The 57671-nt window shown below is 69.6% G+C and carries 49 protein-coding genes and 2 tRNA genes (2 of these 51 running past the window's edge); 28 read left to right on the plus strand and 23 right to left on the minus strand.

Annotated features, from left to right (window positions below; genetic code table 11):
• The 3 genes in view from ASE16_RS07070 to ASE16_RS07080 are tightly spaced (at most 49 nt apart) and all read left to right on the plus strand, a layout consistent with a single transcriptional unit that may run on beyond the window.
• Positions 1-1365, plus strand: the 3' portion of a protein-coding gene (locus tag ASE16_RS07070) for an MFS transporter (RefSeq protein WP_055892817.1). Its footprint begins 168 nt before the window's first position; the window shows 1365 of its 1533 coding nt (coding positions 169-1533); the start codon falls outside the window, past its left edge; the stop codon is at positions 1363-1365.
• 49 nt (positions 1366-1414) lie between these two features.
• Entirely contained in the window at positions 1415-2482 is a 1068-nt protein-coding gene (locus ASE16_RS07075) for a 3-isopropylmalate dehydrogenase (protein WP_055892821.1), read from the plus strand.
• A gap of 38 nt (positions 2483-2520) precedes the next feature.
• The gene (locus ASE16_RS07080; protein WP_055892826.1) at positions 2521-3651 is read left to right on the plus strand and encodes a branched-chain amino acid aminotransferase; all 1131 of its coding nucleotides are present in this window, start codon (positions 2521-2523) and stop codon (positions 3649-3651) included.
• Between the two features lie 13 nt (positions 3652-3664).
• On the opposite strand, the gene ASE16_RS07085 is transcribed toward ASE16_RS07080, so the two are convergent.
• Positions 3665-4771, minus strand: coding sequence for an aminotransferase class V-fold PLP-dependent enzyme (locus ASE16_RS07085; protein WP_082581350.1), 1107 nt, complete (start codon positions 4769-4771; stop codon positions 3665-3667).
• Positions 4772-4845: 74 nt separating this feature from the next.
• Between ASE16_RS07085 and ASE16_RS07090 the strand changes: the two genes are divergently transcribed.
• The 6 genes from ASE16_RS07090 to ASE16_RS07115 all read left to right on the plus strand — a co-directional run bounded on the left by ASE16_RS07090 (position 4846) and on the right by ASE16_RS07115 (position 10104).
• Positions 4846-5796 carry a LysR family transcriptional regulator gene (locus ASE16_RS07090; RefSeq protein ID WP_055892831.1) on the plus strand — a complete coding sequence of 317 codons (951 nt, stop codon included), beginning with the start codon at positions 4846-4848 and terminating at the stop codon, positions 5794-5796.
• Positions 5793-6698 carry a ketopantoate reductase family protein gene (locus tag ASE16_RS07095; protein ID WP_055892836.1) on the plus strand — a complete coding sequence of 302 codons (906 nt, stop codon included), beginning with the start codon at positions 5793-5795 and terminating at the stop codon, positions 6696-6698. Before ASE16_RS07090 ends, ASE16_RS07095 begins: the two co-directional genes overlap by 4 nt.
• Before the next feature lie 19 nt (positions 6699-6717).
• Positions 6718-7485, plus strand: coding sequence for a fumarylacetoacetate hydrolase family protein (locus ASE16_RS07100; protein WP_055892839.1), 768 nt, complete (start codon positions 6718-6720; stop codon positions 7483-7485).
• A 12-nt stretch (positions 7486-7497) separates the two neighbouring features.
• Positions 7498-9015: a glutamate--tRNA ligase gene (gene gltX / locus ASE16_RS07105; protein WP_055892842.1), complete on the plus strand. Its 1518-nt coding sequence runs from the start codon at positions 7498-7500 to the stop codon at positions 9013-9015.
• Between the two features lie 9 nt (positions 9016-9024).
• Positions 9025-9975, plus strand: coding sequence for an NAD(P)/FAD-dependent oxidoreductase (locus tag ASE16_RS07110; protein WP_055892845.1), 951 nt, complete (start codon positions 9025-9027; stop codon positions 9973-9975).
• Positions 9976-10032: 57 nt separating this feature from the next.
• Positions 10033-10104 (plus strand) — tRNA-Gln (locus ASE16_RS07115).
• Positions 10105-10213: 109 nt separating this feature from the next.
• Here the strand turns inward: ASE16_RS07115 and ASE16_RS07120 are convergent.
• The 7 genes from ASE16_RS07120 to ASE16_RS07150 all read right to left on the minus strand — a co-directional run bounded on the left by ASE16_RS07120 (position 10214) and on the right by ASE16_RS07150 (position 17946).
• The gene (locus tag ASE16_RS07120; protein ID WP_055892850.1) at positions 10214-11713 is read right to left on the minus strand and encodes an aldehyde dehydrogenase (NADP(+)); all 1500 of its coding nucleotides are present in this window, start codon (positions 11711-11713) and stop codon (positions 10214-10216) included.
• Positions 11714-11788: 75 nt separating this feature from the next.
• On the minus strand, positions 11789-12853 hold the full coding sequence (locus tag ASE16_RS07125) for a mandelate racemase/muconate lactonizing enzyme family protein (RefSeq protein ID WP_055892853.1): 1065 nt from the start codon (positions 12851-12853) through the stop codon (positions 11789-11791).
• Entirely contained in the window at positions 12850-13758 is a 909-nt protein-coding gene (locus ASE16_RS07130; protein WP_055892856.1) for a 5-dehydro-4-deoxyglucarate dehydratase, read from the minus strand. The genes ASE16_RS07125 and ASE16_RS07130 overlap by 4 nt, the downstream gene beginning before the upstream one ends.
• On the minus strand, positions 13755-14654 hold the full coding sequence (locus ASE16_RS07135; protein ID WP_055892859.1) for an NAD-dependent epimerase/dehydratase family protein: 900 nt from the start codon (positions 14652-14654) through the stop codon (positions 13755-13757). Before ASE16_RS07135 ends, ASE16_RS07130 begins: the two co-directional genes overlap by 4 nt.
• The gene (locus ASE16_RS07140) at positions 14651-16009 is read right to left on the minus strand and encodes a Gfo/Idh/MocA family protein (protein ID WP_055892863.1); all 1359 of its coding nucleotides are present in this window, start codon (positions 16007-16009) and stop codon (positions 14651-14653) included. Before ASE16_RS07140 ends, ASE16_RS07135 begins: the two co-directional genes overlap by 4 nt.
• Before the next feature lie 14 nt (positions 16010-16023).
• On the minus strand, positions 16024-16974 hold the full coding sequence (locus ASE16_RS07145; RefSeq protein WP_055892867.1) for a carbohydrate ABC transporter permease: 951 nt from the start codon (positions 16972-16974) through the stop codon (positions 16024-16026).
• A 48-nt stretch (positions 16975-17022) separates the two neighbouring features.
• Complete coding sequence (locus tag ASE16_RS07150; RefSeq protein ID WP_402851608.1) at positions 17023-17946, minus strand: carbohydrate ABC transporter permease; 924 nt, start codon at positions 17944-17946, stop codon at positions 17023-17025.
• Between the two features lie 174 nt (positions 17947-18120).
• On the opposite strand from ASE16_RS07150, the gene ASE16_RS07155 reads away from it, so the two are divergent.
• The 3 genes from ASE16_RS07155 to ASE16_RS07165 all read left to right on the plus strand — a co-directional run bounded on the left by ASE16_RS07155 (position 18121) and on the right by ASE16_RS07165 (position 22714).
• The gene (locus ASE16_RS07155; RefSeq protein ID WP_055892872.1) at positions 18121-19125 is read left to right on the plus strand and encodes a LacI family DNA-binding transcriptional regulator; all 1005 of its coding nucleotides are present in this window, start codon (positions 18121-18123) and stop codon (positions 19123-19125) included.
• Positions 19126-19246: 121 nt separating this feature from the next.
• Entirely contained in the window at positions 19247-20575 is a 1329-nt protein-coding gene (locus ASE16_RS07160; RefSeq protein ID WP_055892875.1) for an ABC transporter substrate-binding protein, read from the plus strand.
• Between the two features lie 87 nt (positions 20576-20662).
• The gene (locus ASE16_RS07165) at positions 20663-22714 is read left to right on the plus strand and encodes a hypothetical protein (RefSeq protein WP_055892879.1); all 2052 of its coding nucleotides are present in this window, start codon (positions 20663-20665) and stop codon (positions 22712-22714) included.
• A 45-nt stretch (positions 22715-22759) separates the two neighbouring features.
• Here the strand turns inward: ASE16_RS07165 and ASE16_RS07170 are convergent, their stop codons facing one another.
• The 5 genes from ASE16_RS07170 to ASE16_RS07190 form a co-directional block, all read right to left on the minus strand.
• Positions 22760-24199, minus strand: coding sequence for a glycoside hydrolase family 5 protein (locus tag ASE16_RS07170; protein WP_055892885.1), 1440 nt, complete (start codon positions 24197-24199; stop codon positions 22760-22762).
• A gap of 2 nt (positions 24200-24201) precedes the next feature.
• The gene (locus ASE16_RS07175; RefSeq protein ID WP_157480183.1) at positions 24202-25320 is read right to left on the minus strand and encodes a M24 family metallopeptidase; all 1119 of its coding nucleotides are present in this window, start codon (positions 25318-25320) and stop codon (positions 24202-24204) included.
• A gap of 119 nt (positions 25321-25439) precedes the next feature.
• Positions 25440-26366: a Ppx/GppA phosphatase family protein gene (locus ASE16_RS07180; RefSeq protein WP_055892889.1), complete on the minus strand. Its 927-nt coding sequence runs from the start codon at positions 26364-26366 to the stop codon at positions 25440-25442.
• Positions 26367-26371: 5 nt separating this feature from the next.
• Complete coding sequence (locus tag ASE16_RS07185; protein ID WP_055892893.1) at positions 26372-26569, minus strand: hypothetical protein; 198 nt, start codon at positions 26567-26569, stop codon at positions 26372-26374.
• 83 nt (positions 26570-26652) lie between these two features.
• Complete coding sequence (locus ASE16_RS07190) at positions 26653-28257, minus strand: HAD family acid phosphatase (protein ID WP_235500406.1); 1605 nt, start codon at positions 28255-28257, stop codon at positions 26653-26655.
• A 220-nt stretch (positions 28258-28477) separates the two neighbouring features.
• On the opposite strand from ASE16_RS07190, the gene ASE16_RS07195 reads away from it, so the two are divergent.
• The 3 genes from ASE16_RS07195 (at position 28478) to sufU (ending at position 30634) form a co-directional block, all read left to right on the plus strand.
• Positions 28478-28804, plus strand: coding sequence for a hypothetical protein (locus ASE16_RS07195; RefSeq protein ID WP_055892900.1), 327 nt, complete (start codon positions 28478-28480; stop codon positions 28802-28804).
• A gap of 109 nt (positions 28805-28913) precedes the next feature.
• On the plus strand, positions 28914-30191 hold the full coding sequence (locus ASE16_RS07200; protein ID WP_055892904.1) for an aminotransferase class V-fold PLP-dependent enzyme: 1278 nt from the start codon (positions 28914-28916) through the stop codon (positions 30189-30191).
• Positions 30188-30634, plus strand: coding sequence for a Fe-S cluster assembly sulfur transfer protein SufU (gene sufU, locus ASE16_RS07205; protein ID WP_055892908.1), 447 nt, complete (start codon positions 30188-30190; stop codon positions 30632-30634). Before ASE16_RS07200 ends, sufU begins: the two co-directional genes overlap by 4 nt.
• 32 nt (positions 30635-30666) lie before the next feature.
• Here the strand turns inward: sufU and ASE16_RS07210 are convergent, their stop codons facing one another.
• From ASE16_RS07210 to ASE16_RS07230, 5 genes are all read right to left on the minus strand, one after another.
• The gene (locus ASE16_RS07210) at positions 30667-30948 is read right to left on the minus strand and encodes a hypothetical protein (RefSeq protein WP_055894380.1); all 282 of its coding nucleotides are present in this window, start codon (positions 30946-30948) and stop codon (positions 30667-30669) included.
• A gap of 109 nt (positions 30949-31057) precedes the next feature.
• Positions 31058-31852, minus strand: a complete 795-nt coding sequence (locus tag ASE16_RS07215) for an amino acid ABC transporter ATP-binding protein (RefSeq protein ID WP_055892912.1) — start codon at positions 31850-31852, stop codon at positions 31058-31060.
• The gene (locus ASE16_RS07220) at positions 31849-32751 is read right to left on the minus strand and encodes an amino acid ABC transporter permease (RefSeq protein ID WP_055894382.1); all 903 of its coding nucleotides are present in this window, start codon (positions 32749-32751) and stop codon (positions 31849-31851) included. The genes ASE16_RS07215 and ASE16_RS07220 overlap by 4 nt, the downstream gene beginning before the upstream one ends.
• Positions 32752-32787: 36 nt before the next feature.
• The gene (locus tag ASE16_RS07225; RefSeq protein ID WP_055892915.1) at positions 32788-33639 is read right to left on the minus strand and encodes an ABC transporter substrate-binding protein; all 852 of its coding nucleotides are present in this window, start codon (positions 33637-33639) and stop codon (positions 32788-32790) included.
• A gap of 204 nt (positions 33640-33843) precedes the next feature.
• Positions 33844-34812, minus strand: coding sequence for a Dyp-type peroxidase (locus ASE16_RS07230; RefSeq protein ID WP_055892918.1), 969 nt, complete (start codon positions 34810-34812; stop codon positions 33844-33846).
• Positions 34813-35279: 467 nt separating this feature from the next.
• Here ASE16_RS07230 and ASE16_RS07235 point away from each other — a divergent pair, with 467 nt between their 5' ends.
• Genes ASE16_RS07235 through ASE16_RS07245 form a run of 3 tightly spaced genes read left to right on the plus strand, consistent with a single transcriptional unit; the run spans position 35280 to position 39244 of the window.
• Entirely contained in the window at positions 35280-36602 is a 1323-nt protein-coding gene (locus ASE16_RS07235) for a quaternary amine ABC transporter ATP-binding protein (RefSeq protein WP_082581294.1), read from the plus strand.
• A complete protein-coding gene (locus ASE16_RS20315; RefSeq protein ID WP_055892922.1) occupies positions 36602-38308 on the plus strand; it encodes an ABC transporter permease/substrate binding protein in 1707 nt (568 codons plus the stop codon). The genes ASE16_RS07235 and ASE16_RS20315 overlap by 1 nt, the downstream gene beginning before the upstream one ends.
• A 27-nt stretch (positions 38309-38335) precedes the next feature.
• Entirely contained in the window at positions 38336-39244 is a 909-nt protein-coding gene (locus ASE16_RS07245) for a hypothetical protein (RefSeq protein ID WP_055892925.1), read from the plus strand.
• A 22-nt stretch (positions 39245-39266) separates the two neighbouring features.
• On the opposite strand, the gene ASE16_RS07250 is transcribed toward ASE16_RS07245, so the two are convergent.
• Positions 39267-40076: a nuclease-related domain-containing protein gene (locus ASE16_RS07250; RefSeq protein WP_235500407.1), complete on the minus strand. Its 810-nt coding sequence runs from the start codon at positions 40074-40076 to the stop codon at positions 39267-39269.
• Between the two features lie 64 nt (positions 40077-40140).
• Complete coding sequence (locus ASE16_RS19730; protein WP_157480185.1) at positions 40141-40410, minus strand: hypothetical protein; 270 nt, start codon at positions 40408-40410, stop codon at positions 40141-40143.
• 48 nt (positions 40411-40458) lie between these two features.
• On the opposite strand from ASE16_RS19730, the gene ASE16_RS07260 reads away from it, so the two are divergent.
• Positions 40459-40722, plus strand: coding sequence for a hypothetical protein (locus tag ASE16_RS07260; protein WP_055892935.1), 264 nt, complete (start codon positions 40459-40461; stop codon positions 40720-40722).
• A gap of 22 nt (positions 40723-40744) precedes the next feature.
• On the opposite strand, the gene ASE16_RS07265 is transcribed toward ASE16_RS07260, so the two are convergent.
• Complete coding sequence (locus tag ASE16_RS07265; RefSeq protein ID WP_055892938.1) at positions 40745-42136, minus strand: cryptochrome/photolyase family protein; 1392 nt, start codon at positions 42134-42136, stop codon at positions 40745-40747.
• A 6-nt stretch (positions 42137-42142) separates the two neighbouring features.
• A complete protein-coding gene (locus ASE16_RS07270) occupies positions 42143-42781 on the minus strand; it encodes an MBL fold metallo-hydrolase (RefSeq protein WP_055892941.1) in 639 nt (212 codons plus the stop codon).
• 92 nt (positions 42782-42873) lie between these two features.
• Here ASE16_RS07270 and ASE16_RS07275 point away from each other — a divergent pair, with 92 nt between their 5' ends.
• From ASE16_RS07275 to ASE16_RS07285, 3 genes are all read left to right on the plus strand, one after another.
• Positions 42874-45015 carry a copper-translocating P-type ATPase gene (locus ASE16_RS07275; RefSeq protein ID WP_055894385.1) on the plus strand — a complete coding sequence of 714 codons (2142 nt, stop codon included), beginning with the start codon at positions 42874-42876 and terminating at the stop codon, positions 45013-45015.
• Positions 45016-45363: 348 nt separating this feature from the next.
• On the plus strand, positions 45364-46266 hold the full coding sequence (locus tag ASE16_RS07280; RefSeq protein ID WP_055892946.1) for a YegS/Rv2252/BmrU family lipid kinase: 903 nt from the start codon (positions 45364-45366) through the stop codon (positions 46264-46266).
• A 98-nt stretch (positions 46267-46364) separates the two neighbouring features.
• A tRNA-Glu gene (locus ASE16_RS07285) sits at positions 46365-46437 on the plus strand.
• A 74-nt stretch (positions 46438-46511) separates the two neighbouring features.
• Here the strand turns inward: ASE16_RS07285 and ASE16_RS07290 are convergent.
• The gene (locus ASE16_RS07290) at positions 46512-46724 is read right to left on the minus strand and encodes a KTSC domain-containing protein (protein WP_055892949.1); all 213 of its coding nucleotides are present in this window, start codon (positions 46722-46724) and stop codon (positions 46512-46514) included.
• Between the two features lie 204 nt (positions 46725-46928).
• Here ASE16_RS07290 and ASE16_RS07295 point away from each other — a divergent pair, with 204 nt between their 5' ends.
• From ASE16_RS07295 to ASE16_RS07320, 6 genes are all read left to right on the plus strand, one after another.
• Positions 46929-48035 carry a TerC family protein gene (locus tag ASE16_RS07295; protein WP_157480187.1) on the plus strand — a complete coding sequence of 369 codons (1107 nt, stop codon included), beginning with the start codon at positions 46929-46931 and terminating at the stop codon, positions 48033-48035.
• Entirely contained in the window at positions 48032-48844 is an 813-nt protein-coding gene (locus ASE16_RS07300) for a PP2C family protein-serine/threonine phosphatase (protein ID WP_055892956.1), read from the plus strand. Before ASE16_RS07295 ends, ASE16_RS07300 begins: the two co-directional genes overlap by 4 nt.
• Before the next feature lie 11 nt (positions 48845-48855).
• The gene (locus tag ASE16_RS07305; RefSeq protein ID WP_055892959.1) at positions 48856-50169 is read left to right on the plus strand and encodes an FHA domain-containing protein; all 1314 of its coding nucleotides are present in this window, start codon (positions 48856-48858) and stop codon (positions 50167-50169) included.
• Positions 50166-51890, plus strand: coding sequence for a serine/threonine protein kinase (locus tag ASE16_RS07310; protein ID WP_055892961.1), 1725 nt, complete (start codon positions 50166-50168; stop codon positions 51888-51890). Before ASE16_RS07305 ends, ASE16_RS07310 begins: the two co-directional genes overlap by 4 nt.
• On the plus strand, positions 51887-52675 hold the full coding sequence (locus ASE16_RS07315) for a hypothetical protein (protein ID WP_082581295.1): 789 nt from the start codon (positions 51887-51889) through the stop codon (positions 52673-52675). The genes ASE16_RS07310 and ASE16_RS07315 overlap by 4 nt, the downstream gene beginning before the upstream one ends.
• Before the next feature lie 75 nt (positions 52676-52750).
• Positions 52751-57671, plus strand: partial view of an Ig-like domain-containing protein gene (locus ASE16_RS07320; RefSeq protein ID WP_055892964.1) — the 5' portion only. The gene runs 359 nt beyond the window's last position; the window shows 4921 of its 5280 coding nt (coding positions 1-4921); it begins with the start codon at positions 52751-52753; its stop codon lies beyond the right edge, outside the window.

The raw sequence follows: 57671 nt of genomic DNA on the forward strand, positions 1-57671 counted from the left end.
GGAACGGGGATGCTCTGGATCATCGACGCGTACCCGCTCGTGCTCGCGGGCCTCCTCGTGTCGATGGGCAGCCTCGGCGACCGCATTGGCCGCCGCAAACTTCTCATGATCGGTGCCACCGGCTTCGCGATCGTGTCCGTCGGTGCTGCGTTCGCGCCCACCACGGAACTCCTCATCGCGGCCCGCGCGAGCCTCGGCTTCTTCGGCGCCATGCTCATGCCGTCCACGCTCTCGCTGCTGCGGAGCACCTTCGTCGACCGCGAGCAGCGCCGCCTGGCCATCGCCGTGTGGGCCTCCGGATTCGCTGCAGGCTCCGCCCTCGGGCCGATCGTCGGCGGCATCCTGATCCAGCACTTCTGGTGGGGGTCCGTGTTCCTGCTGGCCGTGCCGGTGCTCATCCCGCTGCTGGTGCTCACTCCGCTTCTCGTGCGCGAGTCGCGCGACCCGAAGCCCGGGCCGATCGACGTGCCGAGCATCCTGCTCTCGCTGCTGACGATGGCCCCCATCGTCTATGGCATCAAGACGCTCGCCTCCGATGGGGTCTCCGTCGCCGGGGTGCTCGCGATCCTGATCGGACTGGTCTCCGGCTGGCTGTTCGTGCGCAGGCAGCTGCGCCGGCCCATCCCGATGCTCGACATGCGGCTGTTCCGCCGCGGCTCATTCAGCGGGGCGGTGCTGATCAACCTGCTGAGCGTGGTGTCGCTCGTCGGCTACCTGTTCTTCGTATCGCAGCACCTGCAGCTCGTGCTCGGGCTGAGCCCGATCGACGCCGGGCTGGTGCTCATCCCCGGGCTCGCGACCATGATCGTCGCCGGCCTCGTGGTCGTGCCGATCGCGCGGCGGGTGCGTCCGGGCATCGTGGTGCCTGTCGCGCTCCTCATCTCGGCGGGCGGCTACCTCCTGGTGGCGTTGACAGGCGGCGGTGCCCAGACCGGGGTGCTCATCCTGTCGTTCGTGATGCTGGGGCTCGGCATCGGCGCCGCGGAGACGGTGTCGAACGAGCTGATCCTGTCGAGCGCGCCCGCTGAGAAGGCTGGGGCGGCGTCGGCGGTGTCGGAGACCGCGTACGAGCTGGGCGCCGTGCTCGGTACGGCGACGCTCGGCACGATCCTCACCGTGTCGTACCGCACGGGCGTGGTGCTCCCCGACGGCCTGACGGCCGCGCAGGCGCACGCCGCGGGGGAGACCCTCGGTGGCGCGACCACTGTGGCGGGTCAGCTCCCTTCGGCCCTCGGTGAGCAGCTGCTCGCCTCCGCCAGGGCGGCGTTCGACTCCGGCGTGGCGCTCACCGCGGGGATCGGTGTGGCACTCATGGTCGCCGCCGCCGTGCTCGCCGTCGTCTCCCTGCGCACGGTGCGTGGCTGACCGCCGGTAATGTGGTGATGGTCCGCCCGCAACGAATAGCAGGAGTGCCATGTCCGAGTCCGCCCCGTCCGTCGTCAAGCTCGCCGTCATCCCAGGAGACGGCATCGGGCCGGAGGTCGTCGCCGAGGCGGTCAAGGTGCTGGACACCGTCGCAGCGGGCACCGATCTGACGTTCGAGAAGACGCCGTTCTCTCTGGGCGCGCAACGCTACCTGGAGACGGGCGACGTGCTCACCGACGCGGACCTCGACGCGATCAAGGAGCACGACGCGATCCTCCTCGGAGCGGTCGGCGGCGTTCCTGGCGACCCGCGCCTCGCCGGTGCGAACATCGAACGCGGGCTGCTGCTGAAGCTCCGCTTCACGCTCGACCACTTCGTCAACCTTCGCCCGACCACGCTGTTCCCCGGCATCGCCAGCCCGCTCGCCGACCCGGGAGAGGTCGACTTCGTCGTCGTCCGCGAGGGAACGGAGGGCCCGTACGTCGGCAACGGAGGCGCCATCCGCCAGGGAACGCCCCACGAGATCGCCAACGAGGTCTCCGTGAACACCGCATACGGCGTCGAACGCGTCGTCCGCTACGCGTTCGAGCAGGCGGAGCAGCGCAGCAAGAGGCTCACCCTCGTCCACAAGACCAACGTGCTCACCTTCGCAGGGTCGCTGTGGAAGCGGATCGTGGATGCGGTCGCCGCCGAGCATCCGGAGGTCGCCGTCGACTACCTGCACGTCGACGCCGCCACGATCTTCCTCGTCACGAATCCTGCTAGATTTGACGTGATCGTCACAGACAACCTCTTCGGCGACATCCTCACCGATCTCGCGGCCGCAATCAGCGGCGGCATCGGACTGGCGGCCTCGGGCAACATCAACCCTGCAGGCGAATTCCCCAGCATGTTCGAACCGGTTCACGGATCGGCCCCCGACATCGCAGGCCAGCAGAAGGCCGACCCCACCGCTGCGATCCTCTCCGTGGCACTCCTGCTCCGTCACCTCGGACGGACGGAGCTCGCGGAGCGCGTCGAGCAGGCGGTGACCGCCGACCTCGCCAGCCGCGGCACAGCATCCCGCGCCACCGCCGAAATCGGCGACGCGATCGCCGCCGCCGTGGCGCAGAATTAGTTCATCCGCTTCGAACGAGCGCAGCGCAAAGGATTCTCATGACATCTCCGACCAGCATCACCCTCACGGGCGCCCCGACCCCCAGCGGACTCGCGTTCGCCGTCACTCGCAACGAGGAGGCGCGCAGCGCAGCCGAGCGTGAGGAGATCCTCGCGAACCCGGGCTTCGGCAACTACTTCACCGACCACATGGTCGACCTGTGCTGGTCGGTCAAGGGCGGCTGGCACCGGCCGAGGGTCTCGCCGTACGGCCCGATCCAGCTCGAGCCGTCCGCGGCCGTCCTGCACTACGCGCAGGAGATCTTCGAGGGGCTGAAGGCGTACCGCCACGAGGACGGGTCGATCTGGACCTTCCGCCCGGAGGCCAACGCCGCCAGGATGCAGCGCTCCGCGTACCGCCTCGCACTGCCTCAGCTGCCGGTCGAGTACTTCATCGACTCGCTCAAGCAGCTCATCGCCCTCGACGGCGACTGGGTGCCGAGTGCGCCGGAGACGAGCCTGTACCTGCGGCCGTTCATGTTCGCCAAGGAGGCGTTCCTCGGCGTGCGACCGGCCAACAAGGTCGCGTACTACCTGATCGCGAGCCCGGCGGGCGCATACTTCTCCGGTGGAGTGAACCCGGTCTCGATCTGGCTCTCCGACCACTGGTCCCGCGCAGGCAAGGGCGGAACGGGAGCGGCGAAGACCGGCGGCAACTACGCATCCAGCCTGCTGCCCCAGGCCGAGGCCGCTGAGCACGGCTGCGCGCAGGTGCTGTTCCTCGACTCCGTGGAGGGCAAGTACCTCGAAGAACTCGGCGGGATGAACGTGGTACTGGTCTACAAGGACGGCACGCTCGTCACCCCGGAGTCGGACAGCATCCTGGAGGGCATCACGCTCGAGTCGGTGCTGCAGCTCGCCCGCGACCGCGGCCACACGGTGGAGCAGCGCAAGGTGACGATCGACGAGTGGCGCGTCGGCGTGGAGTCCGGCGACATCGTCGAGGTGTTCGCGTGCGGCACGGCCGCGGTGATCACTCCGATCGGCGAGCTCAAGTCGGACACCTTCACGGTCGGCGACATCACCGCCCCTCCCGGCGAGCTCACGATGGCCCTGCGCCAGGAGCTCACGGACATCCAGTATGGCCGCGTTCGCGACCGCCACAACTGGATGGTGCGGCTGGACGGCTGACTCAGCGGCGGGGTCAGCCCCTGCCGAGTGCGCCGGCGACCCTCTCGATGTCGTCGGACGTGTTCCAGAGGTGGAACGCCACCCTGACGCGTCCGGCGCGTCCGGAGACACGGAGACCGGACGAGGCGAGCGCTGCGAGTGCAGAGCCGTCGGCGTCCGGCCAGGTGACGATCGACTGTCCGAGCGCCGGGATGCCCAGTCGCTCGCTGAGCCGGTCGCCCAGGCCGGCCGTGTGCGCGCGGACCTCGTGCAGGTCGAGGTCCGCGAAGAACCCGAGCGCGGCCGCCGTGCCGGGCCAGACCGGCCAGGCGGGGGAGACGTCGAAGCGGCGTGCATCCCCAGCCAGCTGCATCGTGGGACCGTAGCAGGACGACCACGGATCGTCGCCGGCGAACCAGCCCGCCTGGGCGGGGCGGAGGTCTCCGAGCATCCGGTCGCCGACGGTGAGGAACGCGGAGCCGCGCGGGGCGCAGAGCCACTTGTACGCGTGACAGGCGGTGACGTCGAAGCGGGAGGCGTCGACGGGCAGCCATCCCGCAGCCTGGGTCAGGTCTGCGAAGGTGCGGGCGCCGTGGCGGGCGGCGGCGTCGATGACGGCGCCCGCGTCTGCGATGGCGCCCGTCGCCGACTGGACGAGCGAGAACGCGACCAGCCAGGTGCGCTGCCCGATCGCGTCGGCGAGCCGGTCGAGCGGAGCGTGCACGACAGTGACCCCGCGGTGCGCCTGGGCGAGGAACGGGAAGACCATCGAGCTGAAGTCGCCGTCGACGCAGACCACCTCCGCTCCGTCGGGGACGGAGGCCGCGACCAGGGCGGCGAGCACGGAGACCTGCGAGCCGATCGCCACGCGGTCGGCGGCGACGCCGACGATGCGGCCGAACGACGCGCGCGCCTGCTCCACCGCAGCTCCGTATGCCGCAGGCGTCGCCTCTCCGCGTTCCCAGACGTTCAGCTCCGCCAAGGATGCGCGCAGCGTCGCGTGCAGCGGGAGCCCCTGCGTGCAGGCCGCCAGGTAGCCGTCGCCCGGCACGAACGCGGCACGCGCGGCGGCGAGCCGGTCTGTGGCCGTGGCTGCGGTTGCGGCCGTGCCGGTCGCTGTGATCGTGACGGGTGCGGGCATGAGACCAGCGTGACGGTCGCGCATCCATTCGAGAAGAACAGGTGTTGAATCCCATCCATCATCTGTGGTTATGTATGGCTGTGTCCCTCGACGACCTCGACTCCCACAGCCTGCGCGTGGTCCGCGCCATCGCAGACCACGGCTCCATCACCCGCGCGGCCGACGCGCTCGGCTACAGCCAGCCCGCGATCAGCCAACACCTGAAGCGACTGGAGGCCAGGCTCGGGATGCCCGTGGTCACCAGGGCGGGTCGCGGCGTGCGGCTGACGGAGGCGGGGCGGGTGCTCGCCAGACACGCGACGACGGTGACGACCGCCCTGGATGCTGCGGCGGGCGAACTCGCCGACCTGCACGGCCTGCGCTCAGGGCGGGTGCGGCTGGCGGCGTTCCCGTCCGCGTCGTCGACCATCGTGCCGCGGCTGCTGCGCACGATGGGGGCGGCGCATCCTGGAGTGACGATCACGTACACGGAGGCGGAGCCGCCGGAGGCCGTCGCGGCCGTGCGGGCGCAGACCGCCGATCTCGCGATCACGTTCAGCTACCCGGGAGACAGGGTCGACCCGCATCGGGAGAGCGCCAGAGGGCTCGCGGTGGTCCCTGTCTGGCGCGACGAGATGCTGCTCGTCCTCCCCGCAGGGCATCGGCTCGCCGACGCGGAGGTGGTCGACCTCGCCGACCTCGCGGACGAGTCCTGGATCGCCGGCTGTCCTCGCTGCCGCGGCCACCTGCTGGAGCTGACGGACGCGCGCGATTTCGTGCCGAGGATCGCATACGAGACCGACAACTTCGTGGCCGTGGTGAGCATGGTCGCCGAGGGGGTGGGCGTCGCGCTCATCCCGTCGCTCGCGGTCGGCTCGGCAGGGCGGAACGACGGCGTCGTGGTCCGCCCGACGGTCAACCACGACCACCGCACCATCAATCTCGTCGGGGCGGCAGGGGCGGATGCTGTCCCCGCCATCGCGACCACGGCGTCCGCGATGCTCGGGCTGGACGGGGCGGCGTGGTCGCTAACATCGGTGTCATGAGCACCGAGCAACGCCCCACCATCGCCGTCGTCGGACCGGGGGCCGTCGGCGGTCTCCTCGCCTGGCTGCTGCACCGCGCAGGCCACGACGTGGTGGCGGTCGGACGACCAGCGACCGTCGCCGCCTTCGAGGAGCACGGCATCGAGGTGCGCGGCGACGGCGCAGCGGCCGCCTTCGCCGCCGAACGATTCGGCACCGGCGTCGAGCGCGTGCGGGCGAGCGTCGACGTGCCGGAGGGCGCGAGCATCATCTTGGCCACCAAGACCTACGGGCTCGACGACGTGCTGCCCGGGATCGCCGCCTCCCATCCGGTCGAGGTACTGTCGCTGCTGAACGGCGTCGAGCACATGGCGCCGCTCCGGGATGCGCTGCCCGGAGTGCCCGTCGCCGGCGCTGCCATCGCGGTGTCCGCGGTGCGCGCATCCAGGTCGGTGATCGAACTGCGGAGCCCGTGGGTGCGGATCGAGGCGCCGGAGGCGGCGGCAGGGTTCTCCTCAGTGGCGGGGCTGACGGACGCAGGGCCCGCCGTGCGCGTGCGAGGGACGGAGGTCGATGTGCTCTGGGCCAAGTACCGGATGCTCGCCTCGATCGCGTTGCTCACGTCGTACTGGCGACAGCCGGTCGGCGCGGCGATCAGCGAGGACCCGGAGCTGACGGAAGCGTTGCTGACCGAGGTGGTCGCGTGCTCGAACGCGTCAGGGTCGCCGGCGTCCACACTGCAGCTCGTCGAGGTCCTCGGCGGTGTCCCAGGCGGGATGCGCACCTCGCTGCAGGAGGATCTGGCGGTCGGGGCGCCCAACGAACTGGATGCCCTCGGCGGAGCGCTGCTGCGGATCGGCGCGGCCAGCGGCATCCAGACGCCGGCGGTCGAGCGGATCGTCAGCGCGCTGACCGTCGCCTGATCGCAGTAGGCTCGGAAGCGTGAAAATCGCACGCTTCAGCCACGAGGGCGCCATCGACTACGGAATCGTCGACGAGGACGCACTCGTCGTTCTCGCGGGGGACCCGATGTTCGCCGGGTTCGACACGACAGGGGAGCGCGTGCCGCTCAGCAAGGTGGGCGCGCTGCTCGCCCCCGTCATCCCGCGCTCCAAGGTGGTCGCCGTCGGCAAGAACTACCGCGACCATGCCGCGGAGATGGGCGGGGACGCTCCGGAGGAGCCACTGCTGTTCCTCAAGCCGAACACGGCCGTGATCGGGCTGGGCGACGCCATCGTGCTGCCGCCGCAGTCCCAGCAGGTCGACTTCGAGGGCGAACTCGCCGTGGTGATCGGGAAGATCGCGCGCAACGTGTCCGCCGAGGACGCACACGAGTACATCTTCGGCTACACCGTCGCCAACGACGTGACCGCCCGCGACCTGCAGAAGAGCGACGGCCAGTGGACCCGCGCCAAAGGCTTCGACACCTTCTGCCCGCTCGGCCCGGTGATCGAGACAGAGCTGAAGCCGAACGCCTACCTGCGCACGCGGGTGAACGGCGAGCTCAAGCAGGACGCCACGATCGCGGACATGGTGCACGACATCCCGTCGATCGTCGAGTACGCGTCGAGCGTGTTCACGTTGCTGCCGGGGGATGTGATCCTCACCGGCACCCCCGCGGGGATCGGGCCGATCGTCGCGGGAGACACCGTCGAGGTGGAGATCGAAGGCGTCGGCTCCCTCGTGAATCCGGTGCGTGCCGCCAAGTAGGATTGGGGGAGTATGTCTGACTCCATCTCGCACCCGTTCTCCACGGCCACCGGCTCCGACGTCCGCGTCCGGTTCTGCCCGTCGCCGACCGGCACGCCGCACGTCGGCCTCATCCGCACCGCCCTGTTCAACTGGGCGTATGCGCGGCACACCGGCGGCAAGCTCATCTTCCGCATCGAAGACACGGATGCGGCCCGCGACAGCGAGGAGAGCTACGGTCAGATCATCGAGGCGCTCACCTGGCTGAGGCTCGACTGGGACGAGGGCGTGAACGTCGGCGGTCCGGACGGGCCGTACCGGCAGTCGGAGCGCTACGACATCTACCGCGACGTGATCGAGAAGCTGAAGGCGTCCGGCCACATCTACGAGAGCTTCGCCACCGGCGAGGAGATCGAGGCGCGCAACGTCTCGCTCGGCCGCGACCCCAAGCTCGGCTACGACAACTTCGAGCGCGAGCTCACGGATGCGCAGAAGGACGCGTACCGCGCGGAGGGCCGCGAGCCTGCGCTGCGTCTGCGCGTGCCTGACACCGACCTCAGCTTCGACGACCTGGTGCGCGGCGAGATCACCTTCCCGGCCGGATCGTTCAGCGACTTCGTCGTCGTGCGGCCCAACGGCCACCCGCTGTACCCGTTCGTGAACCCGGTGGACGACGCGCTGATGGGCGTCACCCACGTGCTGCGCGGCGAGGACCTGCTGTCGTCGACGCCGCGGCAGATCGCGCTGTACCACGCGCTGATCGAGGCGGGCATCACCACGTTCGTTCCGCGCTTCGGCCACCTTCCGTACGTGATGGGCGATGGCAACAAGAAGCTCTCCAAGCGCGACCCGGAGTCCAACCTGTTCCACCACCGCGACCGCGGGTTCGTCCCGGAGGGGCTCGTCAACTACCTGGCGCTGCTCGGCTGGTCGCTCACCCACGACCGCGACGTGTTCTCGATCGACGAGATGGTCGCGGCGTTCGATGTGGTCGACGTCAATCCGAACCCGGCGAGATTCGACCTGAAGAAGGCCGAGTCGATCAACGGCGACCACATCCGGCTGCTGGAGGTCTCCGACTTCGCGGAGCGGACCATCCCGTACCTGGTGGCCGCAGGCATCCTCACCGAGCCGCTGAGCGACGCGCAGCGCGCGATCCTCGCCGAGGCCGCGCCGCTCGTGCAGGAGCGCGTGCAGCTGCTCGGCGAGACGCCGGGGATGCTCGGCTTCCTGTTCACCGATGCCGCATCGCTGACGGTGGAGGACGACGCACGCGCCTCGCTGCCGGCCGACGCCGGTGAGGTGCTCGCCGCATCCATCGGTGCGCTCGAACTGGTGCCGCAGGACGAGTGGACGCACGACGCCATCGAGTCCGCGCTGCGGGACGCGCTGATCGAGGGCCTCGGACTCAAGCCACGCGTGGCCTTCGGGCCGTTGCGCGTCGCGATCTCCGGTCGCCGCATCTCGCCTCCGCTGTTCGAGTCGATGGAGATCCTGGGCAAGGCCGAGACCATCGCGCGGCTCGACGCACTCTCCGCCAGCCTCGGATAGGCACCGGTCGTGCCACGCGAGTCACACGAGGTCGTCGTCATCGGCGGCGGGCCTGCCGGGTTGTCCACCGCGCTCAATCTGGTGCGTGCGCGGCGTGACGTGCTCGTGGTCGACAGCAATCGGCCACGGCACGCCGCGACGCTGGTGGCGCGCGGCTACCTGACCCGCGACGGCATCGCCCCCCTCGAACTGCGCCGGATCGGCCGCGAGGAGGTCGAAGCGTACGACAACGGCGAGGTCGCGTTCGCGCTCGCGCAGAGCATCGAGGTCTCCGGCGCCGGATTCCGGGTACGCGCGACCGGCGTACGCGGTGCGGCGGACATCGACGTGGTCGCGCAGACAGTGGTGCTCGCCACGGGGCTGCAGGAGACGTTGCCTGCCGTGCCGAGCATCCGGGCGTACTACGGCACCCAACTGCACAGTTGTGTGGAGTGCGACGGCTACGAGAAGGCGGATGCGCCGCTCGCGCTGATCGGGGAGACGAATGATCTCGCGGAGCGGGCCATGCTGCTCACTCAGTGGACGGACGACCTGATCGTCTTCACCAACGCGGCAGGCACGGTGAGCGACGACGACGAGCGAGTGCTGGCCAGGCTCGGCGTTCGCGTCGAACGCCGGGCGATCGACGATGTGGTGGGGGAGCGCGGCACCATGACGGGCGTGCGCCTCGTCGACGGCACGGTCATCGAGCGCACAGGCGGATTCGTGCGCCCGCTCTGGACCCCGTCGCTCGCGTTCGTGTCCGGCCTGGACCTCGAGACGGACGACGACGGCTACCTGCTCACGGACGCGCACGGCCGCTCCTCGGTGCCGGGGGTCTATGCGGTCGGCGAGACGACGCCGCCCGGCCCCCAGCAGCTCATCGTCGCGGCCGGTTCCGGCGCCGTGGCGGCCGCCGCGATCAACCGCGACCTGATCGGCCTCGCGATCGACGGCGCGCCCGGGATCGCCGTTTTGTAATTGAGGGTCGGCGTAGGATAAAGTTGACTCTCGTGCCCGGGCTTCGGTTCGGAACGGTGGGGTATGGTGTAATTGGCAACACGGCGGTTTCTGGTACCGTTGTTCTTGGTTCGAGTCCAGGTACCCCAGCAGTGAGAAAGGCCCGGTCATCCGGGTCTTTTTTGTTTGTGTGACGCGTCCGCCCTCTGACGAGGGCCCCTCGCTTCGGACGGGCTCCAACGACCGAGACGGCGGAGCCCTACCGCGAGGCGGCGCGCAGCACCCCGTCCACCCTGCGCGGGATGCCGAGCGGGTTCTTCTCCACGAGCGCTGCGGGGAGCAGCCGCTCCGGCGCGTCCTGGAACACGATGGGGCGCTGGAAGCGGCGGGTGGCCGTGGCTCCGACCGAGGTGTGCTGGGACGTGGTGGCGGGCCAGGGGCCGCCGTGGTGCTGCGACCAGGTGACGGCGACGCCGGTCGGCCAACCGCCGAAGAGGAGGCGCCCTGCGCGGTCGGCGAGGATCTCGACCAGGTCGGCGATGTCGTCGCCCGGTTCGGCGTGAATGGTGGCCGTGAGCGAGCCATCGAGCGCGCCGAGGTGCGGCGCGAGCGGCTCGGCGCCCGGGTAGCGCACGAGCAGGGTCGCCGGGCCGAACACCTCGGTCGTCAGCAGTTCGCGGTAGCGCTCGTCCGCGAAGGTGGCCAGGGCGACCGCGTACACGACGGCGGCGGGCGCACCTGCGCCGGCTGCGCCCTCTGCCACCAGCTCGACGCCGGGCACCGCCGCGAGAGCGGCGACGCCGTGGCGGAAGCCGGCGTCGATGGCGTCGGTGAGGAGGCGGTGCTGGGCGGCGCCGACGTGGGCGGCGAGTGCCGCCTCGACAGCGGAGTCCTCCGGCACGAAGACCAGGCCGGGTTTCGTGCACAGCTGGCCGGCGCTGCCCTGGAACGAGGCGGCGAGGCCCTCGGCGAGCTGGGCTCCGCGGGCGGCGTCCGCCTCGGCCGTCACCACGACGGGGTTGATGCTGCCCAGCTCGCCGAAGAACGGGATGGGCGCCGGCCGGGCGGCTGCCCGGTCGGCCAGAGCGCGCCCGCCGGCCACTGACCCGGTGAAGGAGCCGGCTGCGACCAGTGGATGCTCGATGAGCTCCACCCCCGCCTGCCGCCCGGCGACGAGCGCGAACGTCCCCTCCGGCGCCCCCGCCTCCGTCAGCGCAGCCGTGACGAGGCCGGCGGTTCGTTCCGACAGTTCGGGATGCCCGGAGTGCGCCTTGACGATCACCGGCGCCCCGACCGCGATGGCAGAGGCGGTGTCGCCGCCCGCCACGGAGAACGCGAACGGGAAGTTCGATGCCGCGAACACGGCGACGGGGCCGAGTGGGCGCAGCAGCCGGCGGAGGTCGGGGCGAGGAGGGTTCGCATCTGGAGCGGCGTGGTCGATGATCGCCTCGAGGTATGAGCCCTCCTCGACGACGGAGGCGAACATCCGGAGCTGCCCGGTGGTGCGTGCGACCTCCCCACGCAGCCGGGCGTCGCCGAGCCCGGTCTCGCGAGCGGCGATGGCCACGAGCTCGTCCGTCGCCGCGTCGAGGCGGCCGGCCACGGCGCGCAGCCAGTGCGCTCTGTTGGAGTCGGGGAGGCGGCCGATGCGGTGGAAGGCATCCGCGGCCTGGCGGACGACGGCGTCGACCTCCGCAGCGGTGGACGAGGCGGACGACGTGCCGGAGGTGGTCGACGTCGTGGTGGACGAGCTGATCATGGATGCTCCGATCGGAGAGGTGCGGAAAGTCGAAATGAGAACGAGAACGAGAACGGGACGGGAGGGAGAGCGACGTCAGCGGAACCGGAAGCCGAGCCCGAGCAGGGGACCGCCGGACACCACGCCGTCGTGCACGACCAGCCCTGTGGGCGACGTGAGGGCGCCGAGCTCGGCGAAACCGGCGTCCTCGACGATCTCCACCCAGGTCGGTTGCTCCACCGCGAAGGCCACCTGCGACGACAGCTCCGGCAGCAGGTGGAAGGCGAGACGGGCGCCCGCGGCCTGCACGCGGTCGGCGATGCGCCTGGCAGGGGTGATGCCGCCGACCCTGATCACGTTGGGTTGGAAGACGTCGGCGGCGCCCGCGTCGATGAACTCCGCGAACCGCGACTCGGTGTGCAGATTCTCTCCGACGGCGATGGTTGCGCCCGTCCGGCGCTTCAACTCGGCGTGGCCGCGGAGGTCTTCGGCGATCAGCGGCTCCTCGAACCACTCGATGCCGAACGGGGAGAGTGCTTCGACGGCGGAGACGGCCGTGTCGAGGCTCCATCGCTGGTTGGCGTCGAGCATCAGGGCGCGGTCGGGGCCGATGGTCTCCCGGACGGCGCGGATGCGGTCGACGTCCTCGGCGATGTCCGGCTTGCCCACCTTGACCTTGACGGCGTCGAAGCCCGCATCCACCCAGCGCTTCGCCTGCTGCGTCAGTTCGTCGAGCGTGTAGTGCAGGTTCACCCCGCTGCCGTATGCGGCGAGCTGGGAGTGGCGGCGGTCCAGCAGGTCGGCGACGGGGAGCCCGCGCCGGCGCGCCTGCAGATCCCAGAGAGCGAGGTCGAGGCCGGCGATGGCGATGGTCGTGATCCCGCCACCGCCCGCCTCGTGCAGGTGCAGCCAGGCGTCGTCCCACCAGGTGGGCTCGGCCGGACGGCCGATGGCGAACGGTGCGAGGTCGGTGTCGATCAGGGCCTGCACCGCCGATCCGCCGATCGACGGAGTCCAGGAGAATCCCACGCTCTGCTCTCCCGCATCGTCCGTGACCGTGACCTGCACCACCCGGATGTCGCGCACGTCCGGACCCCACGGTCTGGCGAGCGGGATGCGGACGAGCCTGGTGTCGACAGCGCGGATCGCCCGGGTCGTCACAGCAGCGCCCGCCCTGCGTCGAGGATGGCGCGCAGCCTGTCCTCCTGCTCCGAGGTCGGGTCGACCAGTGGGGCACGCACCGGCCCGACAGGCAGCCCCTGGATGCGCAGCCCCGCCTTCACGAGCGACACCGCGAACCCCGGTGTCTCGTCGCGCAGCCGCACCAGCGGCACGTAGAACCGGTCGAGAAGCCGGCGCTGCGCGGCGTCGTCCCCGGCCAGGTACGCATCGAAGAACGCCACGGCGAGGTCGGGAGCCATGGCGAACACGGCGGACGAGTACAGCGGAACGCCGATGGCGCGGTACGCCGCCTGCGAGAGCTCGGCGGTGAGCAGGCCGTTGAAGAACAACAGGTCCCTGCCCTCGGCGGCTGCTGCGAGCACGAAGCGCTGCATCAGCGCGATGTCGCCCACCCCGTCCTTGATGCCGACGACCTGCTCGATCTCGGCGAGCCGCCTGACCGTGTCCTCGCCGAGTGCGGCGTTCGCGCGGTGATAGACGATGAGCGGAAGCGTGGTCGCGGCCGCGATGGCCTCGACGTATGCGACGAGTCCCGCCTGCGGGCCGGAGACCAGGTACGGCGGGAGGACGAGGAGGCCGTCGGCGCCGGCCTCCTCCGCGACCCGCGCGCACTCGCGGGCGTGTCCGAGCGGTCCGCCGGCGCCGGCGACGACAGGGACTCTGCCAGCCGCGGCGGCGACGGCGGTGCTGACCACCGCGCCGAACTCGGAGATCGACAGGGCGTGGAACTCGCCGGTGCCGCAGGCCGCGAAGACCCCTGCGGCACCCGCATCCACCCCGGAGGAGATGTGCTGGGCGAGGACGGCCTGGTCGACCCGGTCGGCTGCGTCGAACGGCGTGACGGGGAAGAACAGGACGCCGTCACGGAAAGCGAGCCGGCTCACCTGGCCACCTCCTCTGTCGCGAGCTCGGTTCTCCAGGTGCGGCGTGCCCGCCAGCCGAGCAGGCGCTCAGCGAGAGCGCTCGAGAACACCGCGTCCTCGGGGCCGAGCGCACCGGACAGCGGTGCCGCGGCCGGCACCAGCCGGGCGATGGCCTCTCCAACGGGTTCGCGCACGAGCGAGTCCGCTGCGCCGACGAAGAACACGGAGCCGTTCGGTGCTGCGTTCTGCTGTGTGAGCCAGGCGAGGACGAACTCGCCAGCGTCGCGCGCATCCACGTAGTTGAACAGGGAGACGGCGGCGAGGCTCGGGTCATCCAGCCGGTCGGCGATCGTGTGCCCCTGCTGTGTCGGCGCGCCGTTCCACTCCTCCGGCGAGACGACGTAGCAGGGGCGGAAGACCCCGAGGCGGGTCGGCGTGCCTGACCGGATCTCGGTGGCCACCAGCTCCTCGATGGCGACCTTGGCGAGCGCGTACGCGTTCCATGGCGCGACGGGGTGCGACTCGTCGATGGGGAGGGACGTCGGCGCCCAGCCCGTCGGCGCGTTGTAGCCGACGACGGTCGGGCTGCTCGACAGAAGGACGGCGGCAACCCCTGCGTCGCGGGCGGCGGCGATCACCGCGAACGCGAGCGAGGTGTTGGTCTGGAAGATCACGTCGTCCGGAGCGCTGAACGGCACAGCGATCCCGGCCAGATGGACCACCGCATCCGGCCGGTGCTCGGCGAGCACGTCCCGCACCGAGGCGGCGTCGGTGAGGTCGCGGACGACCTGCGTCGCCGGAGACCCCGCGACCTCCGTCCTGTCGACGGAGACCACGTCGTGACCGGCCTCCGCGAGCACGGCGACGACACTGCGGCCGAGTCGGCCGGCGCCGCCCGTGACGAGATAGCGGCTCATCGGCGCTCTCCTTCCAGCGCCGCGGCCCCCGCGCCGAGCGAGAGCTCCGACGTGCGGACGGCCTGCCCTGTGCTGAGCGACCGGTTTCCGGCGAGGCCGACGGCGACGGAGCGGACGCCGTCCGCCCACGACGCTGTCCGACCGAGAGGATCGGCGGGGGCGTTCCCGTACAGCTCGCGCAGGAGCTCTGCGTCGCCACCGCCGTGGCCGCCCTCCGCGACCGGGATCGGGACCTCCTGCGCGACGCCGAAGTGGTTCTGCACCAGCAGGCGCTCGCCGACGGGCCGGGTGCGCTCGTCGGCGACGGCCTCCGGGTGGGCGGACGGGTCGACGGCAGGGCGGCCGTCGTCGCCGAGCAGCACAGCACCGCGCTCGACGACCGTCAGCTCCGCTCTGCCCGCCGTGCCGTTGATCGCGACCGTGTACCCCTCCCAGGGCGAGTGCGCGTTCAGCGAGTACGACATGGATGCGCCGCGGGCATAGTCGACGACGAGTGAGAGGTTGTCCTCGATGGTGATGCCCGGGTCGAAGACGTCGCGGTCGCGCAGGTAGCCGTCATATGCCTCCTGATCGAAGTAGAGTTCGCGCAGGTGAGGGTCCTCGCGCAGGTCGAGGCTGAACGCATCCCGCAGCGGCGAGTCGACGGAGCCGCGCTCCGGGCGCATCCCGAGCCCACGCCGTGCAGCGTTCTCCGCGCCGTAGAACCGCAGGCCGCCGCTGGCGAACACGCGGGCAGGGCTGTCGGAGAGCCACCAGTTGACGAGGTCGAAGTGGTGCGACGACTTGTGGATGAGGAGTCCACCGGAGTTCGCCTTGTCTCTGTGCCACCTGCGGAAGTAGTCCGCGCCGTGCGCGGTGTCGAGCACCCACTCGAAGTGCACGGAGGTGACATCGCCGATCGCCCCGGAGGCGACGACGCGTTTCAAAGCGGTGTTGCGGGGGGAGTACCGGTAGTTGAACGTGACGATCACCGAGCGGCCGGTGCGCTCCGCGGCGTCCGCGATCCTGCGCACGCCCTCCTCGCTCGTCGTCAGCGGCTTCTCCACCACCGCGTCCGCGCCGGCCTCGAGAGCGGCGACGACGTAGTCTGCGTGGGTGACGTCCGGCGAGGTCACGATGACGCGCTCGATGCCGAGGGATGCGACGGTCGCGGCGAGCTCGGACGGCTCGAACCGCGCCGGCGCGGCGACCCCCGAGGCGGCGAGGCGCCGCTCGTACCAGTCCAATCGTCCCTGGTTCGTGTCCGACCAGGCGACCAGCTCTGCCGTGTCCGCGTGCGGGCCCACGATCGCATCCAGATGCAGTTGGGCGCGCGAGCCGGTGCCGATGAGCGCGTAGCGGGTCTGGTGTGTCATTGCTCTCTTTCGATCTACTTGATGCCGGTGGTGGCGATGCCCTTGACCAGGTAGCGCTGGCCGAGGAGGAAGGCGATGAACAGGGGGACGAGCGATATGACCGACATGGCGAACATCCCTCCGTAGTCGGACGTCGACTGCTGGTCGACGAAGCCCTTCAACGCGACGGAGACCGGGAAGACGCTGGTCGTCCGCAGGTAGATGAGCGGGCCGAAGAAGTCGCCCCAGGTCCAGATGAATGTGAAGATCGCTGTCGTCGCGAGGGCGGGGACCATGAGCGGGAGGGTGACCTGCACGAACGTGCGGAGGTGACCGGCGCCGTCGATGCGGGCGGCCTCGAAGATCTCCTTGGGCAGTGCCCGGATGAACTGCACCATCAGGAACACGAAGAACGCGTCGGTGGCGACGAACTTCGGGATGATCAGCGGGAGGAAGGTGCCCAGCCAGCCGAGCTGCTTGAAGATGATGAACTGCGGTACGAGCACGACGTGGATCGGCAGCATGATCGTGCCGAGCATGATGACGAAGAACAGGGTCTTGAACCGGAAGTTCAGCCGGGCGAACGCGTATGCGGCGAGCGAGCAGGAGATCAAGTTGCCGATGATGGCCCCGATGACGATGATCGACGAGTTGCCGAGGAAGACGCTGAACGGCAGACCCTGCGAGCTCCAGCCCTTGACGTAGTTGTCGAGGGTCAGCTCGTTCGTGAAGATGCTGAGGTTGGTGAAGATCTGGTCGTTGGGCTTGAACGACGAGACGACCAGCCAGATCAGCGGGTAGATCATTATGATCGACAGCAGGATCAGGCCGGAGTGCTTGAGGATCGAGCGAACGGGGCGGCGCGCGCTTCGCTTCCGGCGGTCCTGCCGGGGAGAAGCGTCCGTTCCCGGCCGCTCTGCGGTCGGACGGGGCTCTGCGTTCGGACGGGGCTGCCCGTTGGGCCTGGTGTCTGCGGCTGCGGTCATGCGCTGTGCCTTTCTGCGGGTCTCATCGTCTGGGTGCTGGAAGCGGGATCAGTCGTCATAGAAGACCCAGAACCGGGAGAGCCAGAAGTTGAGCGCGGTGAGAGCCGCGATGATGACGAGCAGGAACCACGCCATCGCGGAGGCGTACCCCATGTGCAGTTGAGTGAACGCCTGCTGGTAGAGGTACAGCGTGAAGAACATCGTGGAGTCGGACGGTCCTCCGCTCCCGCCGGAGACGATGTACGCCTGCGTGAACGATTGGAACGCGAAGATCACCTGCAGCACGAGGTTGAAGAAGATGATCGGCGTGAGGAGAGGGAACGTGATCGAGAAGAACTGGCGCACCCTGCCTGCCCCGTCCATCGACGCTGCCTCGTAGTACATGTCCGGGATCTGGCGGAGGCCGGCGAGGAAGATCACCATGGGGGAGCCGAAGGTCCAGATGTGGAGCACGATCAGCGTCCCGAGCGCCGTATTCGGGTCGGAGATCCAGCCGGGCCCCTGGATGCCGAACCAGGACAGGAACCCGTTGACGATGCCCTCCTTGCCGAACACCTGGGTCCACAGGATTGCGATGGCCACGGAGCCGCCGAGGAGGCTCGGCAGGTAGAAGATCGAGCGGTAGATGGAGAGCCCGCGCATCCCCCGGTCGAGGAGGATGGCGATGGCGAGCGCGATGACGAGCTGCAGCGGAACGCCGACGATCACGTAGATGAAGGTGACCCGGAGCGAGTTCCACAGGCGCTCGTCGGCGAACATCTGGGTGAAGTTGTCGAAGCCGATCCACTTCGGCGACTGCAGCAGGTTGTACTTGGTGAACGACAGGTACAGCGAGTACAGCATCGGGCCGATGGTGAAGACGGCGACGCCGATCAGCCAGGGGGCGAGGAAGGCGTACCCCGCTTTGTTGTCGGTGAAGCGAGGTTTGACCTTCGCCCCGCCTCGGCGGGCGTTCAACGCCACGGTTCTCAGTTCGCCAAGACTACTCACGAAGACCTCCTCGTCTGCCGTGCCCACGATGTGGGCCGTGAAAGCGATTTCTCGCGTCGTACGGAATAATGCCGGGGTCTGCGGGCAAAGTCAAACGCAACGTTTCACAAGAGCGTTACTGTGAGCACGGAAGAATCGTTCGGAGAAGGGACGGAAATGGTGCGACGATCAGGGTCTTCGACGATCTCGGAGGTGGCGAGGCACGCCGGGGTGTCGCCCGCGACCGTGTCCAGGGTGATGAACGGCCGGTTCGCAGGAGAGCCGGAGGTGGCGGAGCGCGTCCTGGCGTCTGCTCACACCCTGGAGTACCAGCCGAACCAGCTCGCCCGCGCCCTGGCGCTCGGCCAGACGAAAGCCGTCGCCTTCCTCGTTCCCGACCTCGCGAACCCCACCTTCCAGGCGGTGCTCTCCGGGTTCAGCAAGACGGCGGCGCGCGACGGCTACCGCGCCCTGGTCGCCGACTCCGCCGAGTCGCCGGACGACGAGGCGCTGCTCGCCACCGAGATCCGTCGCAGGAGCGATGCCATCGTGCTGTGCGCGCCTCGTATGCCGGAGAAGGAGCTCGTCGCCCTCGCGGAAGCGCTGCAGCCGCTCGTGCTGATCAACCGGCCGAGCGCGCTGGTCTCCGCTCCGTCGCTGTCCGTCGACTACCAGTCGGGCATCCAGGCGCTTGCGCGGCACCTGTACGACCTCGGGCACCGCAGGTTCGCCCTGGTGATGGGGCCGGAGCAGAGCGTGTCGAACGCGGCGAGGCTCCGCGGCTTCGAGGAGTTCCGGCAGGCCGCGGACGGGGTGACGGTCAGCAATGTCCGGGGCGGCGCCGGGCTCGACGACGGGTCGTCCGCCGCCCAGGCCGTGCGGGAGACCGGCGCCACCGCCGTGCTGGCGTTCAACGACCTCGTGGCCATCGGACTCATCAACGGGCTGCAGGAGCTGGGGGTGGATGTCCCTGGCGAGATCTCGGTGACCGGGTTCGACGACATCCCGTTCGCCCGGTTCTGCGCGCCACCGCTGACCACCGCATCCGTGCCCCACGAGGACCTGGGGGTGGAGGCGTGGCAGCGGCTGCACTCGCTCATCCAGGAGGAGCGGCCGTCGCACAACCTGGTGTTCCAGCCGAGGGTCGAGGTGCGCGGATCCGCAGGTCCGGTGCGGAGCTGACCGAGCGTTGACACGTCGTGCCGATGGCTGCTACCGTGCGTGAAACCGGTTTCTCGAAAACAGTCCTCCCGACGAGATCGAGGCCGAGCGTTCTGGAAACACTTTCACGAAATGAGGCGCAATGACGCGTAGGAACCGGCTGCTCACAGGGGCAGCACTCAGCAGCATCGTGGCGGCTTCGCTCCTGTTGAGCGGCTGCTCCGGCTCACCAGGCGACGGTGGATCGTCCGCTCCGACGGCGTCGTACGACGCGAAGGAGAAGGTCACCCTGCACCTCTCCTGGTGGGGGAACGACGCCCGCGCGGCGATCATGACCAAGGTCATCGGGATGTTCGAGAAGAAGTACCCGAACATCTCCGTCGTTGCGGAGCCCGTCGGCGCTCCCGACGATCTCTTCAACCGGCTCTCCACCGACTTCGCGTCGGGAACGGCGCCGGACGTCTTCGCGCTCGGCGGCTCGAAGCCGCAGGACTACGGGGCGGCGGGATCGCTCCTCGACCTCTCGACCGTGAAGCCCTACCTGTCCACCGCCGACTATCCGGAGAGCGCGCTCACCGCCGCGAAGGTCGACGGCGCGCTCTACGGCCTTCCCACCGGCGGAAACGCGATCGGGCTCCTCGTCAACGAGGATCTGTTCGCGAAAGCCGGAGTCGCGCTTCCCAAGGACGACTGGAGCTGGAACGACTTCATCACGGCCGCTGACACGATCAGCAAGAAGGCGGGCGACGGCGTGGTCGGGCTCGACCTCCGCGTGCAGGATGTCCTCGGCACGTACGCGGCACAGCTCAACAAAGTGGGCATCTACACCGACAAGGGCAAGATCGCGGTCAAGGCCGCCGACATCCAGAAGTGGTACGAGATGGAGCAGAAGCTCGTGAAGGGCGGCGGCCTGCCCGACCCGTCCGTGATCGTGCAGCACTGGAACGTGACTCCGGATCAGACCCTGTTCGGCACCGGCAAGGCGGCGATGAGCTTCGCATACAGCAACCAGCTCAGCGCGTACACGGCCGGCACGAACGGCGCGAAGGTCGAGATCGTGCAGCCGCCGACGAACACGTCGACCACCGGCGTCTCCGTGCTCCCCTCCCAGTTCTGGGCCATCGCGGCCACCACGAAGCACCCGGCCCAGTCGGCACTCCTCGTGAACTATCTGCTCAACGACAAGGACTCGGCGAAGGTGATCCTGGCCGACCGCGGTCTGCCGTTCAACAGCACGATCCTGCCGGTGGTCAAGCCGCTGCTCAGCGAGACGGATGCGCAGTCGGCGAGCTACCTGGAGGACATCCTGAAGGTCGGCGTCGTCTCTCCGCCGCAGCCGGCCGGCGGTGCGATCATGAACGACCTCTCGCAGCGCACGGAGTCCGACATCCTGTTCGGCAAGACGACGGCGGCGAAGGGGGCGGAGAGCTGGATCAGCCAGCTCCAGCAGTCGCTCGACACCGACGGCTGATCGACACGTGAAGTCCAGGCGGGCGGCTCAGCTGAGCCGGCCGCCTGGCTTTCCCGTTCCGCCCTTTCCCTCCGAGAGAGTGATCAGATGCCCCAGATCGACCGCGCGCGGCTCGTCGCCCGCCACGACGTGCACGTCGACAGTATCGACCCGTCTTCGCCGCTGAGCGTCGGAAACGGCGGATTCGGTTTCACGGTCGATCCGACCGGGCTGCAGACGTTCCCGGGGGCGTATCCCGTGGCAGCGCGCTACGGCGAGCAGCCGGGCACCATGCTCGGCACGATGAGCACCTGGGGGTGGCACTCGACGCCGGGAGGAGATGGCCTGGCGCTGCCGCTGCACGCATACGACAGTCCACACGGGCCGGCGCTCTACGCCGACCTCGGCGGCGCGCTCAGCGCGGACAGCGCGAGCGGCCAGTCCGTGGACGAGGAGTGGCTGAGGAACAACCCGCACAGGCTCGACCTCGGCAGGATCGGCCTGTGGACCGGGGACAGCGCCGCCACAGCCTTGGACCTGACGCACATCGACCAGCGGCTGTCCTTGACCGGAGGGCGGATCAGCAGCTCGTTCCGGATCGCCGGGCGTCCGTTCCGCACCGAGACAGCGGTGCACCCGGATCGCGACGCTGTGGCCGTCCGCATCCACGGCACCGGTGAGCTTGGCCTGCGGCTGGCCTTCCCATACGGCTCAGAGGCGTGGGGCAACGCGGCCGACTGGATGCGTGAGGACGCGCACACCAGTCGCGCCACGCGCATCCAGGACGGGTGGCGGATCGAGCGCATCCTGGACCGAACGCGGTACGCCGTGCAGCTCACGGTGAGCGGAGCGGAGCTGGAGAGCGTCGGACCGCACGCGTTCGTGCTGCGCGCGACGGACGGGGGTCGGCCGCTGGAGGTGGTGCTCGAGTTCCTGCCGCATGGCAGGGACGGCGCGATGCTCGACGCGCACGCGGTGTTCGCGGCGAGCGACGCGCACTGGGCGCGGTTCTGGGAGAGTGGCGGAGCGATCGAGCTGGCCGACAGCGAGGACTCGCGCGCACAGGAGCTCGAGCGGCGGATCGTGCTCTCGCAGTACCTCTCCGCGATCAATACGGGAAGTCAGCCGCCGGCGGAGACCGGTCTGATGCTCAACTCATGGCGCGGGAAGTTCCACCTGGAGATGCACTGGTGGCACCAGGCCTGGCAGGCGCCGTGGGGGAGAACGGAGCTGCTGCTGCGCTCGATGCCGTGGTACGAGACCGTGATCGACCTGGCACGGGCGACGGCGCGATCGCAGGGGCTGCCCGGAGCGCGCTGGCCCAAGCAGGTGGGACCGGACGGCCGCGAGGCGCCGAGCCCGATCGGGCCGTTCCTGGTCTGGCAGCAGCCGCACCCGATCCATCTGTCCGAGCTGCTCTACCGGGCGGACCCGTCACGGGAGACGCTGGAGCGCTGGGCGACCGTCGTGTTCGAGACGGCGGAGTTCATGGCGGCCTTCGCCGCGGCCGACGACGGAGCTTTCCACCTCGGTCCGCCGCTGGTGCCGGCGCAGGAGTCGTACGCGGACACGAGGGCGACGGCGAAGGACCCGGCATTCGAGCTGGCGTACTGGGCGTGGGCACTCGGCGTCGCCTGTCGCTGGCGCGAACGCCTCGGACTGACGGTGCCGTCGCGGTGGCGCGCGGTCGCGGCCGGGATGGCTCCGCTACCGCAGCGCGATGGCCGTTACGTGGCTTTGGCGACCCCGCCCTCCCTGGTACGCGACGACCACCCGAGCATGCTCGCCGCACTGGGCGTCGTTCCCGGCACCCCGCTCGTGCATCCAGAGACCATGCGCGCGACGCTGGACGACGTGCTGGCCGACTGGGACTGGGACTCCACGTGGGGCTGGGACTTCCCCATGGCCGCGATGACGGCGACCAGGCTCGGCGCCCCCGAGCTGGCGGTGGACTGCCTGCTGATGGATCGCCCGAAGAACACCTATCTCGTCAACGGGCACAACCGGCAGAACGAGTCGCTGCCGATCTACCTTCCCGGCAACGGGGGACTGCTGCTGGCGGCCGGGATGATGGCGGCCGGGTTCGATGGAGCAGCGGATGCGCCGGGATTCGGAGCCGGCTGGCGCGTGCGGCACGAGGGCATCGCGCCCCTGCCGTAGCCTCGCCAGTGCCTCGGCGGCGCGGCGGCCCTTGGGCTCGGCGGCTCAGCGGCCTGCGGCGATGTGCTCCCGCAGCAGTTCCACCAGCGGGGTGCGCTCGACGCTGTTCCCGAACCGGAACGCGCCGGCGAGCCGCCTGGCGTCGTCTGGGCTCAGTCCGCGGAACCGGTCGGCGAACCGCTCGGCGAGCGGCTCGGCCAGCAGGATGTGCCGCACCAGGACCGCCACGTGCGGCTGACGCCCCCACGGGTACGGCGCGAAGTCGGGGAACTCTCTGGCGAACACGGCGTCGATCGGGTCGAGGATGTCGCGCACTCCCGCGTCCGAACCGCCCCAGGAGTCCACGCCGAGCCTGGCCTTGGTCTCGAGTTCGGGCCTGATCGTCTGCAGATACTCGCTGTCCTCGCGCACGTGCATCAGGCCCTGCAGGCCGATGTCCTTGTATGTCCAGAGCGCCCAGCTCGCGCCGTGCTCGCGGTAGATGTCCAACTGGTCGCGCAGCAACTGCAGGCGGAACGCATCCTGGGTCCGGTCGGCGGTGTACACGGGCCCGAACTCGCCGATCCAGATCGGCGTCCCCGTCCGCCGCATGTATTCGGTGCGCCGCAGGAAGGTCTGCTCGACCACAGCCCGGTCGAAATACTCTCCGCGGGTCCACCCCGGGTATTCCGACGCGCTGGTGATGCCGGGGAGCGCGTAGTCGTGCGCCGTGTACACCGTGTTCGGCAGCGGGTCGGAGCGGCGGTCGAACGCGCTGAAGTCGGTGGAGTACTTGTTGCCGTCGAGGAACAGGATGTGCCGGTGGTCGATGGCACGGATCGCCTTCTCCAGCCGCTCGTAGAAGGGCAGGATCACGTCGCCGCTCGGATCGGCCGGTTCGTTGATCGGGTTGTAGCCCGCGACCTCCGGGCGGTCTTTGAAGCGTTCGGCGATCGCCTCCCAGAGGTGCACGACGCGGTCCTGGAAGTGCGGGTGGTTCCAGAACTCGGCGACGTGCGTCGGGTTGTCGCTGTGCCAGTGCTGGTTCTGCCTTCCTGGCACGGCGTGCAGATCGAGGATGGACCGGATGCCGTGTCTGCCGAGCGTGGTGACCGCTCTGTCCAGCCGCGCGAATCCCTCCTCTCGCAGGCGGAACGGCCGGGCGTCGTCCTCGAAGTGGCGGTAATTGAACGGGATGCGGACGCTGTCGATCCCGATGGACGCGAGGAACGCGGCATCCGGCTCGTCGATGAAGCCGTCGAGGTACTCGTCGAAGAATGCGTCGTACGCCTCCCTGCCGAGCCGGTCGAGCAGCAGGCGGCGGATGCGCTCCTCGTTGCCTGGGTAGCCGCTGATGAAGTTCTCCATGTTCATCCAGCCGCCGAGGCCGACGCCTGACAGGCGGACGACGCTGCCGGTCTCGTCGACGATGTCGCTGTCGCGGACAGTGAGGAAGGTGAGGTCGTTCACGGTGATCCGTTCCGGGGTGAGTCGGTCGTCGAGCATGGTCAGGAGAAAGGGAGCGCGATCGGTCTGGCGAGGCCGCCGACCACGACGGTCGGCCAGTCGGGGTCGGCGGTGAGGACGTCCGTGACGCCGCCGGTGATGACGACGGTGTCCTCGACCTTGCCGCGCGGGACGCTGGGGTTCCAGGCGAACGCCTGACCGTCGCGCACCCGGTCGGCGGTGGCCGGGGTCGCCCGAGGGTCTCTGCCCGCGTAGCCGGTGGGACCGCCCTGGTGGTGGCGCATCCACTCGTCGGCGGAGAAGCCGTGCGCTTCGTACGAGGCGGCGATGTCGGCCAGGACGGCGGAGAGCGGCCTGCCAGGGGTGGTCGCGGCGAACGCGGTGGCCTCGACCTCGCGCAGGCGGGCGTCGGCCTCCGCGGCGCCTGGCTCGTCGCCGACCCACCTGGTGAGGTTGACGATGAGACCGTCCCTCCGGGCGCCGACGACCAGCATGAGGCGATCCCCGATGGGGGCGCCGGTCGGCAGCGGGTGCCGCAAATCGAGCCTGCTCTGCCCGGCGACGAGGGTGACGATCGGCTCGGCGCCGGTGGCGACCACGGCGCGCGAGAGATCGGAAGCGAGCCGGCGTTCGGTGTCGGCCCGGCGGGCGGCGCGGGCGACGGCGGTGACGGCCGCTGCGACGTCGGCGCCGAGCGAGCGGTAGCGCGCCACCTCGACGGCGAGCAGTGTGGCACGCATGGAACGCAGTTCGGGCGCGACGCTGTGCTCTGCGATCGCGCCGGGTACGGGCCGCGAGGCTGTGCCGGGGAGAGGTTCGAACCAGGGATGTTCGACCAGTGCGAACCCGCCGAGTCCGGTGAGCTCCTCCGACACGATGCGGTCGGTCTCGTTCGCGAGCACGTGCACGGTGACCTCGTGGGCGTCGACCAGCACGCTGAGCACAGGGTCGCCGTTCGTCGGGACGGTCACGCGCGCTCCGCACAGCAGCCAGGAGAGCGACTCGCGCGTCGCGAGCGCGATGGCGTGCTCGCCTCTGGCGGTCAGCAGTTCGCGAACGCGGCCGAGCTTGGTCGCGAACTCGGCGGGGGTGGCTGTGCGTGTGGTCGGTGGTGGGGTGGGTGTGGTCGTGGCCGTGCGGCCCGTGCCGTGCTCGCTCATCGTGCTCCTGCGCCCGATCGGTTGTGGATGTGTCCACCTTACCGTGAAAGCGGTTTCGCGAAAGCGGTTTCGCGCACGCGGGTCTGCCGACTGTTCGTCAAGAGCGGGGTGCCGCCGCGTCAGGCGAGGTGGTCGAGGTAGCGCAGGATGATGCCCTCGCGCAGCGCCCACGGGCAGACTTCGAGCTCGTCCACGCCGAACGCGCGCATCGCCTCGCGCAGCACGATGCCGCCCGCGACGATCTGGAACGTGCGGTCGGCCGTGATCCCCGGCAGTGCGGTGCGCGCCTCCGCCGGAAGCTGCGCGAGGCGCGGCACCCAGTCGGAGAGCTCCGACCGCCGCAGCAGGCTGCGCTCGCTGCCTCCCGGCCCGGGAGCTGTCGACCCGGCGAGGCGAGCGAGGGAGCGGATCGTCTTGGAGGTGCCGACCACGTGGCCGCCGGCCGCGCGTCCGGAGAAGCCGCCGACCGCATCCTGCAGGACGGAGCGGGCGTGCATCCTGAGCGCGTCGACCTGCGGTTCGGTCGGCGGGTCGTCGTGCAGGAAGCCGATGGTGCTGCGTCCGGCGCCGAGCGGCACGGAGACGGCGATGTCGGGGTACTCGTCGCGCCCGGAGGCGATCTCCAGCGATCCTCCGCCGATGTCGAGCAGCAGGAGGTCGCCGGCCGACCAGCCGGACCAGCGGCGCACGGCCAGGAAGGTCAGCTTCGCCTCGTCCTCCCCGGACAGCACCTGCAAGTCGACGCCGGTCTCCGCGGTGATGCGCGCGAGCAGCGCCGGCCCGTTGGTCGCCTCGCGGATGGCGGACGTGGCGAACGGCAGCAGCTCCTCGATGCCCTCCGCCTCTGCGACGCGCATGGCCGACGCGATGGCGTCGAGGATGGCCTGGCAGCCTTCGTCGCTGATCGCGCCGTCCGCGTCGATGTAGCGCATCAGCCGCAGCACCGACTTGTGGGTGGCGGCGGGGATCGGCCGGGCGCCGGGATGCGCGTCGACGACGAGCAGGTGGATGGTGTTCGAACCGACGTCGAGGACTCCGAGCCTCATCGCGGTCAGCGACCCTGCCGGTGACGCACCCAGAACCCGATCAGCACGCCGCCGCCGACGGCGACCAGCACGCCGACGCCGCGCACGATCCACTGCGTCGACCCGCTCGCCGCGTCGATCAGCAGGGGGACTCCGAGCCCGACCGCCACGAGGACGATCCCGCCGATCAAATACCAGGGGGACCCGTTCGTGCGTTCGACCATGGGGAAAGAATACCGGTGCGCCTAGCGCGGAAGGTGCGGTCGCGACGCGCGCGACCGCACCTTCCGCACGAGCGGAACGCTCCCTACGGCAGGTAGTACGTCGGGTTCGGCAGCTTCACCGCGCGGTCGGCCGAGCCGCCGATCAGGTCGCTGAACTGGTCGCCGTAGTTGGCGACGATGTCGTACTTCCCGCCGGCAGCCGACTCGACGTGCTTGCGGGTCTGCGACTTGTACTCGATGGTCGTGCACTTCGCGGTCGCGCAGGTGATGTACGACGGCTGCTGGGATGCGCCGACGCCGGTCCACTTGGTGTAGTAGTTCGGCGCGGTGAAGCCGGTGTATCCGACCTTCGCCAGGTTGCCGAGCGTGGCGGCCTTCTGGTCGTCGTTGCGTCCGGTGAGGCCGATGAGCGTGCATCCGGATTTCTGGGCGACTGTGGCGAGCGTGGTCATCGACGGCGTGGCGGGGAACCGCTGGTCCTGCACCCAGACGTCCTGCTCTGCCGGGTTGAAGGTGAAGTGCATGTCCGCCACCTCCATGTCGTACGTCCAGAGCGTGGTGTCGTCGGCGTCCAGGACGATCGCCGGGTTCTTGTGCAGCTTCTTCTCGACGAAGCAGGTCGCGGCCAGCACGGGCAGCTGCCGCAGCACCAGGCTGCGCATCTCGCGGATGTACGGGGAGTCCGTCTTGTTCGCGATGCCGGTGCCAGGGTCTCCGTAGTAGGTGGCGATGGTCTTCTTCACCGAGTCGATGTTCGGGATGCCCTCGCCTCCGGCCGTCGCGCCGCTGGTGCCGTCCGGCGCCATGCTGAAGTGCGTGCGCGGGGCCAGCGTCGGCTCGTTCACGCCCGGCAGGTCGGGCGACGGCAGGTAGTAGGTCGGGTTCGGCAGCTTCAGCGCGCGCTGGGCGTAGCCGCCCTGCAGGTCGGACCACTGGTCGCCGACGTTGAGGTCGATCGTGTAACCCAGATCCTGGATGTGCTTCCTGGTGAGGGCCTTGTACTCGACTGTCGTGCACGCCGCGGCGGCGCAGGTGATGTACGACGGCTGCTGGGATGCGCCGACGCCGGTCCACTTGGTGTAGAAGTTCGCGGCGGTGAACGGGGTGTATCCGACCTTGCTGAGGTTGCCGAGGGTGGCCGCCTTCTGGTTGTCGTTGCGGCCGGTGAGGCCGAAGACGGTGAAGCCGATGGCCGCCGCCTTGTTCACGAACGCGACCATCGCCGGGGTGGCCGGGAACCGCTGGTCCTGCACCCAGACGTCCTGCTCCGCGGGGTTGAAGGTGAAGTGCATGTCCGCCACCTCCATGTCGTACGTCCAGAGCGTGGTGTCGTCGGCGTCGAAGACGATCGCCGGCTTCTGGCCCTTGGCCTTCGCAGCCGCGTACTCCGCCTGCAGTTTGGCGGTCTCGCCCGCGATGATCGTGGACATCTCGCTGATGTACGGCGACGCGGTCTTGTCGGCGATGCCGGTGCCGGGGTCGCCGTAGTAGGTGGCGATGGTCTTCTTCACCGAGTCGATGTTCGGGATGCCCTCGCCTCCCGCCGTCGCGCCGCTCGACCCGTCCGCCGCCATCGTGAACGACGTGCGCGGCGCGAGCTGCTGCTGCTGTCCGTGGCCCGGCCCCGGATCCCAGGCGGACGCTGCGGACGCGTTCACGACGCCGAAGCCGACGACGAGTGCGAGCACGCCAGCCGCACCGGCCGCGAGACGGCCGCGGGGACGAGAGGTTTTCACAGAGGACCGGAGCAACATCGCAACACCAATCGGTCGAGGGGGTCCACCCCCGAATGGGGGCCTGCGAGCACGATAGCGGGATGCGGCCGGTCGCGCCAGAGTTCGCGGCCGTCTCCGCGCGGATGAGCGGACGCCTCTTGTCCGCCCGCTCGCCCTGGCCTAGCATCGCGCCATGACAGACGCATCACCGAACGTCGCCTTCGACCTGCTCGCCACCCGTCTGCTCGAAGACCCGGACGACGACGTGGTCGCCACGGAGAAGGGCCTTCACGTGCACGGGAAGCTCTTCGCCTTCCTCGACGGCGACAGGCTGGTGCTCGACCTGCCGGCCTCCCGCGCGCTCGACCTGGTGGACCGCGGAGTCGCGGCTCCCGCATCCGGAGGAGTGGTGGATGCGCGGGGCTCGTGGGTCGGAATCTCCGACCTCGAGGACTGGCCCGAACTCGCTTCCGAGGCGCACCAGTTCGTCGGGGAGCCGCCGGTCGGGCGCGACTCGTAGCGCTGCGCAGCCGCACGAGACGGTGCGCGGAACGCGCATCCGGGACCGTGCGTGGGAATGCCGTAACCCTCGACTGCATTGCAGTCAGAGGAAGTAAGGTTTTCAACGCATGTACACCGACACCATCGACATCGCCCGCATCCGTGCGGATTTCCCGATCCTCGCGCGCGAGGTCAACGGGCATCCGTTCGTCTATCTCGACTCCGGCGCCACGTCGCAGAAACCGCGCCAGGTCCTCGACGCCGAACGCGCGTTCGTCGAGCGATACACCTCCGCCGTCCACCGCGGCGCGCACACCACGGCAGGAGAGGCGACCGAGCTGTTCGAGGACGCCAGAGCGCGAGTCGCGGCGTTCGTCGGCGTCGACGCGGACGAACTGGTCTGGACCTCCAACGCCACCGAGGGCATCAACCTGCTCGCGTACAGCATCTCGAACGCGTCGCTCGGGCGCGGGGGAGACGAGGCGGCGCGGTTCGGGATCGGCGATGGCGACGAGATCGTCGTCACCGAGTCTGAGCACCACGCCAATCTGGTGCCGTGGCAGGAACTCGCCGCCCGGACCGGTGCGACGCTCCGGGTGATCGGCCTGCACGACGACGGGCAGCTGCGCCTCGACGAAGCCGCCGGAATCATCGGCGCGCGCACGAAGATCGTCGCGTTCACGCACGTGTCGAACGTGCTCGGTGCGATCAACCCGGTCGAGACACTCGTCGCCCTCGCCCGCGAGGCCGGCGCGCTCACCGTGCTCGACGCCTGCCAGTCCGCGCCGCACCTCGCGCTCGACCTGCACGCGCTCGACGTGGACTTCGCCGTGTTCTCCGGCCACAAGATGCTCGGCCCGACCGGGGTCGGCGCGCTCTACGGACGCCGCGATCTCCTCAACGCGCTCCCGCCGTTCCTCACCGGCGGCTCGATGATCACCACCGTCAGCCTCACGGGAGCCGAATACCTGCCGGCCCCGCAGCGCTTCGAGGCCGGCACCCAGCGGGTCTCGCAGGCTGTCGCGCTCGCCGCGGCCGTCGACTATCTCGACGTGGTCGGGATGCGCGCCATCGAAGCGCACGAGGAAGCACTGGGGGCGCGCATCCTGGACGGGCTGGCGGAGATCCCCGGCGTGCGCGTGCTCGGCCCCGGCCGCGGAGTTCCCCGCGTCGGCCTCGCGAGCTTCGTCGTCGACGGCATCCACTCGCACGACGTCGGCCAGTTCCTCGACGACCGCGGCATCGCCGTGCGGGTCGGCCACCACTGCGCGCAGCCGGTGCACCGCCGGTTCGGGGCGACGGCCAGCACGCGCATCAGCACCTACCTGTACAACACAGCGGACGAGGTGGATGCGGCCGTCGCCGCTGTCGCCGACGCCCGCGCCTTCTTCGGAGTCGACCGATGAGCTCGTCCGACCTTCAGAACCTCTACCAGCAGGTCATCCTCGACCACGCCAAGGAGAAGCACGGCTACGGCCTCCAGCCGAATGCGGCGGGCAGTTCGCACCAGCTCAATCCGACGTGCGGCGACGAGGTGACGCTGAACGTGCATCCATCGGCCGCAGGCGGTGTCGCCTCGATCAGCTGGGAGGGACACGGCTGCTCCATCTCCACCGCGTCGGCGTCGCTGCTCAGCGACATCGTGCACGACGTGTCGCGCGAGCAGCTCACGGAGGCGGTCGCCGCGTTCCGTGAGCTGATGCAGTCGAAGGGCGCGATCGACGGCGATGAGGAGCTGCTCGGCGACGCCGTCGCCCTCGCCGGCGTCTCGAAGTACGTCACCCGCATCAAGTGCGCGATGCTGCCCTGGGTCGCTCTGGAGGACGCGCTGGCGAAGTCGGCCGCGTAGCGTCGCCTCCTGGTTCGGGCACCGGCGGACGGCTACGGCACCGGCGCCAGGTCGACCTCGTCGGCGATCGCTTCGAGAGCGGAGGGCAGGGACGGGAACGTCGTGCCGAAGACGAGGCCGGACGGCCCGCTCGCCGTCCAGGTCTGCGCGCCCTTCGCCACGTGGCCGACGAGATACCGGCGGTGGCCGTCGAGCACCTGGCGCTGCGCGATGGCGAGTGTAAGCGGGAACGCGTACACGTCGCCTTTCGGACTGACGACCAGCTCCCAGCGGGCCTTGCCAGGGTTGAATCTGCTTGTGAAGATGCGCGACATGATCGGATAGTTGTATCCCGGTACGCGCATCCCCTGCCACGAAGATGACAGCCTGTTTCTTTTGTTGCGGCGCCGTCGTAACACGTCCGTCGCCGGCTTGACTCTGGCGCTACGCGACCCAGCCGGAGAAGCGGGCGAGGAACGCGCGCGTGCGCTGCTCCCGTGGTGCGCCGAAGAGCTGCGCCGGCGGTCCCTGTTCGGCGATGACACCGGCGTCGAGGAAGACGACCCGGTCGGCCACATCCCGCGCGAACGCCATTTCGTGCGTGGCCATGACGATGGTCGTGCCGGACGCCTTGAGGTCGCGCACGAGTTCGAGGACCTCGCCGACGAGCTCAGGATCGAGGGCGCTGGTGACCTCGTCGAGCAGCAGCAGTTCCGGGTCGGTCGCGATGGCGCGCACGATCGCCGCGCGCTGCTGCTGGCCGCCGGAGAGCCGGTCGGGGAACTCCTTCGCCTTGTCGCCGAGGCCGATCGCCTCCAGCAGCTCGTGCGCCTTCGCCTCGGCAGCCTTCCTCGGGATGCGGTGCACCCTGCGGCTGGCGAGCGTCACGTTGTCGAGCACCGACAGGTGAGGGAACAGGTTGTAGTGCTGGAACACCACGCCGATCCGGCCGCGGACGGCGTCCATCCTGGTGCGCGGGTCGCTGATGTCGTCGTCGCCCAGGAAGATCTGGCCGTCGTCGATGCGCTCCAGCAGGTTGATGGTCCGTAGCAGGGTCGACTTGCCCGACCCGCTCGCGCCGATCAGGGCGACCACCTCGTGGCGTTGCACGTCCAGGTCGATGCCGCGCAGCACCTCGGTGTCGCCGAACCGCTTACGGACCCCGGTCAGCCGGAGGACGGGGGCAGGGCCAGGCTCGGGGGCGGCGCCTGGCACCGGGGTGACCGTCTGCTCGCTCATACGATGCTCCCGACCTGCTCGCGCTTGCGCACCCTGGCCGAATACCAGTCGGTGAGCCGGATCATCGGCAGCGCCAGCGCCACGAACAGCAGGCCGGCCAGCACGTACGGGGTGAAGTTGTATGTGGCGGCGGTCTCGATCTGGGCGGCACGGACCGCATCCACTGCCCCCAGGATGGAGATCAGGCCCACATCCTTCTGCATGGCGACGAAGTCGTTCATCAGCGCCGGCGTGACCTTGCGGATGGCCTGCGGGAGGATCACCAGGCGCAGCGTCTGGTAGTGGCTGAGGCCGAGACCGCGGGCGGCCAGCCGCTGCGATGGATGCACCGCCTCGATCCCGGCGCGGAACACCTCGGAGACGTAGGCGGAGTAGACGAGCACGAGTGCGATCGTGCCCCAGAACTCGGCGGGCATCCGAGGGAAGACGCCGAGCCCTGGCAGGCCGAAGCCGACCAGGTAGAGCACGATGATGAGCGGCATCCCGCGGAACAGGTCCGTGTATCCGGCCGCCAGAGCGCGCAGCGGGAAGAAGATCGGCCCGCGCAGGGTGCGCGTGGTGGCGATCAGGATGCTCACGATCAGCACGCCGATCGCCGCCACGACGAGCACCCGGATGTTCAGCAGCAGCCCGTCGAACACCCTCGGCCAGGCCTGCACGGCGACGGCGGGATCGAAGAAGGTCTGCTGCACCGCCGCCCAGCCCGGCGTATTGATCACGAAGAACCAGGCGAGGACGGCGACGACGATGGTGCTGGCGAGACTGATCAGCACCGACCGGGTGGTCTGCTTCTTGCGGAAGGCGCGGCGGCCGAGCTCGACGGCGCTCGGCTCGACCGGGCCAGGCTCGACCGGGCCAGGCTCGACAGGGCTGGGCTGGGCGGCGCCCGGCTGCTGGATGGTGCTCACCCGATGAACGCTAGCGCTTCCGCACCGCTACTTGAGCACCGGGGCGTTGCCGTCCGTGGCGAGCCACTTCGCGGCGAGCTTGTCCAGGGTGCCGTCGGTGCGGAGCGCGTCGACCGCCGCGGTGACCTTGGCGGTGAGGGCGCTGCCCTTGGCGAGCACCAGACCGAACTGGTCGCCGTCCTGACCGGACGCCTTCGGAAGCTGGCCGACGATCTTCCCGTCCTTCAGCTCGGCGTCGCGCAGGTAGAACGCGGTCGGCAGGTCGACGACGATCGCATCCACCTGCTTGTTCTCCAGGGCGAGCTTGGCGTCGTCGTTCGAGTTGAACGCCTGCACGCCGCCCGCCGGCGCGATCTCCTTCTCCGCAGCGGTGAAACTCGTGGTCGCCGACTGGGCGCCGATGGCGAGCTTCTTCAGGCCGGCCAGCGATGTCGCCTTGGCCGCGGGGGAGGAGCCGATGGTGACGACGACCTGCGTCGTCTCGTAGTACGGCGAGGAGAAGTCCACGGCCTTCTTGCGCTCGTCGGTGATGGAGAACTGCTGCAGGTTGAAGTCGAACGTCTTCGGCCCCGGCGCGATGGCCTGGTCGAACGTGGTGCGCACCCAGGTGACGTCGCCCTTGGCGAAGCCGAGCTTGTCTGCCACCGCGTACGCGACGGCAGACTCGAAGCCCTTTCCTGACTCCGGCTTGTCGTCGATCACCCACGGCGAGTACGCGGGCTCCGCGGTGCCGATGGTGAGCTTGCCCGGCGTGATGTACGCGTCGTCCGCCTTCGCGCTGCCGGTGCCGGTCGAGCCTGAGCCCGATGCGCATCCCGTGAGAGCGAGAGCTGCGGCAGCGACGACGGCTGCGACGGTGAGGATGCGACGGCGGGACATGGCGACTCCGGGCTGTGAGAGAGGGCGGTGAGCTAGGGGTGTGGTGCTGGTGCTGGTGCTGATGCTGAGTGCGGGGGTCTTTCAGCATGGCGCATCCGTCGTGGCGCGGGCAATGCGCGGGTCACAGTGTTACGGGTGCGGCGCGATACTCCGTCGGAAAGGAGACCTGCGGGGCACATGGCCAGGTCAGTCGCCGCGCGCAGCTCAGTCGCCGAGAGAGTCCAGGATGGCGCGGGACGGGGCGAAGAACGTGGTGCCCGTCGCGGCGGTGGAGAAGTCGAGGATGCGGTCGTAGCTGCCCTCCGGATCGCCGACGAACATCCGCTGCAGCATCCGCTCGATCACCCAGAGCGCCCGCGAGTACCCGATGAAGTACGTGCCGAACTCGCCGTGGCCGACGCGGCCGAACGGCATGTTGTCGCGGAGGATGTCGTGCTCGACGCCGGACTCGTCGGTGATCGTGGCGAGGGTCTTGTGCGACTTCTGGCCGTGCTCCGCGTCGTCCAGCTCGACATTGTCGATCTTGGTCCGCCCGATCACGCCCTCCTGCGACGGCGTGGGGAGCGAGCCCCACTTCCCGAGGTCGTGCAGGTACTTCTGCACGACGACGTAGCTGCCGCCCGCGAACTCAGGGTCCTCGTCGCCGACGAGCGTGGACGACGCCATCTCGCCTGCGGTGGGGTTGGCCGTGCCGTCGACGAAGCCGAGCAGGTCGCGGGAGTCGAAGTAGCGGAATCCTGTCACCTCGTCCACCACCTCGACAGCGTCGCCGAGAGCCGACAGCAGCAGCCGCTCGAACTCGAACGTGAAGTCGCCCCGCTCCGCCCTGATGTGGAACAGCAGGTCGCCCGGCGTCGATACGGCGGTGTGCACCGATCCGCGGATCTCGGCGAACGGATGCAGCTCGCGGGGGAGGCCGCGACCGGTCAGCCTGGTCCAGATCGCCGCGCCGACCGCGACATTGCAAGAGAGGTGCGCGTTCAGGTCGCGGAAGCCGACCGTCTTCACCAGGTCGGAGAGACCGGAGAGGACGTCCTTCACGATGGCGAACGCCTCGTCGTTGTCCGCAACGGAGACGACGAGGAAGACAGCGGAACGGGACAGAGGAGCGTCGACGCTCTGGGCTTCGATCGGGACGCGCTGCCAGGCGTGATCGCCGGTGTCGGAGGTCATGGGGAGAGTCTGCCGCACATCCCGCGGTCGGTGGAAGAGGGGTCGTCTGGCGGCGCACTCAGGTAACGGAAAGGTAACGATGCCAGGACCCGAGCGATCCGCACCCTGACGCGGATGCGCTTACATTCCGGAAGCGGAATGCACAGTGAAATGCAGAATCTCGATTGGCTTTCTGTGCAAACACATTGATAGCGTCGAGTCGCCCCGTTCGCCGCCACGGCTGAACCGCGACCGGCTGAGACGGGGCCGCAACAACCCAGCCCGCGTTCCGGGAACAGGGGCCGCCGTGTACACCGGCCCCGCAGGTCGGAGCGTACGGTCGGGCGGTGTGGGCGTGCCCCGATGGCGCGTCGGCAGCCGGTGATTCGCGCGTCGCACGACCCGCTTGAGTCGCCCGCTGTTCACGCTGCCCACCCGGGCGCAACCAGGAGCACGCCGAGCAGTAGAGCGCGTGCCACGGAGATCACGTGAGCGAAATCGCCGCCGTCGAGGCGCGGAATCTGTACAAAGTGTTCGGACGCAAACCCGGCGACGTCGTCCGCCGGCTGAAGAGCGGGGCGACCCGCGACGACGTGACCGCCTCGGGCACGGCGGCGGTCATCGACGCGAGCTTCACGGTGAAGGCCGGGGAGATCTTCGTGGTCATGGGGCTGTCCGGCTCGGGCAAATCCACCCTCATCCGCCTGCTGAACGGCCTCCTCGAGCCGACCGCGGGCGACGTGGCCGTGATGGGCACCACCATCACCGGCCTGCCGTCCAAGAGGCTGCGGGATGTGCGCCAGAAGCACATCTCGATGGTGTTCCAGCACTTCGCCCTCCTCCCGCACCGCACCGTGCTCGACAACCTCGCATACGGTCTCGAAGTCCAGGGCGTGCCGATCGCCGAGCGGCGCGCGAAGGCGGAGACCGTCCTCGAGCTGGTCGGCCTGTCCGGCTGGGGCGACAAGCTGCCAGGCGAGCTCTCCGGCGGGATGCAGCAGCGCGTCGGCCTCGGTCGCGCCCTCGCCGCCGACACCGATGTGCTCCTGATGGACGAGGCGTTCTCGGCTCTCGACCCGCTCATCCGACGTGAGATGCAGGAGCAGTTGCTCGAACTGCAGAGCCAGCTCGGCAAGACCATCGTCTTCATCACCCACGACCTCAACGAGGCCATGTTCCTCGGCGACAGGATCGCCGTGATGCGCGACGGCCGCGTCGTGCAGATCGGGACGCCGGAGGAGATCCTCACCGACCCGGCCAACGACTACGTCGAGAGCTTCGTGCAGGACGTCGACCGCGCCCGCGTGCTTACCGCAGCGAGCGTGATGGAGCCGGTTCGCGCGCTCGTCACCGTCGCCGCAGGTCCGCGCGCCGCCGTGCGCACGATGCGCGACCTGCAGACCTCCGCTGCCTTCGTCGTCGGGCACGGGCGGCGTCTGCTCGGCGCCGTGCGCGACAGAGACGTGATGCGTCAGGTGCGCGACGGCCAGTCCGACCTGTCGACCGTGATCGACGACGGCATCGCCTCCGTCTCCCGCGACGAGGTGCTGAGCGAGCTGGTGGAGCTGTCCGTCGGCAGCGACCTTCCGCTCGCCGTCGTGGACGACAATCACCGTCTCCTCGGCGTGATTCCGCGCGTCACGCTCCTGGCCGCGCTCGGCAACGTGACGAGTGAGACCACGGAGATCCCGATCATCGTGGAGCCCCCGGCGACCATCCCGGCGGATGTCATGAACCAGACTCTCCTCGACACGGCTGAGGGAGCTGCTGCGCGAGACGGCGGAGAACCAGAGCTCGAGGAGGTGCGCTGATGGATGTCCGGCTTCCTCTCGGCGACTGGGCGACCAGCGTCGTCGACTTCGTCACCGAGTTCTTCGGCCCCGTGTTCGACGTGATCCGCACGGTGTTCACCGGCCTCTACGACGGCATGGACTGGGTGCTCCAGACCCCGCCGTTCTGGGGCATCATCCTGATCTTCGCCGTGCTCGGCGTCTGGCTGCGTGGCTGGGTGTTCGGGGCAGGCACTGTCGTCGGCCTCCTCGTCATCGCGGGCATCGACCAGTGGTCGAACGCGATGGACACGCTCGCCCTGGTGATCGTCGCCGCGGCCATCGCTGTCGCGCTGAGCGTCCCGCTCGGCATCCTCGCCGCCCGGTCGAAGACCGCGTCCGCCATCATCCGGCCCGTGCTCGACTTCATGCAGACGATGCCGGCGTTCGTGTATCTCATCCCCGCCCTCATCCTGTTCAGGGTGGGCGTCGTCCCCGGCATCGTCGCCACGATCATCTTCGCGATGGCGCCGGGCGTGCGGCTGACCGAGCTCGGCATCCGCGGGGTCGACAGCGAGATCGTCGAGGCGGGGCGGGCGTTCGGATCGTCGCCGCGGCGCATCCTTCGCCAGATCCAGCTGCCGCTGGCCATGCCGTCGATCCTCGCCGGGGTGAACCAGGTGATCATGCTGTCGCTCTCGATGGTGGTCATCGCCGGGATGGTCGGTGCGGGCGGTCTCGGCCGCGACATCGTCCAGGCGCTCAGCAGGGTGGATGTGGGACTCGGCTTCGAGGCCGGGCTCTCCGTCGTCATCATCGCGATCATCCTCGACCGGCTCACCGCGTCGGTCGGCGCCGCCCGCACGCGGATGCCGAAGCGGGCGCTGGCCGCGCTCGGCGCCGCTGCGCTCGTCGCCGTCGCAGGCACCAGCATCGCGGCCGTCTCGCAGGCCGACTCGTCCAAGGGCGAGATCAAGGTCGCTGTCTTCAACGGCTGGCCGGAGGGCGAGGCGGCGTCCTACCTCTGGAAGCACGTGCTGGAGGAGAAGGGCTACAGCGTGAAGTTCGAGTACGCAGACGCAGGGCCGGCCTTCGCGGGCCTCAGCACGGGCGACTACGACGTGGCGTTCGACGGCTGGTTGCCGACGACGCACGAGGCGTACCTGAAGAAGTACGGCGATTCGCTGGTGGATCTCGGCGCCTGGAACGACGAGGCCAAACTCACCATCGCGGTGAACAAGGACGCCCCGATCGACTCGCTCGATCAGCTTGCGGCACACGCCGACGAGTTCGGCAACCGTCTGGTCGGCATCGAGCCTGGCGCAGGCCTCACCGAGGCGACGCAGAACAAGGTCATCCCGGAGTACGGGCTCGGGAAGCTCGACTTCATGACGTCGTCGACGCCGGCCATGCTTGCGGAGCTGACCAGTGCGATGAAGAGCAAGGACAATATCGCCGTCACGCTGTGGCGCCCGCACTGGGCGTACGACCAGTTCGATCTGAAGGACCTCAAGGACCCGAAGAACACGCTCGGAACGGCGGAGTCCATCCACTCGATCGCCAGCGCGGACTTCGAGAAGAAGTTCCCAGAGGCGGCAGCCTGGGTGAAGTCGTTCCGCCTCGACTCGAAGCTCCTGTACTCGCTGGAGAACGACATGTTCAACGGCGAGAAGACGAGCAACTACGACCCGATCGTGACGAAGTGGATGAACGAGCACCAGGACTACGTGGCCTCGCTCACGAAGTAGGGGCGACCTGTCTCGTACCCTGGACGGATGAGCTTCCCTCTCGCCCATCCCGTGGACACCACCAGCATCGACGCGGACACCATCGTCACCTATCCGGACGGCGACGTCACCTCGACCGGCACCGTGCTCATCGCACAGCCGGTCGAGGGCGGCCGCACGGCGATCGTGCTCGACCGGACAGCGTTCCACGCTGTCGACCCGGTCTGGCCGGACCAGCCGGCCGACCAGGGGACGCTTTCGGTGGACGGGGTCGTGCATCCCGTGGCCGGAGCGGTGGTGGGAGCGATCGACGGCGAGAGCCTGTTCGTCGGGGATGCGCCTGTGCGCACGGGCACGGAGGGCTGGGCGTTCGTCGTCTGCCACCTGGTGGAGGACGCGGCAGGGCTGGAGCCGGGAACGCCCGTCACGGTGACAGTGGACCCTGCGGTGCGCCGCGCGCTCTCGGCAGGGCACACCGGCTGCCACCTGGCGTCGCTCGCGCTCAACGGCGCTCTCGCGTCGCTGTGGAGCAAAGAGGTCGCGGTGGACGGGCGGGGCAACCCCAACTTCGACCAGCTCGCGATCACCGAGTCGCGCATCCTGCCGGACGGATCGCTCGACACCTACCGGATCGGCAAGAGCCTGCGGAAGAAGGGCTTCCAGGCCGTGGAGCTCGCCGAAGCGCTGGCAGGTATGGAGACGGCGGCGAACGCGCAGCTCGCGGAGTGGCTGTCCACCGGGGCCGCGGTGTCGATCGTCCGCGACGGCGACGGCCTGGGGGAGCGGCGCACCTGGCGCTGCGCCCTGCCGGACGGCACGGTCGAGATCCCGTGCGGGGGAACGCACCTGCGCTCCCTGGCCGAGCTGCAGTCGGTCGTGGTGTCGCTGACGCTGGAGGAGGCGGACGGCGCGCTCGAACTGCGGATGCGCACAGAGGCGACTCCGGTGGTGCCGTAGTCGGTGCGGCGCCGCTGCGGGCTCAGTGCCCGAGCAGGCCGCCTGGCAGGAAAGGCAGGCTCACCGCGAGCGCGCTCAGCGCGATCGCGACCAGCCAGCCCAGTCGCACGACGCGGGCAGAGCGGTCCTCGCGGGCGATGGCGTCGAAGCGTTCGACCGTGTCGGCGCTGGTCAGGTCGCGGCGCTCGGGCGGCGGGCTCTGCTGGGTGCTCCGCCAGGTGGCCGGGTCGTCCACGACGCGCACGATCGCGGCGACGGTCGCCGCGTCGATCACCGAGGGACGCCTGGTGAGCCAGCGGTTCAGACCGTCAGCGCTCAGGACGGCCACGCGGGCCGGCTGCTGACGCACGGTCAGCTTCTTCGCACCGACGACGGCGACGACCGCGTTCACCGGAGCGACCAGGCCGGCCGTCGCGAGCACCTTCCTGATCCGCGACGCCTCGAACTCCGAGTTGCGCAGGTACGGCTTCTTCGCGCCGTTCACCAGGACAGCTCGTTCGCCCACCCACACCTCGGCGCCGGAGTGGTTCTTCGTGCTGACGGCGAACACGCCGCCTGGACCGACGACGAGGTGGTCGATGTCCGCGTCGCCGGAGCCGACGGGGAGCGCGTGGAACGCCGTCCAGCCGTCGGGGAGCCTGTCGAGCGTGGCGCCGACCTCGCGCTCGCCGAGTGCGCCGGCGAACCACGGCCGGGCGTCCGGCGTCACCGGTCGCACGCCGAACGCGCGGGCGACGGCCGAGCGAGGAGGAACGTCGTCGTGCAACCGGACGACCTGCTCCATCACCGCGTACCCGGCGACCCTGTCGCGCATCCGTTGGCTGTTCTCCACCGCGCAACCGTACCGAGTGGATGCGCGACCATCCAGGCCCCCAACCAGGGCGCGATCCGCGGGCCTACCCCTTGGTGAGGGGCAGGTCGTCGTCGCCTGGCAGACGCTCCTCGAGGGACGCGTTACGCTCGGCGACGGTGTCGAGGCGTTCCTCGTCGTCGGCGCCGAGGCCGGTGACGGCGTCGGTCAGCTCGTCGGCGTCGCGCGGCTGGGCGTCGCTGGGCTGGGCGTCGCTGGGCTTGCCGTCGCTGGGCTTGGCGTCGCTGGGCTGAGAGGCGCTGTGCTGTCCGGCGTCGCGCGGCGGCCTGGGCTTCGGCGTGTTCTGATCGCTCATGCCGCGCACTCTACGCTCCCGTCGGATGCCGGGACTACACTGCCGCCCATGAGCCGAATCGAAACCGGAATCGTGTCGTACACCCTCTCCGGCGACTACTACGCCGGCGTCGGAGCCGACTTCGACACCGAGGCCGTCGACGACGCGATCCTCGCCGAGCTGAACAGGATGCTCCCCTCCGGCATCGTCGTGGAGCGCAGCGGCAAGGTCTTCGCCGACGAGGACAGAGCCGATGAGGCACGCAAGATCGACTGGAACGCGCTGCTCAAGCGCATCGACGTGGACCAGATCCTCGCCGAGCACGGCCGCTGACCCTGGGCGCGGCTGACGCCGGTCAGGGCGTCTTCCGTCCCTTCACGGCGTCGTAGGCGGCCAGCGCAGCCCTCCGCGTCTCCGCGAGGTCGACGATGGGCTCCTGGTACGCCTCCGTCTGCCACTCCGGCACCCAGCGGCGGATGTAGTCGCCGTGCCTGTCGAACTTCTCGCGCTGCAGCTCGGGGTTGAAGACGCGGAAGTACGGTGCGGCATCCGCCCCACTACCAGCGACCCACTGCCAGTTGAACGGGTTGCTCGCCGGGTCGGCATCCACCAGCGTGTCCCAGAACCACTGCTCTCCGAGCCGCCAGTCGATCAGCAGGTTCTTGATCAGGAACGACGCGACGACCATGCGCACCCTGTTGTGCATCGTCCCCGTGCGCCAGAGTTCGCGCATCCCCGCATCCACCAGCGGGACGCCCGTGCTGCCCTGCTGCCAGGCGCGCAGCGCGGCGGGGTGCAGGCGCGGCCAGGGAAAGGCGTCGAACTCGCTGCGGATGTTCTCCGTGGCCAGTGCGGGACGCTGGAAGAGCGTGTGGTACGCGAACTCGCGCCAGCCGAGCTCGGAGAGGAACGTCGCAGCGCCCTCCGCATTGCTGCGGTCCCTGGCCGCCGCCGTCGCGTGCCAGACCTGGTGCGGGCTGAGCTCACCCCAGCGCAGGCGAGGGGATAGTCGCGATGTCGCGTCGATGCCGGGGGTGTCCCTGTCCGCCGTGTATGCGGCGACGTCCTCGGCGAGGAAACGGTCGAGGGCCTCGTGCGCCGGATCCTCGCCGGGCTGCCAGGCCTCCCGGAGGCCATCGGTCCAGTCGGGATGCGTCGGCAGCAGCCCGAGGTCGGAGACGCCGAGTCCGGGATGCGGTGGGGCTCCGGCGATGGAGGCCGGCGCATCCAGTGGCCTGCGCGGTGCGGGAGCGGCGAGGCAGGCGCGCCAGAACGGCGTGAAGACCGAGAACGGAGTGCCGGAGCCGGTGCGGATCGTCCACGGCTCGAACAGGAGGTTCGCGCCGAAGCTCGATGCCTCCCTGCCGTCCGCCCGCGCGGCGGACTTCACCGCTTCGTCGACCGTGCGCTCGGCGAGCCCGTAGCGCCGGTTCCAGAACACCGCCGCAGCGTCCGTCTCGCGCAGCAGGTCGCCGATCACGCGCTCTGCGGGGCCGCGCAGGATGGTGAGGAAGCCGCCGAGCGCATCCAGTGCCGTCGAGAGCGACACGAGGCTGTGGTGCAGCCACCACCGGGATGCGCCGCCGAGCGCCCGCACGCCGGGAGACTCCTCGTCGAGCACGTACACGCAGAGCACGGGCATCCCGCTGTCTGCCGCCGCCGTCAGCGCCGGGTTGTCCGCGACCCTGAGGTCGCCGCGGAACCAGACGACGGCAGGGCGGTCCGCCTGCTCTGCGTGTGTGCTCACCTGGGCCTAGATGTCGAGCGTGTCGTTCGGTTCCAGCGCGAAAAACTCGCCGCCGTTCTGCTCCGTCGCCCACTTGATGCGGCCGTTGGACATGTCCTTGCCACCGCGGGAGAGCACCATCTCGTGCGTGGGGAAGCTGCGCTTGGGCTTGACGGCGAGCACGAAGTCGATGGTCTCGCCGATCTTCAGCCACGGCGCGCCCGCCGGGGTGGCCAGCACATCCACGTCGATGCCCTCGGGGACGGTGAACGAGTCGCCGGGGTAGTAGAGCTCGTCGTTGATCAGCACGCCGAGGTTGTCCACCACCGGGATGCTCTCGTGGATGACCGCGTGGCGGCCGCCGAAGAAGCGGAGGGTGAACGGAGCGGCCTCGACGGTGTCCCCGGCGTGGACGACGGTGACGTTGAAGTCGGTGGCGGCGGCCGCGACGCCCTCCGGGGCGAAGATCTGCACGTCGGGGTTGAGGTCCAGGATGCGGTTCAGCTGCTCCGGGGTCCAGTGATCGGCGTGCTCGTGCGTGATGACCACGGCGACGGTGTTGGCGGTGTCGGTGAGGGGGGAGGTCAGGCTTCCCGGGTCGACGAACAGCTTCTTTCCCGATTCTTCGAGGAGCAGGGCGGCGTGTTCGAACTTCGTCAGTCTCATGACATCAGGAAATACCCAAAAGGGTGCCGGTGCAACTTGGCTGAGAAAGGGTTGAGGAATATACCCCCTGGGGGTACGGTTCTGGTGTGGAGATGAACGAGACGACGAGAAACCAGACGCACGAGTCCAGCCACGACCACGCTGCGGTGGACCAGGGGGCGCACGAACACGCAGGGCACGATCACTCCGGACATGCCACCGACGAACACGCGGCGCATGATCACTCCGGCCACGACCATTCCGCGCACGATCACTCCGGCCACGCCGGTCACGACCCCGCCATCTTTCGGCGCAAGTTCTGGTTGACGCTGGCGCTGACCATCCCGACCCTGGTGTTCTCGCACGGCCTGCAGGACATCCTGGGCCTCGGCGGTCCCCGGTTCCCCGGCAGCCAGTTCATCCCCGCCGTGTTCGGCATCGCGATCTTCTTCTACGGCGGCCTGGTGTTCCTCCGCGGCGCCGTCGACGAGCTCCGCAGCCGTCAGCCGGGGATGATGACGCTCATCTCCCTCGCGATCGTCGTCGCGTTCGGATACAGCCTGGCCGTCACGTTCGGGCTGCCCGGCATGGACTTCTGGTGGGAGCTCGCCACCCTCATCCTGATCATGCTGCTCGGCCACTGGATCGAGATGTCGGCGGTGATGGGTGCCCACGATGCGCTCGGCGAGCTGGCCAAGCTGCTGCCGGACGAGGCGGAGCGGGTGGGGACGGACGCGGCGGGCGCATCCACCGCCGAGCTCGTACCGGTCAGCGCGCTCGCGGTCGGCGACCTGGTGCGTGTGCGTCCTGGCGCGGCAGTGCCCGTGGACGGGGAGATCGTCGACGGCCGCTCCGACCTCGACGAGTCGCTGCTCACCGGCGAGTCCAAGCCGGTCACCCGCGGCGCGGGGGAGCAGGTGGTCGCCGGCTCCATCTCCGGCAGCGGCTCGCTCGTGGTCAGGGTGACGAAGACGGGCGGCGACACGGCGCTCGCCGGGATCATGCGGCTCGTCTCCGACGCGCAGGCCAGCAAGTCCGGAACGCAGATCCTCGCCGATCGCGCGGCCGCGCTCCTGTTCTACGTCGCGCTCGCCGCCGCATCCCTCACCCTCGTCGTGTGGGTGATCCTGCGGCCGGGGGATCCGTCGTTCGTGCTCGAACGCGTGGTGACCGTGCTTGTGATCGCCTGCCCGCACGCCCTCGGCCTCGCCATCCCGCTCGTCGCCCAGATCTCCACGGCCATCGGCGCGAAGAACGGGCTGCTGATCCGCGACAGGCACGCAATGGAGGACGCCCGCCTCATCGACGTCGTCCTCTTCGACAAGACCGGCACCCTCACCGAGGGTCGCCAGGGCGTCGCCGCCGTCACCGCCACCGACGGGGATGCGGATGCGCTGCTCGCGCTCGCCGCCTCCGTCGAGGAGCCTGCCGAGCATCCCATCGCCAGGGCGATCGTCGCCGAGGCCGCGGACCGCGGACTCTCCGTCGCAGCCGCTGCGGACTTCGAGGCGCTCGGCGGACGCGGAGCGATGGCGCGCGTCGGAGGCGCCGTCGTGACGGTGGGCGCGCCGCGCCTGCTCGCCGAACGGAGTCTCGCGCCGAGCGCGGACGTTTCTCGCGCTGCCGCGGCCGCTGAGGCCGAGGGGCAGACCGTCGTCTACGTGCTGAGCGGCGACCAGGTGGCGGGCATGATCGCGCTGGCCGACGTGGTGCGCCCAGAGTCGGAGGAGGCCGTGCGCGTCCTGCACAGCAGAGGCGTGCGCGTCGCGATGCTGACAGGAGACTCGCGGGCCGTCGGTGAGGCCGTCGCCGCGAAACTCGGGATCGACGAGGTGTTCGCCGAGGTGCTGCCCGGTGACAAGGCAGGCACGGTGTCGCACCTGCAGCAAGGCGGCGCGCGGGTGGCGATGGTCGGCGACGGCGTCAACGACGCTCCGGCGCTCGCGCAGGCGGACGTCGGCATCGCGATCGGAGCAGGCACGGATGTGGCGATCGAGTCGGCGGGCATCGTGCTCGCTTCCAGCGATCCCCGCGGCGTCGCCAAGGTGATCACGCTGTCGCGGGCCACGTACCGCAAGATGCTGCAGAACCTCGCCTGGGCGGCCGGCTACAACGTGATCGCGCTGCCGCTCGCGGCCGGGGTGGCGACGGGCATCGGCATCGTCGTCTCCCCGGCGTTCGGCGCCGTGCTGATGAGCGTGTCGACGATCGTGGTCGCGCTGAACGCGCAGCTCCTGCGGCGCGTGCGGCTGTAGCCGCGCTGCGTGCTGGCGCAGCCGCGTCGCCGGCGGCCGCGCCGCTGAGCCCGCGTGCGTGGTCTCCGTCCGGACGGAGACCACGCCACGGCACCCGTCATTTTCTCCTTCTGAACGGAGTTCGCAAGAAAACGCTCCGATTCCTCCTGCGCAACGGTCACCGTGATCCTGACGCCGCTTCTCTTCCGAACGGAGTTCGCCATCGTTGGATGTGTGCGCTCCGTTCGGACGGAGTTTCGAGCGGCGTGTCGAGCGCCGTCTCCGTTCGGACGGAACTCGCTAGGCGGACAGGGCGGCGCAACGGGGCCGCGCGGAAGGTGCGCGGAAGTTCGGCCATAATCGTGCACTATGGCCGCATCCCCCCGAACCGTCGTCGTCGCGGTGAACCCGATGGCGTCGTTCGGCAAGAGGAGGGACGTTGGGCCGCGTGCGATCGAGCGGCTTCGCGCGGCCGGGCACACGGTGGTCGCCCTCGATGAGGCGAACATCGAGCTGCTGCGGCGCGAGGCGAAGGCGGCCGTCGCCGCCGGTGTCGACGCGCTCGTGGTGGTCGGCGGCGACGGCATGGTGAACCTCGGCGTCAACATCGTCGCGCAGACGGACATCCCGCTCGGCATCGTGCCGAGCGGAACGGGCAACGACATGGCGGACGGTCTCGGCATCCCTGTCGCGGACACCGAGGCGGCCATCGACGCGCTGCTCGCCGCGCTGCAGCGCCCGCCACGCAGGATCGACGCAGGGGTGGTCACGCACGGCGGCCTGAACACCTGGTTCGGCTGCGTTCTCTCCGCAGGCTTCGATGCGACCGTCAACGAGCGCGCCAACCTGATGACCAGACCGCGCGGACGCAGCCGGTACGTGTTCGCCCTGCTGCGCGAACTCGCGACCCTCCGCCCCATCCCGTATCGCGTCGTGGCCGACGGCGTCCCGGTCGAGCGGGAGGCTTTACTGATCGCCGTCGCCAACAACCGGTCCATCGGGGGCGGGATGCGCGTGGTCCCGCACGCCAGCCTCGACGACGGGATGCTCGACCTCTTCATCGTGAAGGAGATGCCGAAGTGGCGCTTCCTGCGGATGTTCCCCAAAGTATTCTCCGGAACGCATACTGACCTTGCCGAGGTCTCGTTCGAGCCGGTTCGTACTGTCACCATCGACGCTCCGGGCGTCGTTGCGTACGCGGACGGGGAGCGCATCGGTCCTCTGCCGGTCGAGGTGTCCGTCGCTCCTGGCGCGCTGCTCGTGCTTGCCTGACCAGCTCGGCCGCGGGATGGGATGCGCCACGCCCGGGATGCACCGCCCGTTTTGGAACAGCGGCGAAGGGTGTGGCATACTCATTGAGTTGCAAAAACGGCCCCATCGTTTAGCGGCCTAGGACGTCGCCCTCTCACGGCGGTAACGCGGGTTCAAATCCCGCTGGGGTCACAACAGCCCGGATGTCAGTGTTTCACTGACATCCGGGCTTTTTCAGTTGATTCTTCGCTGGGCGATTCCGTCGCTCACGACACCTTCTCCACGGGGTACCGGTCCCGGATCGCTTCGCCGAAATACCGCCCTGCGCTCTCCGCCTCCCACAAACCGCGCCACACCCGCTCCGGCACGATCCAGTACCGGTATACGTCCCCGCTGACGAACTCCAGCTCCAGGATGCGCGCCGCCGGGTCGTACCCGGCCGACGCGAGCACACTGCTGGTCAGAGTCCGCCGCTTCATAGCGTGCACAGTAGACCGCGCGGGTCTGCGCATCCGGTAGACTGTCCGGAGCGAAGGGGAGTATCCCGGACGACCCACGACGGGTCGGCGCTGTGGACGTCATCACGGTTCGAGTCTTCGAGCCCGGGCACAGCGGCACCCGAACAGTGGGTGCGGGAGAGACTTTCGGACCCGTTTCTGGTGCCCTTCGAAAGGTTTTCCCCCGTGGAGCTTGCTCTTCCCCCGTGGTTCGAAATCGGATCAATGGTCGTTCTGCTGCTGATCCTGGCGTTCGACCTGCTGATCGTGTTCAAACGACCGCACATCCCGAGCCCGAAGGAGTCGACGCTCTGGGTGTCGTTCTACGTGGCGCTCGCCCTGCTGTTCGCCCTCGCGATGCTCCTGATCGGGGACGCGGAGCACGCGGGGCAGTTCGTCGCAGGCTGGCTGACCGAGTACAGCCTGAGCATCGACAACCTGTTCGTCTTCGTCATCATCATGGCGAGGTTCGCCGTGCCGAGGAAGTATCAGCAGGAAGTGCTGATGGTGGGCATCATCATCGCGCTCGTCCTGCGCGGCATCTTCATCATCCTGGGCGCATCGCTGATCGCGTCGTTCAGCTGGATCTTCTACATCTTCGGTGCGTTCCTGCTCTGGACGGCCATCCACCAGGCGCTCAGCAAGCACGACGACGAGGAGGGCACGAAGGACAGCTGGTTCGTGCGGTTCACCCGCAGGCACCTGAAGGTCTCCGACCAGTACGAGGGCAACAAGCTGCGCACCACGGTGAACGGCACCAGGATGTTCACCCCGCTGCTCATCGTCTTCCTCGCGCTGGGCACCACCGACCTGCTGTTCGCGCTCGACTCGATCCCCGCGATCTTCGGCATCACGCAGAGCCCGTTCATCGTGTTCGCCGCCAACGTGTTCGCCCTGATGGGGCTGCGGCAGCTCTACTTCCTGCTCGGCCACCTGCTCGACAAGCTCGAATACCTCAAGTACGGCATCGCGTTCATCCTCGCCTTCATCGGCGTCAAGTTGGTGTTCCACGCCATGCACGAGAACGAGCTGCCGTTCATCAACGGCGGCCAGCACATCGAGTGGGCGCCCGATATCAGCACCATGACGTCGCTCGGCGTGATCGTGGGGTCCATGGCAGTCGCTACGATTGCAAGTCTGGTGAAGCTGAAGCTCAGCGGCACCTCTGTCGCCGCTGCCATTCACGGTGACGGTGAAGACGACGCGGACGCCACGGACGGCGCGAACGGATCCACGGACTCCGGGCGCGCACCGGCAACGACCGCGAAGACGCAGGAGGAAACCGGTACATGACGTCAATCGTCGGCGTGAGCGTTCGCAGCGATGTCGGTGCGGTACGGCACGTCAACGAGGACAGCATGATCGCGGCGGACCCGGTGTTCGCCGTCGCAGACGGGATGGGCGGGCACGCCAGAGGGGATGCGGCCAGCCAGACGGCGGTCGAGTCCATCGCCCGCACCCTTCCTGCCGGCTCCAGGCCGACCCCCGACGAGGTCATCGCAGCGATCGACGAGGCGAACGCCGCTGTGCGCGCCCTGTCGGGTGCAGACGAGTCGGGCGTCGCGGTGGCGGGCACCACGCTCACCGGCGTCGTGCGCGTGCGCGTGCCGGAGGTCGCGGAAGAGCAGTGGATGGTCGTGAACGTCGGCGACTCCCGCGTATACCTCTGGGACGGCAGGGCGCTCAGCCGCCTGAGCGTCGACCACTCCGCCGTGCAGGAGCTGGTGGACGCCGGCCTCATCACCGAGGCGCAGGCGGCCGTGCATCCGGAGCGGAACGTCATCACGCGGGCGCTCGGCGCGGAGGACTTCGTCGACACGGACTCGTTGCTGCTGCGCGAGGAGGGGCGCCAGACGTTCCTGATCTGCTCGGACGGGCTCACCAAGGAGCTCGGCGACGAGGCCATCGCGCGCATCCTCGCGGACGGCGGACCGGACGTCGCCGACCGGCTGGTGAGCGCCGCCATCGCGGCAGGCGGGCGCGACAACGTCACCGTGATCGTGGTTGAATCGACGGCGGGGGATGCGGAACCGGCTTCCGATGTCACGAAAGACAGGCCGGAAGACAGCCGCTCTCTCGAAGACACGCAGCCGAGAGGGTAGGTTTCACCGACGTGTTCGACGTGCAGCAGACGACAACCGGGGACTGGGCGGTGGTCGCGGCGGGAACGCGCGCACTCGTCGTCGAAGCGCAGGACGCGTCAGCCCTTCGTGCGCTGGCGTCGGCTGTCGCCTCCGGGTTCGCTGCGACGCTGGAAGCGCTCGCGGCGGACGGGTTCGCCAGGACGCCGTCCTTCGGCCTGATAGACGGAGGGGCGGGGCGCGCGATGGTCGCCGTCCGCGGCCCCGTCGTCGCGACCGTGCGGACGGCAGCGGGGGAGCGCCGCATCGACGCAGAGGGCGTCTCCACCTGGGTGGAGCAGCAGGTGGCGGAGGCGACCGCGGTCGCGCTCGCCGTCGAGCCGGCGGATGCGGCGGATGCGCGTCGCCCCGCGCTGCCGCTGGCCGACGGGATCGTGTGGGGCACGGCGGTGAGCTGGGCCGGCACCGTCGCTTCGGCAGCACCGGCCGTCGTGCAGGAGCAGAAGCGTGCGCCGATCACCGCGCCGGTGGCACTGGAGGTGCAGGCGGACGAGCCGCAGCAGGACGAGCCGCAGCCCGCTCAGCCGGAGCCCGCGCAGCCGGACCCGGTGCATCCAGAGCGGGTGAATGTGGTCGCAGACGAGACGCGCATCCCGGACACCACCGTGAGCGAGGCGACCATCGCCCAGCCGGCCGACACGGACGCTGGCACAGATCCCGACGCGGACGGCGACGCGACCGGCTACGACCACCTGTTCGGCGCCACCATGGTGCGCAGTGTCGAGGACGCGGCCGTGCGCCAGGCGGACGAGGCAGAGCCCGCCCGCATCGACCTGCCGAGGTTCATCACCGACTCCGCCCCCGCGCGTCCGAGTGCCGAGGCCGGAGACCACGACGGGCTCACCATCATGTCCGGGAGCCTCGGCGGCCTCCTCGGCGGCCGCCAGAGCGAGCAGGAGCATGAGCGTGACAACGAGCACGAGCAGCTGCCCGTCGCGCCTTCCCCTCGGTTCTTCGTCGATCTCGCAGACGGAAGGCGCGAGTACCTGGAGCCGCCGATCGTCGTCGGCCGTGCCCCCGTCGCCTCCACCACCGCGCGCGGCCCGGCGCCGCGTCCGGTCACCGTGGACAGCGCCGAGCGCGACATCTCGCGATCGCACACGACGATCGCGGTCGAGGGCGACACTGTGGTCGTCACCGACCTGCACTCCCGCAACGGCACGATGATCGTGCTGCCAGGCAAGCAGCCGCAGAAGCTCCGCAGCGGCGAGCCGACCGCCGTCATCGCAGGGACGGTCGTCGATCTGGGCAGCGGCGTCACGCTCACGGTCGGTGAGGACGCATGAGGCGTCTCGCCTCGCAGCCGCCCGCCCTGCCGGGGTTCCATTTCATCCGGCTGCTCGGCTCCGGCGGGTTCTCCGACGTGTTCCTCTACGAGCAGGAGCTGCCGAAGCGCAGCGTCGCCGTGAAGGTGCTGCTCACCGACAGCGTCGACGACGCCGCCCGCGCCCGGTTCGTGGCGGAGGCGAACGTGATGGCCAGGCTGTCCGCGCACCCGTACATCGTCACGATCCACCACGCAGACGTGTCCGCCGACGACCGGCCGTACCTGGTGATGGAGTACTGCTCCGGCCCGTCGCTCGGCGATCGGTTCAAGCGCGAGCGCTTCACCGTGGAGGACGCCCTGCGCATCGGCGTGCGGCTGTCGAGCGCCATCGCGACCGCGCACAGCGTCGGCATCCTGCACAGGGACATCAAGCCGGCGAACGTGCTCACCACCGACTTCGGCTGGCCGGCGCTCACCGACTTCGGCATCGCCTCCGCCCTCGAGGAACTGCCCGTGCACACGGCATCGCTCGGCTCGCTGCGCGGAGGGGACGCGGACACCGGCACGAGCGGCAGCCGCTCCGTCGGGCTCAGCGTGCCGTGGTCGCCCGCCGAGATGTTCGACGACGACCCCCAGCCGGATGTGCGCAGCGACGTGTTCTCGCTCGCCGCGACCATCCACACCATCCTCGCCGGGCGCACGCCGTTCGAGGTGCCAGGCAGGGCGAACGGCACCCTCGATCTCATCGGCAGGATCGAGCGAGGGATGATCACGCCGATCGACAGAGACGACCTCCCTCCGTCTCTCGTCGCCGTGCTGCGCAAGGGCATGGCGACCAGGCGCGACGACCGCTTCGCGACGGCGGTCGACTTCGCCAGGGCACTGCAGAGGGTGGAGCTGGAGCTCGGTTTCGCGCCGACCAGCATCGACGTGTCGAACCTGCGGACGCTGGACGAGTCGCCGCCGTCGCCGTCCGGAGAAGACGAGACGCGCGCCCGCTCCGTGCAGTCGGTGGATGCGCAGGGTCTCTCCGCGCAGAAGCCGCAGAAGCCGCAGACGACGCCGACGACGCCGCAGAAGGAGTCGCCCGCCGCGCACGACAGCACGGAGACGCGCCCCGGCCTCGTCGAGGTGCCGGCCGACCTGCTCGCCGGGCCGACCGTGGTGCGCGGCGCTGTCCCGACCGTGCATCCAGAGCCGGAGCGGGATGCCGCTCCCGTCGAGAACACGATGCTGCGTCCCCGCACGGATGCGCGCACGAAGCAGGAGCCGGAGCAGGATCAGGAGCGGAAGCCGGACGCTGCGTCCGCATCCCGTCCCCGCGCATCCCGGCCACGCTGGCTGCTGCCGGTGATCGCCGCCGCTGCCGTGCTCGTGGTCGCCGGCGGTGTGCTCGCCGCCGTGCTCCTGCCACAGACCGCACCCGCTGCGTCGCCGACGCAGCGGCCAGGAAGCGATCAGGACGGGACGGTCGCGGTCACCGTCGTGCCGCCGCCGACGCTGGTCTCCGCCACCCGCAACGCGCAGGGCACGACGGCGACCATCGTCTGGAAGACGGCGAAGCCGCAGAAGGGCGACCAGTACCAGTGGGTGCGGGAGGGAACGACCGACGTGCCGGAGGTGACCGCGCAGCCGAAGGCGGAGCTGACCGGCCTCACCGCCGGCGTTCCTGTCTGCATCGACGTCGCCACCGTGCGCTCCGGCAGGACGTCGGAGCCGTTGAAAGCGTGCTCGAAATGAAACCGTTGACCATCGACTACTGCGGCGAGCTCTACACGGTGACGGACCCCGTCGAGTTCGGCATCGGCCGCGAGGCCGACCTCAGCATCGACGACAACCCGTACCTGCACCGCCGCTTCCTCACCATCAGCAGCGACTTCGGGATGTGGTGGCTCTCCAACGTCGGAACCCTCCTGACCGCGACCGTGAGCGACTCCACCGGCACCGTGCAGGCGTGGCTGGCCCCCGGCGCCAAGCTGCCGATCGTGTTCCAGACCATGCACGTCATGTTCAGCGCCGGCGCGACCACGTACGACTTCACGATCAGCAGCGAGGACGACTTCTTCAACACGGCGGTCACCGTCAACGACGCAGGAGGCTCGACGACGATCCTGCCGGTGACGCTCACCACCAGCCAGCGGCAGCTCATCGTCGCGCTCTCCGAGGGCGTGCTGACGCAGGCGGTGCCAGGCCGGGGCACCATCCCGACGTCGGCGGAGGCCGCGGCGAGGCTCGGCTGGAGCATGACGACGTTCAACCGCAAGCTCGACAACGTCTGCGACAAGCTCGACAAGCTCGGCGTCGCCGGGCTCCGCGGCGGCAAGGGCAAGCTCGCCACCAACCGGAGGGCGCGGCTCGTCGAGTACGCGGTCACGACCAGGCTCGTCGGCCTGGACGACCTGGCGCTGCTCGACGCGGACACGGCCGGAGCATCCGCTGCGGAGACGGGCGCTGCGGAGACGGGCGCAGCGGATGCAGACGAAGCGGGGGCGGCGAAGGCGTCGTCGGCTCGGGAGGATGGGTAGACCTCCCCATCCACGCCCGTCCGGGGGCCGTGTTAGCGTAGTGGTCGTTCTCGAACCCGGGGGGATAGCAGAGTAGTGGCATCGCTGAGCGCGTGGATCCGCAAGCGCAAGACGCTCGCCTCCGTGACCGCTCTGGCCGTCGTCGCCGGCGTCCCTCTGACGATCGCGGTGCTGCACAAGGGTTTCCCCGTGAACGCCGTCGACCTGGACACCAGAGACGTGTGGGTGACCAACGGCGACAAGCTGATGGGCGGCAGGCTCAACCACCAGATCAACGAGCTGGATGCCGCGGTCACCGGCGCGAGCTCCGACCTGGACGTGCTCCAGGACGGGTCTGCGTACTTCCTCACCGACGCCCCGCACGGCACGGTCGACAAGATCGACCCGGCGTTCGTGTCGCTCGGCGGCCGCATCCAGGTGCCGGAGAAGTCGCAGCTCGGGTACGGCGCGAACACGCTGTCCGTGCTGTCGCCGACCGGTCAGCTCTGGGTGCTCGACGCCAGCGGCCGTCTCGATTTCGACAAGGCGAAGACCAGGCCGACCGCGAAGGTCGGCGCCGATGCGCAGCTCGCCGTCAGCAAGAGCGGTGAGACGTTCGTCGTCGCGCCGCAGGGGAAGAAGCTGTACACCGTCGACCATCCAGGCGCGGAGGCGACGACGGCGTCGTTCCCCGTGCCGGGGAAGTTCCAGGTCTCCGCTGTCGGCGACCATCCCGTGGTGCTCGACACCCAGGCGAACCGGGTCATCACGTCGGACGGGAAGACCGTCGACCTGCCGGCGAAGGGCCTCAAACTCCAGCAGCCGTCCGCCGACGACCCGTCCGCGCTCGTCGCGACGGCGTCCAGCCTGCTCAGCGTCCCGCTCGGTGGAGGGACCGTGGTCGCGCATCCGGCCGGGGCGACGTCCACCGGAGGAGCGGCGGCGGTCTCGGCTCCCGTCCGCCTCGGCGACTGCTCATACGGTGCCTGGGCGGGCACCGCGCGCTATCTCTACGCCTGCGACGGCGCGAAGGACGTCGGCGTCGACATCGACCAGCCGGTGAAGGGCGACGACCTCGAATTCCGGGTCAACCACGGGGTGATCGCGCTCAACAACCTGCGAGACGGCAACGCCTGGGTGGTGTCCTCGAACATGCGGCTCGTGCAGAACTGGGCGCAGCTCAAGCCCAACGAGACCACCGTGCAGGGCGACACAGGCGAGGAGAAGCCCGTCCTGCAGTCGTTCTCCGACACCCTCGCGCAGCGCACGAAGGTGAACCGTCCGCCGACGGCCGTTCCCGATGCGTTCGGCGTCCGCCCAGGGCGCTCGACGGTGCTGCCCGTGCTCGCCAACGACACCGACCCCGACGGCGACGTGCTCACCATCTCGGACGTCTCCACGCTGCCGGCAGCCCAGGGCACGCTGGAGCTGGTCGAGGGAGGGCGAGCGCTCCAGTTCACCCCAGCGGCGGGCCTCAGTGGCACCATCTCGTTCCGCTACGCGGTCGACGACGGCCGCGGCGGCACCTCCACCGCGCAGGTGGATGCGACCCTGCACCAGCCGGCGCAGAACGCCGCCCCCGCCTCCACCAGGGCCAGCACAGCGCAGGCCGAGGTCGGTCAGTCGGTGAAGTACGACGTGCTGAACGACTGGCTCGACCCGGACGGGGACGACCTCTCCCTGGTGTCCGCGGCGTCGACCACCGAGGACGACGTGCAGTTCAAGCCGAACGGCGAGGTCACCTTCACCAGCAAGACGGGCCAGACCGGCTCGAAAGAGGTCAAGGTCACGGTCTCTGACGGCAAGAAGAGCACGACAGGCAGCCTGCTCATCACGGTCAAGGCAGCGGGGACGCTCGATCCGGTGGCGGTGCCGGACTTCGGAGCGGGGTTCACCGGGAAGCCCGTGGTCGTGCATCCTCTGGACAACGACCAGTCGCCGTCCGGGCAGCCGCTCAGCCTGGTCGGTGCGTCCATCGATGGCCAGGCGAGCGCCGACGTGACCACCGACGCCGCGCGCGGCACCGTCACGGTGCTCAGCAACACGCCTGGCGAGTACTACGTCACGTACACGCTCGGGGCGGGCCCGAAATCCACCACCGGGCTGATCCGGGTGGATGTGGCCGCCGACGGCGGTTCTGACGCACCGCCCATCGCGGTGACCGACACGGCATACGTGCGTCCAGGCGAGCCCACCTCGGTGAGCGTGCTCGACAACGACGTGTCGCCGTCCGGCCGCGTGCTCGTCGTGCGCTCCGTGACGGCCGCGGCAGGAGCGGGCGACCTCAACGTGGAGGTGCTCGACAACGCCGTCGTCAAGGTGACCGCCCCGACCGTGCTCGCCGAGCAGGTGCAGCTCGTCTACACGGTCTCCGACGGCATCCACGAGGCGAAGGCCGGGATCACCGTTGTCCCCGTTCCTCCGCTGGTCACCCACCAGCCGCCGATCGCGGTCGACGACACCGCGACGGTGCGCGCGGGCGACATCGTCACCGTGCCTGTGATGGACAACGACTACTCGCCGGACAACGCTCCGTTCTCCCTCGACCCGGCCCTGCGCGACGACGCGGCGGCCGGGAAGGGCGCCACGGCGTTCGTCAGCGGCAAGACCGTGCGCTACCAGGCGCCGACCGAGCCTGGACAGTACAGCGTCGTCTACGGCATCACCGACAAGCTCGGCCAGAAGGCGCAGGCGACGGTGAGCTTCGTGGTGACAGCGCCGGACAAGGGCAGCGACAGGGCACCGCGCCCGCAGCCGCTCACCATTCGGGCGTTCGCCGGATCGACGGTGCCGGTCGACGTTCCGCTCGACGGGATCGACCCGGACGGCGACTCCGTCACGCTCGCAGGGCTCGGCAGCCAGCCGACGCTCGGCCGCATCTCGGACAGCTCCAGCACGTCGTTCACCTACGAGGCGTACCCGACCTCTGCTGGCACGGACACCTTCACCTACCAGGTCAAGGACACCTACGGGAAGGCGGCGACGGGCACGGTCACCATCGGCGTCATTCCGCGCCCGACCGCTGTGCAGCCGCCGATCGCAGGGAACGACCCCGTGCAGGTCAAGCCGGGCCGCACCGTCTCCGTCCCCGTGCTCGACAACGACTCCGACCCCAACGGGTACACCATCGCCGTGCAGAAGAAGCTGCTCCAGGTGGATGCGGGCCTGAAGGCGTCCGTGCACGGCAAGGTCGTCCTCGTCACGGCCCCGAAGACCGAGGGCGCGTACATCGTGCGCTACCAGATCAGCAACGGGCAGGGCGGTGTCGCCAGCGCGTTCATCCAGGTGACCGTCACCCCGAACGCCAAAGAGCAGTACCCATCGGCGATCGACCACCTGATCGAACCGGATGCGGTGGCCAACAAGGACAGCGTGAAGGTGGATGCGCTGGCCGGGGCGACCAACCCGTCCGGCCTCGTCGAAGACCTCGGCGTCGCTCTCACCGGTCCGAACGCCGGCGCGGCCGAGGTGGGCGCCGGCGGCTCGATCACCGTGCATCCGGCGGCCAAGCGGCTCGCCATCGCATACCAGGTGAAGGACGAGGTGACCGGGCTGACCGGGGACGCGTTCATCATCGTGCCGCCGAAGGGCGACGCGACGGCGCCACCGGCGATCAAGAAGTCGCTGCCGCAGCAGATCGTGGAGATGGGCGGCAGCAAGAGCTGGAAGCTCTCCGACATCCTCGACGTGCCGTCCGGCCGATCGGTGAAGCTGACGGGCGCGAGCGGCGTCAGTGCGACCAACAGCACAGGAGCATCGCCGTTCGGGGACGAGCAGACCCTCCGCTTCACCGCCGCGAAGGACTACCGCGGCCCCGCCGCCATCACATTCAAGGTCGACGACGGACGGGATGCAGGGCAGACCAGCGACCGCATCACCACGCTCGTGCTGCCGATCACGGTGGGAAGCCCCGACCAGTCGGACGTCGCCCCCACCTTCACGTCGCCGAGCGAGAAGATCGAGCCGGGGGAGGCGCCGCTCACCATCGACCTGCGGTCGTCGAGCTTCCACCCCAACCCGGACATCCTCGCCAAGCTCACGTATTCGAACCCGCAGTGGACCAACAAGAAGCTCCAGGTCGCGCTCAGCGGATCGTCCCTGTCGCTGTCGGCGCCGCTCGGCGTGCAGCCGGGGGAGTCCACCGTGGTGACCGTCACGATCAGCTCGGGAACGCACACCATCACCGGAACGGTGAACGTGCAGGTCGTCAGCTCCAACCGGCCGGTCGCCAGCCAGAAGAACCCGCCGCAGACGCAGGAGCTGCAGCGCGGCAAGTCGACCACCCTGACCGGGGCCGCGAGCGACTCGGCGTGGGTGAACCCGTTCCCCGGGCATCCACTGACCATCACCGACGCGAAGGCGGACAGTGCGCCAGCGGGCGTGACGGTGACGTACACCGGCTCGTCGATCACGGTGAGTGCGGCGTCCGGAGCCGCCATCGGCGCGGTCAACGTCGTCTACCACGTGCAGGATGCGACCAAGGACCCGAAGCGGACCGCGGCGGCAGTCGGGCAGTACCGCGTGACCGTGCACGACGTGCCGGAGAAGCCGTCGGCGCCCGCCAACGCCAAGGCGTCGGACGGGCAGGCGACGGTCGAGATCGCGGCGCCGGCGAACAACGGCAAGCCGATCGACCAGTACGAGGTGCGCGGCGGCCCGAAGGCCGTGACGACGACCACCATCGGCCAGGTGACCATCGGCGGTCTGACCAACGGCACGGCGTACACCTTCACTGTCCGCGCGCACAACGCGGACGGCTGGAGCGAGCTGTCGGCGCCGAGCGCGTCCGTCACGCCGTACGGAACGCCGCAGGCCGTGAGCGGAGCGAAGATCAGCGCAGACCAGTACGCGCCGAGCGACCTCTCCCTGAGCTGGAACGCGCTGTCCGACCCGTCCGGCACGGGTGGCGGCGCGGTGACGTACCAGTGGCGGCTGAACGGCGGAGCCTGGAACAGCACCTCCGGCACCAGCGCGACCGTCTCGAACCAGGGCGTCGGAAGCTACTCGTTCCAGGTGC

Source organism: Leifsonia sp. Root227 (assembly GCF_001428745.1).
Classification (GTDB): domain Bacteria; phylum Actinomycetota; class Actinomycetes; order Actinomycetales; family Microbacteriaceae; genus Leifsonia.

What these genes read in the sequence shown, in the direction of transcription:
- ASE16_RS07075 (WP_055892821.1), top strand. Translation starts at nt 1,415, where the DNA reads ATGTCCGAGTCCGCCCCGTCCGTCGTCAAGCTCGCCGTCATCCCAGGA.
- ASE16_RS07080 (WP_055892826.1), top strand. Translation starts at nt 2,521, where the DNA reads ATGACATCTCCGACCAGCATCACCCTCACGGGCGCCCCGACCCCCAGC.
- ASE16_RS07085 (WP_082581350.1), bottom strand. Translation starts at nt 4,771, where the DNA reads ATGCCCGCACCCGTCACGATCACAGCGACCGGCACGGCCGCAACCGCA.
- ASE16_RS07090 (WP_055892831.1), top strand. Translation starts at nt 4,846, where the DNA reads ATGGCTGTGTCCCTCGACGACCTCGACTCCCACAGCCTGCGCGTGGTC.
- ASE16_RS07095 (WP_055892836.1), top strand. Translation starts at nt 5,793, where the DNA reads ATGAGCACCGAGCAACGCCCCACCATCGCCGTCGTCGGACCGGGGGCC.
- gltX (WP_055892842.1), top strand. Translation starts at nt 7,498, where the DNA reads ATGTCTGACTCCATCTCGCACCCGTTCTCCACGGCCACCGGCTCCGAC.
- ASE16_RS07120 (WP_055892850.1), bottom strand. Translation starts at nt 11,713, where the DNA reads ATGATCAGCTCGTCCACCACGACGTCGACCACCTCCGGCACGTCGTCC.
- ASE16_RS07135 (WP_055892859.1), bottom strand. Translation starts at nt 14,654, where the DNA reads ATGAGCCGCTATCTCGTCACGGGCGGCGCCGGCCGACTCGGCCGCAGT.
- ASE16_RS07140 (WP_055892863.1), bottom strand. Translation starts at nt 16,009, where the DNA reads ATGACACACCAGACCCGCTACGCGCTCATCGGCACCGGCTCGCGCGCC.
- ASE16_RS07145 (WP_055892867.1), bottom strand. Translation starts at nt 16,974, where the DNA reads ATGACCGCAGCCGCAGACACCAGGCCCAACGGGCAGCCCCGTCCGAAC.
- ASE16_RS07155 (WP_055892872.1), top strand. Translation starts at nt 18,121, where the DNA reads ATGGTGCGACGATCAGGGTCTTCGACGATCTCGGAGGTGGCGAGGCAC.
- ASE16_RS07160 (WP_055892875.1), top strand. Translation starts at nt 19,247, where the DNA reads ATGACGCGTAGGAACCGGCTGCTCACAGGGGCAGCACTCAGCAGCATC.
- ASE16_RS07165 (WP_055892879.1), top strand. Translation starts at nt 20,663, where the DNA reads ATGCCCCAGATCGACCGCGCGCGGCTCGTCGCCCGCCACGACGTGCAC.
- ASE16_RS07170 (WP_055892885.1), bottom strand. Translation starts at nt 24,199, where the DNA reads ATGCTCGACGACCGACTCACCCCGGAACGGATCACCGTGAACGACCTC.
- ASE16_RS07175 (WP_157480183.1), bottom strand. Translation starts at nt 25,320, where the DNA reads ATGAGCGAGCACGGCACGGGCCGCACGGCCACGACCACACCCACCCCA.
- ASE16_RS07180 (WP_055892889.1), bottom strand. Translation starts at nt 26,366, where the DNA reads ATGAGGCTCGGAGTCCTCGACGTCGGTTCGAACACCATCCACCTGCTC.
- ASE16_RS07185 (WP_055892893.1), bottom strand. Translation starts at nt 26,569, where the DNA reads ATGGTCGAACGCACGAACGGGTCCCCCTGGTATTTGATCGGCGGGATC.
- ASE16_RS07195 (WP_055892900.1), top strand. Translation starts at nt 28,478, where the DNA reads ATGACAGACGCATCACCGAACGTCGCCTTCGACCTGCTCGCCACCCGT.
- ASE16_RS07200 (WP_055892904.1), top strand. Translation starts at nt 28,914, where the DNA reads ATGTACACCGACACCATCGACATCGCCCGCATCCGTGCGGATTTCCCG.
- sufU (WP_055892908.1), top strand. Translation starts at nt 30,188, where the DNA reads ATGAGCTCGTCCGACCTTCAGAACCTCTACCAGCAGGTCATCCTCGAC.
- ASE16_RS07210 (WP_055894380.1), bottom strand. Translation starts at nt 30,948, where the DNA reads ATGTCGCGCATCTTCACAAGCAGATTCAACCCTGGCAAGGCCCGCTGG.
- ASE16_RS07215 (WP_055892912.1), bottom strand. Translation starts at nt 31,852, where the DNA reads ATGAGCGAGCAGACGGTCACCCCGGTGCCAGGCGCCGCCCCCGAGCCT.
- ASE16_RS07225 (WP_055892915.1), bottom strand. Translation starts at nt 33,639, where the DNA reads ATGTCCCGCCGTCGCATCCTCACCGTCGCAGCCGTCGTCGCTGCCGCA.
- ASE16_RS07230 (WP_055892918.1), bottom strand. Translation starts at nt 34,812, where the DNA reads ATGACCTCCGACACCGGCGATCACGCCTGGCAGCGCGTCCCGATCGAA.
- ASE16_RS20315 (WP_055892922.1), top strand. Translation starts at nt 36,602, where the DNA reads ATGGATGTCCGGCTTCCTCTCGGCGACTGGGCGACCAGCGTCGTCGAC.
- ASE16_RS07245 (WP_055892925.1), top strand. Translation starts at nt 38,336, where the DNA reads ATGAGCTTCCCTCTCGCCCATCCCGTGGACACCACCAGCATCGACGCG.
- ASE16_RS19730 (WP_157480185.1), bottom strand. Translation starts at nt 40,410, where the DNA reads ATGAGCGATCAGAACACGCCGAAGCCCAGGCCGCCGCGCGACGCCGGA.
- ASE16_RS07260 (WP_055892935.1), top strand. Translation starts at nt 40,459, where the DNA reads ATGAGCCGAATCGAAACCGGAATCGTGTCGTACACCCTCTCCGGCGAC.
- ASE16_RS07270 (WP_055892941.1), bottom strand. Translation starts at nt 42,781, where the DNA reads ATGAGACTGACGAAGTTCGAACACGCCGCCCTGCTCCTCGAAGAATCG.
- ASE16_RS07275 (WP_055894385.1), top strand. Translation starts at nt 42,874, where the DNA reads ATGAACGAGACGACGAGAAACCAGACGCACGAGTCCAGCCACGACCAC.
- ASE16_RS07280 (WP_055892946.1), top strand. Translation starts at nt 45,364, where the DNA reads ATGGCCGCATCCCCCCGAACCGTCGTCGTCGCGGTGAACCCGATGGCG.
- ASE16_RS07290 (WP_055892949.1), bottom strand. Translation starts at nt 46,724, where the DNA reads ATGAAGCGGCGGACTCTGACCAGCAGTGTGCTCGCGTCGGCCGGGTAC.
- ASE16_RS07300 (WP_055892956.1), top strand. Translation starts at nt 48,032, where the DNA reads ATGACGTCAATCGTCGGCGTGAGCGTTCGCAGCGATGTCGGTGCGGTA.
- ASE16_RS07310 (WP_055892961.1), top strand. Translation starts at nt 50,166, where the DNA reads ATGAGGCGTCTCGCCTCGCAGCCGCCCGCCCTGCCGGGGTTCCATTTC.
- ASE16_RS07315 (WP_082581295.1), top strand. Translation starts at nt 51,887, where the DNA reads ATGAAACCGTTGACCATCGACTACTGCGGCGAGCTCTACACGGTGACG.